Annotated in this window: 53 protein-coding genes, 1 pseudogene and 1 other annotated feature (1 of these 55 only partly in view); of the genes and pseudogenes, 32 read left to right on the top strand and 22 right to left on the bottom strand. The window is 64.6% G+C overall.

Annotated elements, in window-relative coordinates; all coding sequences use genetic code 11:
* Positions 1–65 carry the final stretch of a carboxymuconolactone decarboxylase family protein gene (locus K3F48_RS00265; RefSeq protein ID WP_222573397.1) on the top strand. Its footprint begins 364 nt before the window's first position, so 65 of the gene's 429 nt are visible here — the last part of the coding sequence; its start codon lies off the left edge, out of view; its stop codon occupies positions 63–65.
* A gap of 158 nt (positions 66–223) precedes the next feature.
* The gene (locus tag K3F48_RS00260) at positions 224–757 is read left to right on the top strand and encodes an AAA family ATPase (RefSeq protein ID WP_222573396.1); all 534 of its coding nucleotides are present in this window, start codon (positions 224–226) and stop codon (positions 755–757) included.
* Positions 758–858: 101 nt separating this feature from the next.
* Here the strand turns inward: K3F48_RS00260 and K3F48_RS00255 are convergent, their stop codons facing one another.
* Complete coding sequence (locus K3F48_RS00255) at positions 859–1,224, bottom strand: cupin domain-containing protein (protein WP_222573395.1); 366 nt, start codon at positions 1,222–1,224, stop codon at positions 859–861.
* Positions 1,225–1,245: 21 nt separating this feature from the next.
* On the bottom strand, positions 1,246–2,424 hold the full coding sequence (locus K3F48_RS00250; RefSeq protein WP_222573394.1) for an MFS transporter: 1,179 nt from the start codon (positions 2,422–2,424) through the stop codon (positions 1,246–1,248).
* Between the two features lie 237 nt (positions 2,425–2,661).
* Here K3F48_RS00250 and K3F48_RS00245 point away from each other — a divergent pair, with 237 nt between their 5' ends.
* Positions 2,662–3,480, top strand: a complete 819-nt coding sequence (locus K3F48_RS00245) for a TrmB family transcriptional regulator (RefSeq protein ID WP_222573393.1) — start codon at positions 2,662–2,664, stop codon at positions 3,478–3,480.
* Between the two features lie 100 nt (positions 3,481–3,580).
* Here the strand turns inward: K3F48_RS00245 and gstA are convergent, their stop codons facing one another.
* Complete coding sequence (gene gstA / locus K3F48_RS00240; protein WP_222573691.1) at positions 3,581–4,198, bottom strand: glutathione transferase GstA; 618 nt, start codon at positions 4,196–4,198, stop codon at positions 3,581–3,583.
* A gap of 100 nt (positions 4,199–4,298) precedes the next feature.
* Here gstA and K3F48_RS00235 point away from each other — a divergent pair, with 100 nt between their 5' ends.
* Complete coding sequence (locus K3F48_RS00235) at positions 4,299–5,177, top strand: LysR family transcriptional regulator (RefSeq protein ID WP_222573392.1); 879 nt, start codon at positions 4,299–4,301, stop codon at positions 5,175–5,177.
* 40 nt (positions 5,178–5,217) lie between these two features.
* Here K3F48_RS00235 and K3F48_RS00230 read toward each other — a convergent pair whose 3' ends face one another.
* Complete coding sequence (locus K3F48_RS00230; protein ID WP_222573690.1) at positions 5,218–6,738, bottom strand: MFS transporter; 1,521 nt, start codon at positions 6,736–6,738, stop codon at positions 5,218–5,220.
* A gap of 189 nt (positions 6,739–6,927) precedes the next feature.
* Here K3F48_RS00230 and K3F48_RS00225 point away from each other — a divergent pair, with 189 nt between their 5' ends.
* The 5 genes from K3F48_RS00225 to K3F48_RS00205 all read left to right on the top strand — a co-directional run bounded on the left by K3F48_RS00225 (position 6,928) and on the right by K3F48_RS00205 (position 10,099).
* The gene (locus K3F48_RS00225) at positions 6,928–7,788 is read left to right on the top strand and encodes a LysR family transcriptional regulator (protein WP_222573391.1); all 861 of its coding nucleotides are present in this window, start codon (positions 6,928–6,930) and stop codon (positions 7,786–7,788) included.
* A gap of 165 nt (positions 7,789–7,953) precedes the next feature.
* Positions 7,954–8,502 carry a TetR/AcrR family transcriptional regulator gene (locus K3F48_RS00220; protein WP_222573390.1) on the top strand — a complete coding sequence of 183 codons (549 nt, stop codon included), beginning with the start codon at positions 7,954–7,956 and terminating at the stop codon, positions 8,500–8,502.
* A complete protein-coding gene (locus tag K3F48_RS00215; RefSeq protein ID WP_222573389.1) occupies positions 8,492–8,857 on the top strand; it encodes a nuclear transport factor 2 family protein in 366 nt (121 codons plus the stop codon). The genes K3F48_RS00220 and K3F48_RS00215 overlap by 11 nt, the downstream gene beginning before the upstream one ends.
* A gap of 8 nt (positions 8,858–8,865) precedes the next feature.
* Positions 8,866–9,219, top strand: coding sequence for a TfoX/Sxy family protein (locus K3F48_RS00210; RefSeq protein WP_222573708.1), 354 nt, complete (start codon positions 8,866–8,868; stop codon positions 9,217–9,219).
* A gap of 190 nt (positions 9,220–9,409) precedes the next feature.
* On the top strand, positions 9,410–10,099 hold the full coding sequence (locus K3F48_RS00205) for a type 1 glutamine amidotransferase domain-containing protein (protein WP_222573388.1): 690 nt from the start codon (positions 9,410–9,412) through the stop codon (positions 10,097–10,099).
* A 164-nt stretch (positions 10,100–10,263) separates the two neighbouring features.
* Here K3F48_RS00205 and K3F48_RS00200 read toward each other — a convergent pair whose 3' ends face one another.
* The gene (locus K3F48_RS00200) at positions 10,264–11,307 is read right to left on the bottom strand and encodes an NAD(P)-dependent alcohol dehydrogenase (protein WP_222573387.1); all 1,044 of its coding nucleotides are present in this window, start codon (positions 11,305–11,307) and stop codon (positions 10,264–10,266) included.
* An 86-nt stretch (positions 11,308–11,393) separates the two neighbouring features.
* Between K3F48_RS00200 and K3F48_RS00195 the strand changes: the two genes are divergently transcribed.
* On the top strand, positions 11,394–12,011 hold the full coding sequence (locus tag K3F48_RS00195) for a TetR/AcrR family transcriptional regulator (protein WP_222573386.1): 618 nt from the start codon (positions 11,394–11,396) through the stop codon (positions 12,009–12,011).
* Between the two features lie 278 nt (positions 12,012–12,289).
* Here K3F48_RS00195 and K3F48_RS00190 read toward each other — a convergent pair whose 3' ends face one another.
* The 3 genes from K3F48_RS00190 to K3F48_RS00180 all read right to left on the bottom strand — a co-directional run bounded on the left by K3F48_RS00190 (position 12,290) and on the right by K3F48_RS00180 (position 14,768).
* A complete protein-coding gene (locus K3F48_RS00190; protein ID WP_222573385.1) occupies positions 12,290–13,081 on the bottom strand; it encodes a DNA alkylation repair protein in 792 nt (263 codons plus the stop codon).
* Positions 13,078–13,602 carry a MarR family winged helix-turn-helix transcriptional regulator gene (locus tag K3F48_RS00185; RefSeq protein WP_222573384.1) on the bottom strand — a complete coding sequence of 175 codons (525 nt, stop codon included), beginning with the start codon at positions 13,600–13,602 and terminating at the stop codon, positions 13,078–13,080. Before K3F48_RS00185 ends, K3F48_RS00190 begins: the two co-directional genes overlap by 4 nt.
* Before the next feature lie 635 nt (positions 13,603–14,237).
* Complete coding sequence (locus K3F48_RS00180) at positions 14,238–14,768, bottom strand: very short patch repair endonuclease (protein WP_370631325.1); 531 nt, start codon at positions 14,766–14,768, stop codon at positions 14,238–14,240.
* Positions 14,769–14,884: 116 nt separating this feature from the next.
* Between K3F48_RS00180 and K3F48_RS00175 the strand changes: the two are divergent.
* Positions 14,885–16,122, top strand: a pseudogene (locus K3F48_RS00175) (IS3 family transposase).
* Positions 15,175–15,291 (top strand) — a sequence feature (AL1L pseudoknot). Its footprint overlaps the pseudogene before it by 117 nt.
* Here the strand turns inward: K3F48_RS00175 and K3F48_RS00170 are convergent.
* The 7 genes from K3F48_RS00170 to K3F48_RS00140 all read right to left on the bottom strand — a co-directional run bounded on the left by K3F48_RS00170 (position 16,086) and on the right by K3F48_RS00140 (position 29,563).
* Entirely contained in the window at positions 16,086–17,222 is a 1,137-nt protein-coding gene (locus K3F48_RS00170; RefSeq protein ID WP_222573383.1) for a PD-(D/E)XK nuclease family protein, read from the bottom strand. The pseudogene K3F48_RS00175 and the gene K3F48_RS00170 sit on opposite strands and share 37 nt — an antisense overlap.
* Complete coding sequence (locus K3F48_RS00165) at positions 17,223–22,865, bottom strand: DEAD/DEAH box helicase (protein ID WP_222573382.1); 5,643 nt, start codon at positions 22,863–22,865, stop codon at positions 17,223–17,225.
* On the bottom strand, positions 22,862–23,728 hold the full coding sequence (locus tag K3F48_RS00160) for a hypothetical protein (protein ID WP_255607780.1): 867 nt from the start codon (positions 23,726–23,728) through the stop codon (positions 22,862–22,864). Before K3F48_RS00160 ends, K3F48_RS00165 begins: the two co-directional genes overlap by 4 nt.
* Positions 23,725–26,253: a hypothetical protein gene (locus tag K3F48_RS00155; RefSeq protein ID WP_222573380.1), complete on the bottom strand. Its 2,529-nt coding sequence runs from the start codon at positions 26,251–26,253 to the stop codon at positions 23,725–23,727. Before K3F48_RS00155 ends, K3F48_RS00160 begins: the two co-directional genes overlap by 4 nt.
* Before the next feature lie 9 nt (positions 26,254–26,262).
* Complete coding sequence (locus K3F48_RS00150) at positions 26,263–27,423, bottom strand: DNA cytosine methyltransferase (RefSeq protein ID WP_370631324.1); 1,161 nt, start codon at positions 27,421–27,423, stop codon at positions 26,263–26,265.
* Between the two features lie 299 nt (positions 27,424–27,722).
* Positions 27,723–28,751, bottom strand: coding sequence for a nucleotidyl transferase AbiEii/AbiGii toxin family protein (locus K3F48_RS00145; protein WP_222573379.1), 1,029 nt, complete (start codon positions 28,749–28,751; stop codon positions 27,723–27,725).
* Positions 28,751–29,563, bottom strand: a complete 813-nt coding sequence (locus tag K3F48_RS00140) for a type IV toxin-antitoxin system AbiEi family antitoxin (protein ID WP_222573378.1) — start codon at positions 29,561–29,563, stop codon at positions 28,751–28,753. Before K3F48_RS00140 ends, K3F48_RS00145 begins: the two co-directional genes overlap by 1 nt.
* Positions 29,564–29,950: 387 nt before the next feature.
* On the opposite strand from K3F48_RS00140, the gene K3F48_RS00135 reads away from it, so the two are divergent.
* From K3F48_RS00135 to K3F48_RS00125, 3 genes are all read left to right on the top strand, one after another.
* The gene (locus tag K3F48_RS00135) at positions 29,951–30,904 is read left to right on the top strand and encodes an ArdC family protein (protein ID WP_222573377.1); all 954 of its coding nucleotides are present in this window, start codon (positions 29,951–29,953) and stop codon (positions 30,902–30,904) included.
* A 297-nt stretch (positions 30,905–31,201) separates the two neighbouring features.
* The gene (locus K3F48_RS00130; protein WP_222573376.1) at positions 31,202–31,828 is read left to right on the top strand and encodes a LysE family translocator; all 627 of its coding nucleotides are present in this window, start codon (positions 31,202–31,204) and stop codon (positions 31,826–31,828) included.
* Between the two features lie 437 nt (positions 31,829–32,265).
* Entirely contained in the window at positions 32,266–32,766 is a 501-nt protein-coding gene (locus K3F48_RS00125; protein WP_222573375.1) for a GNAT family N-acetyltransferase, read from the top strand.
* 186 nt (positions 32,767–32,952) lie between these two features.
* On the opposite strand, the gene K3F48_RS00120 is transcribed toward K3F48_RS00125, so the two are convergent.
* Both K3F48_RS00120 and K3F48_RS00115 read right to left on the bottom strand, forming a co-directional pair.
* The gene (locus K3F48_RS00120) at positions 32,953–33,405 is read right to left on the bottom strand and encodes a hypothetical protein (RefSeq protein ID WP_222573374.1); all 453 of its coding nucleotides are present in this window, start codon (positions 33,403–33,405) and stop codon (positions 32,953–32,955) included.
* 54 nt (positions 33,406–33,459) lie between these two features.
* Positions 33,460–33,954, bottom strand: coding sequence for an Rrf2 family transcriptional regulator (locus tag K3F48_RS00115; RefSeq protein WP_222573373.1), 495 nt, complete (start codon positions 33,952–33,954; stop codon positions 33,460–33,462).
* Positions 33,955–34,068: 114 nt separating this feature from the next.
* On the opposite strand from K3F48_RS00115, the gene K3F48_RS00110 reads away from it, so the two are divergent.
* The 4 genes from K3F48_RS00110 (at position 34,069) to K3F48_RS00095 (ending at position 37,959) form a co-directional block, all read left to right on the top strand.
* Entirely contained in the window at positions 34,069–34,527 is a 459-nt protein-coding gene (locus tag K3F48_RS00110; protein WP_222573372.1) for a carboxymuconolactone decarboxylase family protein, read from the top strand.
* Between the two features lie 159 nt (positions 34,528–34,686).
* The gene (locus K3F48_RS00105; protein ID WP_222573371.1) at positions 34,687–36,807 is read left to right on the top strand and encodes a ParB/RepB/Spo0J family partition protein; all 2,121 of its coding nucleotides are present in this window, start codon (positions 34,687–34,689) and stop codon (positions 36,805–36,807) included.
* 98 nt (positions 36,808–36,905) lie between these two features.
* Positions 36,906–37,322: a hypothetical protein gene (locus tag K3F48_RS00100; protein ID WP_222573370.1), complete on the top strand. Its 417-nt coding sequence runs from the start codon at positions 36,906–36,908 to the stop codon at positions 37,320–37,322.
* Complete coding sequence (locus tag K3F48_RS00095; RefSeq protein WP_222573369.1) at positions 37,315–37,959, top strand: antitoxin of toxin-antitoxin stability system; 645 nt, start codon at positions 37,315–37,317, stop codon at positions 37,957–37,959. Before K3F48_RS00100 ends, K3F48_RS00095 begins: the two co-directional genes overlap by 8 nt.
* 46 nt (positions 37,960–38,005) lie before the next feature.
* Here K3F48_RS00095 and K3F48_RS24080 read toward each other — a convergent pair whose 3' ends face one another.
* Positions 38,006–38,704 (bottom strand): hypothetical protein, encoded by a 699-nt coding sequence (locus K3F48_RS24080; protein WP_255607776.1) that lies wholly within the window; start codon positions 38,702–38,704, stop codon positions 38,006–38,008.
* Positions 38,705–38,758: 54 nt separating this feature from the next.
* Here K3F48_RS24080 and K3F48_RS00090 point away from each other — a divergent pair, with 54 nt between their 5' ends.
* The 3 genes from K3F48_RS00090 (at position 38,759) to K3F48_RS00080 (ending at position 44,698) form a co-directional block, all read left to right on the top strand.
* Positions 38,759–42,430: a strawberry notch family protein gene (locus K3F48_RS00090; protein ID WP_255607774.1), complete on the top strand. Its 3,672-nt coding sequence runs from the start codon at positions 38,759–38,761 to the stop codon at positions 42,428–42,430.
* Positions 42,430–43,470: a toprim domain-containing protein gene (locus tag K3F48_RS00085; protein ID WP_222573367.1), complete on the top strand. Its 1,041-nt coding sequence runs from the start codon at positions 42,430–42,432 to the stop codon at positions 43,468–43,470. Before K3F48_RS00090 ends, K3F48_RS00085 begins: the two co-directional genes overlap by 1 nt.
* Positions 43,471–43,771: 301 nt before the next feature.
* On the top strand, positions 43,772–44,698 hold the full coding sequence (locus K3F48_RS00080; protein ID WP_222573366.1) for a DUF2493 domain-containing protein: 927 nt from the start codon (positions 43,772–43,774) through the stop codon (positions 44,696–44,698).
* Positions 44,699–44,769: 71 nt separating this feature from the next.
* On the opposite strand, the gene K3F48_RS00075 is transcribed toward K3F48_RS00080, so the two are convergent.
* Positions 44,770–46,161, bottom strand: a complete 1,392-nt coding sequence (locus K3F48_RS00075; RefSeq protein WP_222573365.1) for an IS1182 family transposase — start codon at positions 46,159–46,161, stop codon at positions 44,770–44,772.
* A 203-nt stretch (positions 46,162–46,364) separates the two neighbouring features.
* On the bottom strand, positions 46,365–47,246 hold the full coding sequence (locus tag K3F48_RS00070) for a GyrI-like domain-containing protein (RefSeq protein WP_222573364.1): 882 nt from the start codon (positions 47,244–47,246) through the stop codon (positions 46,365–46,367).
* A 349-nt stretch (positions 47,247–47,595) separates the two neighbouring features.
* Here K3F48_RS00070 and K3F48_RS00065 point away from each other — a divergent pair, with 349 nt between their 5' ends.
* On the top strand, positions 47,596–47,763 hold the full coding sequence (locus K3F48_RS00065) for a hypothetical protein (protein ID WP_222573363.1): 168 nt from the start codon (positions 47,596–47,598) through the stop codon (positions 47,761–47,763).
* A 142-nt stretch (positions 47,764–47,905) separates the two neighbouring features.
* Positions 47,906–48,346 carry a hypothetical protein gene (locus K3F48_RS00060; RefSeq protein WP_222573362.1) on the top strand — a complete coding sequence of 147 codons (441 nt, stop codon included), beginning with the start codon at positions 47,906–47,908 and terminating at the stop codon, positions 48,344–48,346.
* A gap of 55 nt (positions 48,347–48,401) precedes the next feature.
* Here K3F48_RS00060 and K3F48_RS00055 read toward each other — a convergent pair whose 3' ends face one another.
* Positions 48,402–48,974: a TetR/AcrR family transcriptional regulator gene (locus tag K3F48_RS00055; RefSeq protein WP_222573361.1), complete on the bottom strand. Its 573-nt coding sequence runs from the start codon at positions 48,972–48,974 to the stop codon at positions 48,402–48,404.
* A 97-nt stretch (positions 48,975–49,071) separates the two neighbouring features.
* Here K3F48_RS00055 and K3F48_RS00050 point away from each other — a divergent pair, with 97 nt between their 5' ends.
* Positions 49,072–49,677 (top strand): glutathione S-transferase family protein, encoded by a 606-nt coding sequence (locus K3F48_RS00050; protein WP_222573360.1) that lies wholly within the window; start codon positions 49,072–49,074, stop codon positions 49,675–49,677.
* Between the two features lie 310 nt (positions 49,678–49,987).
* Here the strand turns inward: K3F48_RS00050 and K3F48_RS00045 are convergent, their stop codons facing one another.
* On the bottom strand, positions 49,988–50,857 hold the full coding sequence (locus tag K3F48_RS00045; protein ID WP_222573359.1) for an aldo/keto reductase family oxidoreductase: 870 nt from the start codon (positions 50,855–50,857) through the stop codon (positions 49,988–49,990).
* Between the two features lie 71 nt (positions 50,858–50,928).
* On the opposite strand from K3F48_RS00045, the gene K3F48_RS00040 reads away from it, so the two are divergent.
* The 8 genes from K3F48_RS00040 to K3F48_RS00005 form a co-directional block, all read left to right on the top strand.
* Entirely contained in the window at positions 50,929–51,573 is a 645-nt protein-coding gene (locus K3F48_RS00040; protein WP_222573358.1) for a TetR/AcrR family transcriptional regulator, read from the top strand.
* 611 nt (positions 51,574–52,184) lie between these two features.
* Positions 52,185–52,511 (top strand): DUF736 domain-containing protein, encoded by a 327-nt coding sequence (locus tag K3F48_RS00035; protein WP_222573357.1) that lies wholly within the window; start codon positions 52,185–52,187, stop codon positions 52,509–52,511.
* 188 nt (positions 52,512–52,699) lie between these two features.
* Positions 52,700–52,954: a hypothetical protein gene (locus K3F48_RS00030; protein WP_222573356.1), complete on the top strand. Its 255-nt coding sequence runs from the start codon at positions 52,700–52,702 to the stop codon at positions 52,952–52,954.
* 123 nt (positions 52,955–53,077) lie between these two features.
* Positions 53,078–53,341 carry a DNA -binding domain-containing protein gene (locus K3F48_RS00025; RefSeq protein ID WP_222573355.1) on the top strand — a complete coding sequence of 88 codons (264 nt, stop codon included), beginning with the start codon at positions 53,078–53,080 and terminating at the stop codon, positions 53,339–53,341.
* Positions 53,342–53,463: 122 nt separating this feature from the next.
* Complete coding sequence (locus K3F48_RS00020) at positions 53,464–53,760, top strand: transcriptional regulator domain-containing protein (RefSeq protein ID WP_222573354.1); 297 nt, start codon at positions 53,464–53,466, stop codon at positions 53,758–53,760.
* Positions 53,761–53,866: 106 nt separating this feature from the next.
* Positions 53,867–54,232, top strand: a complete 366-nt coding sequence (locus K3F48_RS00015; RefSeq protein ID WP_255607768.1) for a DUF2285 domain-containing protein — start codon at positions 53,867–53,869, stop codon at positions 54,230–54,232.
* Between the two features lie 141 nt (positions 54,233–54,373).
* Positions 54,374–54,655 carry an AlpA family transcriptional regulator gene (locus tag K3F48_RS00010; RefSeq protein ID WP_222573353.1) on the top strand — a complete coding sequence of 94 codons (282 nt, stop codon included), beginning with the start codon at positions 54,374–54,376 and terminating at the stop codon, positions 54,653–54,655.
* A gap of 111 nt (positions 54,656–54,766) precedes the next feature.
* The coding region (locus K3F48_RS00005) for a replication initiator protein A (protein WP_255607765.1) at positions 54,767–55,713 on the top strand (947 nt) is incomplete at its 3' end.

Raw genomic sequence — 55,713 nt, 5'->3', positions numbered from 1 at the left:
CAGCCGAGGAGGTCTTCTCGGAGCGAGACAGACGAAGGAATAATAGCCTGGAGCCCTCGTCCTGAGCCCGCGAAGCGGGCGTCTCGAAGGACGGCAATGGGGAAACCCCTCGATTTCGCGCTGCGGCCGTCCTTCGAGACGCCGCCTACGGCGGCTCCTCAGGACGAGGAATCGGGAATTTTGTCCTTCATCCGATCGCCCTTTGAAGAAAGGATGAAACGTCTTGAACAATGGACTTGTCGTGATTTCCGGCTGTTCGGGCGGCGGAAAATCCACCTTGCTCGCAGAGCTGAAGGCTCGCGGCCATGCGGTCGTCGAGGAGCCCGGCCGCCGCATCATAGCCGAAGAGACGGCGCGGGGCGGGACGGCTCTGCCATGGGTGGATCTCGGGGCGTTTCTGCGTCGCGCGATCGAGATGGCGCTGTCCGATCATGCCGCGGCTGCGGCGCAAGACGGTTGGGCGTTCTTCGATCGCGGCCTTGTCGACGCCGCGTCGGCGCTGGAGGCTCTGACCGGCGAGCCCATCTCACGCCCGCTCTGCATGGCGCGCCGCTATCATCCCCGGATGTTCCTGGCGCCGCCCTGGCCGGAAATTTATGCGACAGATGCGGACCGCAAGCACGGCTTCGACACCGCAGTCGCGGAGCATGAGCGCCTCGCGAGGACATATCCCGCCTTGGGATATGAAGCGCTGTCGCTGCCAAAGACGACGGTCGCGGCGCGCGCGGATTTCGTGTTGTCGTCTCTGATGGCCTGACGCGCTGCAACCGCCAGCCGACCTCTTACAACGCTCGCCCGCGAACGCCGAAACCAGCCCCATCGCTCTCGCTTCTTCTCGCCACGCCGGCGCTCGCGACGTCAAATCGTTGCGCCCTGAGGAGCGGTGAAAGTCTCGTCGACGACATTGCCAGTGTTGCGGGTTTCCGCAGGCTCGAAGATAATGATCTCCGCTTCCTCATCTGCCGCTGTTCGATGCTCCACGCCACGCGGAACAACTATGTATTCTCCCGGTCCCATATCAACAATCCGGTCCCGAAACTCGACGCGAAAGCGGCCCTTCCACACAACGAACATTTCCTCACAGTCATCATGTATGTGCCAAGGAAATACCCCCAGAACTTTCACGATCTTGACCTCCTGGCCGTTGAGGCTGGCGATGATCTTCGGCCGCCAATGTTCGGACAAAGCAGAGAATTTCGTAGCGAGTTCACCCTGTTGACGCATATTTCGGCTCCTCGGCGTCTCTTATTCGAAATGAAAGCAAGAAGCCACGATCGCGCCAACGATGGCTGCGACGGCGGCGCTGGCGAGAAGGGTCCATCCGCCCGCCGCTACAAGCGGTCCGGCCACGGCCGTGCCGATCGCTCCGGCAACGTAATAGAGCACTAAATAGGCCGAGTTCAGCACGCCGGAGCGGGCGGGATCGAGCCGGACGACGGCGGCCTGGTTCGCGACCTGCGCGGCAAAACAACCGGCGTCGAAGACCGCAAGGGCCGGTGCGCAGACCAGGGGCTGACCGAGCGTCGATAGAAGCACGAGGGACGAGGCGGCCGCAGCCGTAAGGCCGACAAGCTTGACCCGTCGCGCGCCGTACCGGTCCGCACAGCGTCCGGCCATGGGCGTGACGAAGAGACCGAGCAACCCGGCAAGACTGTAGAAACCGATCGCATCGGCGCTCAGCGACCATGGCGGTAGCGCCAGCGAGATCGCGAGCCCGACCCAGATGGCGCTGAAGGCGAAGAACCAGAGCATGCCTGCCGCCGCCGACAGACGCAGTTGTGGGAAAAGGACCAGCAGCCGCGGCGCCGAACGCAGTGTGAAGAAATACCCCTCTGTGGCCTGCGGCCGGCGATCTGGCAGCCTCAGAGCCGTCGCCAATGCGGCGATGCAGCAGGCGCCGGCGAAGCAAAGCAGCATTGCGCGCCATCCGATCCACGTCGATAGCAGACCGCCGACGAAGCGCGACAGGAGAATTCCCGCCGAGACGCCCGCGGAGATGAGGCCCATCTGCTTGCCCCGGTGCGCAGGCGCTGCGAGGTTGCCGACAATCGCGCTTGTCTGCGCCGCGACCGTGGTCATCGCTCCGACGAGAACGAGAGAGATCAGGAGAATGCCTGCGCTCGGCGCTGCCGAGGCGGCAATCAGCGCCGCCGCCAGCGCAAGGAGTTGAATGGGGATCAAACGGCGCGGGTTCACATGATCGGCCAACGGCACGAGCAGCGCCAGCCCCGCGAGATATCCGAGCATGACGCCAGAAACCGTCCGGCTGATCGCGCTCGGCGTGGCGCCGATATCCTGCGCGATCGCACTGAGGCTCGGTTGGATCGCGTAATTGTTGGCGATCGCTCCACCGGCCGTGATTGCCAAGAGGACGACCACGCCGGCGGATGGCGGCGTCTCTCGTGGTTCGGGCGCGGCGGTCACGCGGTCCCCCGCACGGCGATGGCTTCCACTTCGACGAGGATTGTGTCCTCGATGAAACGCAACGCATGCGCCAGCGAAAACGCCGGGGAGCATGTGCCGATGAGAATACGCATGGAAGCTGCTTATTTAACTACTGAGGGAGTAGTTGATATTCATGGCACTTACCACCATGGTAGTCAACAAATTCATTCTGGCGCTTTTCGAGAGGCGGGCCGATGCGGGAACGCAGTCGGCCCGATGCCGATGACGGTCGACCCAGAACTGATCAACACGCTGACCCGTCTCGGGTTTTCGCAATATGAGGCGCAGGCCTACATCGCGCTGGTCGGTCGAGGCGCCCTGACGGGCGCCGAGGTCGGCCGAGGCGCGGGCGTGCCGCCGTCCAAAATTTATGAAACGCTCGGGCGGCTGGAGAGCAAAGGGGCGGTTCTGGTCAACCGTTCGGAACCGGTGCGATACTCGGCCGTTCCGCACGCCGACCTGCTGGCCGTCGCCCGGTCTCGCTTCGACGCCGATGTCTTTGCCGCCAAAGAAAAGCTCGATCACTTGCCCGTCCAGGAGGAACTCGGCCTTGTCTGGTCGTTGCGCAGCCGTCAGACGATCGTCCCGGCGTTCGCGCGCGTCACGGCCGGCGCCGAGCGCCGCATCTTTGCGGGCATCTGGGACGAGGAGATGGACGAGATCGGTCCGCTGCTCGAGCAAGCGGCGGCGCGTGGCGTCGACACCCACGTGGCGATCTATGGCAAGCGGACACTCGTCGGACCGCGCACATACGATCTCTCCGAATGCGGGGCGAGCGCGCGCCTGCGCCTTTCCGGACGCCGGCTGGCCGTGGTCGTGGCAGATGACAGCGAGACTGTCGTCGCCGAATTCGGCGACCGCACCCCCGATCAAGCCGTTCTGACGACCAACGCGGTGACGTGCCTTCTTGCGGTCGAATACATCAAGGCCGATGTCAGCGGCCGACTGCTCATCAACGCGCTGTCGGCGAGCGAGTATCAGCGGCTTCTGGCGACGCCGGACATGCGGGCGATTCTGAGCCCAGGCGCAGGCTGAAGGCGCTTCTGATGCTGGAGGGCAGCATCGACGTCGCTGGTCTCCTCGGGCCGGCTCTGGCTGTGTCGAAATGACCTGAGCGGGCAAGTTGCGTGCTCCTTCATTTGACTGGAGCCGTCTCCGCCTCCCGTGCCAAAGCAGTTTGGACGGACGCCCGCGCGCCGATCCGTTGCGTGTAGCGCGCCATCGCCGGCCAACGGTCGAGATCGATCGAAAAACCCTTCATCCAGCCGAGCACGGTGAAGAGATAGGCGTCGGCGACCGTGAAGCCGTCGCCCACCAGATAATCCCGTGATGCGAGGCTCACCTCGATGAAACCGAGACGCCGGAACAGCCGATCCCGGAAGATCGCCAGCGCCTCCTCCGGCAAAGCTCTGTTGAACAACGGGCTCGAGCCGGCATGAACCTCGCTCGTGATGAAGTTGAGCCATTCCTGCAGCCGAACCCGCGCCAGCGTGCCGGCGGCCGGAGCCAATCCCGCCTCCGGCTTCAGGTCGGCCAGATACTGAACGATGGCCGGTCCTTCGGTCAGCACCTCGCCGGTATCGAGTTCGAGCGCCGCGACATAGCCCTTCGGATTGATGGCGAGGAAGTCCTCTCCCGCGGATGTGCGTTTCGTCCGATTGTTCACGCGCACGAGTTCGTAGGGCAGTCCGAGCTCCTGCAGCACGATGTGCGGCGAGAGCGAACAGGTGTCGGGGGCGAAATAGAGCTTCATCGTGTGGGCCTCGCCGAAGGGTGGATCGCCGCCCACATTGGCAGGCTTCATGATATGATAAAAATTACTCGAACACATTTCTGATATAAGCTTACCTACTATGAAAATGACGCAGCTCCAGAGCCTGATCGCCGTCGCCGAAGCCGGCAGCTTCACCGCGGCCGCCGACAAGCTCGGCGTCACCCAATCGGGGATGAGCCAAGCCCTGGCCGCTCTCGAAGAGAGCCTCGGGGTGAAGCTGCTCGTCCGCCAGCCGCGCGGAGTCGAATTGACCGCCTTCGGAGAACGCGCGCTCGACCATGCCCGCGCGGCGCTCTCGCATCTGGAGGCGATCGAAAGGGAGGCAATGGCGCTGATCGGCGAGGAGACCGGCGCCATCCGTCTGGCCGGGTTCCCGAGCGTCTTCGCCACTGTCCTTCCGCCCTTGCTTCGGCGTTTTCGCACGCTCCATCCGGGCATCGACCTCGTGCCGCTCGAAACCGACGACATGGAAGTGGAGGCTTGGCTCGCGGCGGGATCGATCGACCTCGGCGTCGTTCTCAACCCGTCTCCGGCCAGAAATGCCGTTCCGCTCGGACGGGACGCCTGGGTTCCGATCCTGCCGGCGGCGCATCCCCTGTCACGACGTAATTCGGTCTCGTTGGCCGAACTGGCGGCCGCGCCCTTCGTTCTCGCCACCGGCGGATGCCATGCGAACGCCCGCTCGCTCGCCGACGCGGCTGGATTGACACTCCAGAATGTGCAGATCGAGGTGCGCGACTGGTCGAGCGCGATTGCCCTGGTTCGGGAGGGCGCGGGTGTCGGCCTCGTGCCGGAATCCACCCTGCCGGAACAGCGACGCGGCTTGCGGGTTTCGAAGCTCGCTTCGCCGTTGCATCGCGAGTTCGGGCTCGTCGCTTCGCCGGCGCGGCCGCTCTCGCGGGCCGGCAGCCTGTTCGTCGAGGTGGCGCGTCGCTCGACCGCGCCGACCCCGGCATAGCGCAAGACGCGCGGACCGGCCGGCTTGCCGGTCTCCGATCTCATGACGCGCCGTCGACAGCTCTCCTCCTCCCGAAGGTGAAGAAGCTGAGCGCGGCGAGCACCCAGACTCCGATGGCGCCGTAGAGCATCACGTCTCCGAAGCCGCCGGCCAAATGTGCGGCAGGACCGATCACTTTCGACGCTCCCAGGGCGGCCTGATCGAGAGCGGAGATATTTCCGGCGGCGATCTGTTCGGCGACGCGCCGAAACTGCGCCGCGTCGAATGATCCTGACGCTGCGCTCAGGCGATTCTGAACGCCCTCGAGCAAGACGAAGCCCATCAGCGCGATGTTGATGGCGAGCGAGATCATCCGGGCGCTCATGTCGATGCCGGACGCCATGCCGGCCCTGTCGCTCGACACCGATCCAGTCGTGGTGTTGGTGACGGGCGTGTTGGTCGCTCCGAGGCCGATCCCGGCCAGCAACGCGCCGATCAACGTCGTCGGCAAGGCCGCCGGACCGCCGCCTGCTCCGATCTTCATGATGAAAAAGCCGAGACCGATCACGAACAGTCCCGCCGGGATGACGGCGCCGGCGCCAAGGCGCAGCGAGAGGCGTTCGGCGAAGGGCGGAACGACCAGCGTCGGCAGGGTGTAGGCGAGCAGCGCCGAGCCGGCCATCAGTCCATCGAGCCCGAGCCCCGCCTGAAACCAGATCGGCAGATAGATCATGAACGGCCAGAAGCTGAAATTCATGCCGATCGAGCCGAACAGCGCTCCGGAAAAGGGCCGGATTCGGAACACCGAGAAATCGAACATCGGGTGCGGCGTGATCTGCTCGACAATGACGAAGGCGATGAGGCTGAGGGCGGCTGTGGCGATGATCGCCAGCGCGATCGGGCTGGTGAAGCCGAGCTCGCTGCCCTGAGTGATGACATAGGCGACGCAAAAGACGGTCAGTGACAGGGTCGCGACGCCGCCGAGATCCAGGCGCCGAGCGGCTGGATCCTTCGATTCCCGAACGCCGCGCCAAGCCAGGGCGACGGTCAGAACGGCGATGAAGGCGTGGATCAGAAACACCCAGGTCCAGCCCATCAGGGCGGCGATCCCGCTGCCGATCACCGGGCCGAAGCCGAGACCGAACCCGGAAACGATGCCCCACCAGCCAAAAGCCCGGGCGCGATCGGCCGCCGTGGTGAACTGATGCGAGAGCACGGCGATCTGGCAAATCAGCATGGCGCCGCCGCTCGCGCCCTGGAGCGCGCGCCCGACGATGAGGATCGTCATGTCGGGAGCAAGGCCGCACAGCAGGGACGTTGCGCCGAACGCAACAATGGCGACGATGAGGAGACGCTTGCGACCGAAGCGATCCGCCAGCGTGCCGGCCGCCATGAGGACCGTCGCCACGGCGATGGTGTAGGCGTTCATAGTCCACTGGAGCTGCTGGAAATCGGCGTGAAGGACTTTCTCCAGCGTCGGCAGGATCGCCGGAACGCTCGATATTTCGAAGCCGAACATCAAAGCCGACAAGCAGATGGCGGCCAAGGCAAGGTTGCCTTGCCGCGAGGAAGCAAAGGACATGATCAGACCTTTCAGCACGGAGATTGCTCGGCGCCCCGCGAGCGGCCGTTCCCCCGAGGCGACCAAGGCCTGGGTGGCGCGGCAGTCATGCGAGCGACCGTTGTCGATGGGTCTGATCCTAGGCAAAACTTGACGATGTAAAAATGCTATGACTGAATATTTCAGAGACGACAAATTCGGATGATTGAAATGGCGTCCCTCGATGTCGAGTCGGTCCAGGCGTTCGTGGCCATCGCCGACCTTCAGAGTTTCACGCGGGCGGCCGAGGCCCTCGGAACCACCCAGGGAGCGATCAGCGTCAAGTTGCGGCGCCTGGAAGAACGGATCGGCCAGCGGCTGATCGAGCGCACGCCGCGCCACGTCCGGCTTTCCGCTCATGGCGCCGTCTTTCTCGACCGGGCTCGCGATTTTCTTGCCGCGCACGAAGCCGCGCTGTCGGCGCTCGCCTCCACGACCCCGCGCCGCTTCGGGCTCGGCATTGCCGCGCATGTGGCCGGACCGGAGCTTCCGACCCTTTTGGCGCAGCTCAACGCGCATGATCCGGGCCTGCGCATCGAGGTCCGCCTCGAGAATTCGCGCAATCTGCTCGACGCCTTCGATCGTGGAGAGCTGGACGCCTGTATCATTCGTCGCGAAGACGACCGACGCGATGGCGAGGTTCTCGGGCCGGAACATTTCGGATGGTTCGCCGCGCCGAATTTCGAGCATCGGCAGGGCGAGCCTCTGCGATTGGCGGCGCTGTCGCCTTCCTGCGGCGTGCGCGATATCGCGACCCGCGCCCTCGACGAGGCCGGCATCGCCTGGACGGAAGTATTCCTCGGTGGCGGCTCGTCCGCGGTGGCGGCGGCCGTCTCCGCCGGACTGGCCATGGCCATCTTTTCCTGTCGCCTTGCTCCGCCCGGCGCCATCGAAATCGGCGAGCGCTTCAGGCTGCCGCGCCTGCCGTCGTCGGAGATCGTGCTGCACTCGTCGCTCACCGATCCCAAATCGCGCGCCGCGCTGCGCACGCTCGCGGCTGCGTTCCGTGAGCACCGCGCGATGGCCGGATAGCGGCGCAGGACAAACGCCTCGGCTTCGTCGCGACAGCCGCCGATGACGCGGGCAAAAGGTTTTCGCGCGGCATTGGCGGGAACCGACCTGTCCCTGCACCAAGGGGCTTGACTTCGTTTCATAACACATATTATATAATTGATGTTATGAAATGGAGGCCCGGAAATGGCCCGGCCACGCAGCTTCGACGAAGACCGTCTCTTGACCGGGGCGATGCATGTGTTCCGCCGTCAGGGCTTCGCCGCGAGTTCGGTGCGCGATCTGGAGGAGGCGACCGGAATGACGTCCGGAAGCCTCTACAACAGCTACCGCGACAAGCGCGGCCTCTTCGCGGCCGCATCCGCCCACTACAGCCGGACGGTACTCGCCCGCCGCATCGAGGATCATGCGCCCGAGGGCGCGGGCGTCGCGGGCCTTCGGCGGCTGTTCCTGTCTCTCCTGCGTGAGCCGGACGGAGGCTCGTCCGGCTGCCTGATCACCAACAGCGCGGTCGAATTCGGCCGCGAGGATCAGCCTCGTTTCGTAACCGAGGGATTCGCCGTCCTCCGCGAGTGTTTCGCCGATCGTCTCGAAGGCGCCGACACTGAGGCGGTCGCCTTGCTCGCGCTCTATCAGGGCATCCTCGTTCTGATCCGGGCCGGCTACGACAAGGCCGCGCTCGAAGCGATGATTACGTACCATTTCGAGACATTGGAGAAGCGCCATGGATGCTGAAGAGCTCTGGCCCCGCTACGCCGCGATCTGGTCGTCCGACCCGGCGCGGCGGGAGAGCGAGTTGAAGGAATGCCTCGCCGACGACGCCGGCTACTGCGATCCAAACGGCCCGCTGACGGGGCGGGCCGCGCTGTCCGACTACATGGCCGGCTTCCAGCAGAGCGTGCCGGGCGGCCGTTTCCGGATCATCCAGGTGGTCGCGCACAACGGCCGGTCTCTCGCCCGATGGGCGCTCCAGAATGCGGACGGCGCCGTCCTGCAGCTCGGCGCGAGCTTTGCCCATCACGATGCCGAGGGGCGCCTGAAGGAGATCAGCGGATTCTTCCCGCTGACGTCGTCAGACGCCGCGGCGTGAGCCTCCACGTGCCAACGCAGCGGGCGCTGGCGGAGGAATACGCCGCCAGGATCGAAGGTCTCGGCCCGATTTCCGTGCGCCGGTATTTCGGCGGCGCGAGCCTGCGGGCCGGTGGCGTTCAGTTCGGCTTCGTCATGAAGGGCGCCCTCTATCTCAAGGCCGATGCGCTCAGTCGCGGCGCCTTCGAACGACATGGCTGCGCCCCATTCAGCTACGCCGGCGCCTCCGGGCAGGTGACGGTCGCGGCTTATTATGAGGCGCCGAGCGAGATCCTCGACGACCCCGAAGGCTTGTCCGGCTGGGCGGCGGATGCGCTCAGGGCGGCCCGCTCGGTTTCGCAACGAAAGCGCGGCGCATCATGAGACAGATCAAGTTCTCACCGGCGGCGCGCAAATCCGGTTGGCTGTCGACGCCGTCGGCGGGGCGTCCATGGGCAGGCTCGCCGGCTGCCTGAACGCAGGCGGGACCCGGCAAGACGCTGGTCAGGACGCTGGTCTCGCTCGACCGGCCCCGAGTGCTGCACATCCCTCAAAACGTCAAAGGACCGACGGCATGACCTCCGAGACTGTGCTTCTCATCGTGACCTCGCACGACGAACTGGGCGGCGCCGGCAAAAAGACCGGCCTCTGGTACGAGGAACTGGCCACGCCCTACTACGTGTTCGAGGACGCCGGGCTCACCCCGATCCTCGTGTCCCCCAAGGGCGGGCGTCCACCGATCGATCCCGGCAGCGAGAGCCCGGATTTCCGGGGTCCGAGTGTGGAGCGTTTCGCGGCTGACCGCGAGGCGCGCTCGGCGCTCGACCAGACCATCAGGGCCGAAGACGCGCCCGCCGATTGCGCCGCGGCGTTCCTCGTCGGCGGCCATGGAACGATGTGGGACTTTCCAGATTGGCCGGGGCTTTCGCAGCTTCTCGGCCGCGCCCATGCGGAGGACAGGCCGATCGGAGCGGTGTGCCATGGCGTGGCGGGATTGCTCAGCCTGCGCGCCGACGGCGGCCATCCTCTGGTCCGCGGCAAGCGATTGACCGGTTTCACCAATGACGAGGAGGCCGCGGTCGGACTGACCGAGGTCGTCCCGTTCCTGCTGCAGGACCGGCTCAGCGCGGCGGGCGGGCATTTTGTCGCCGGCAAGGCCTTCGGCGAGCATGTCGTGACCGATGGCCGGCTGGTGACCGGCCAGAATCCGGTCTCTTCCAAGAGCGTTGCCGAAAAGGTTCTGGCCCTTCTCGGGCGGAAGTGATCGTCCGGCTCGACAGGGCCGGCTGGGCGCAGAATTTTGACGCCTTGGCTAGTGGCGTGCTTCAGCCGATTTGAGCGAGCCTGAAGGCTCGCTCTCGAGAGACCTCAAATTCGTCGACGCAATGCCACCAGGCAAGTGGCTATGAACGGCATGGTGTTTCCCGCTCAAAGACGGATGACGAGCTTGCCGAAGTGGCGACCGCTCGCGAGTTCGTCGTAGGCGGCTTCCGCCTCATCGAACGCGAAGCTCCTGTCGATGACCGGCTTCACTCGATGTTCGACGAGAAAGGCGTTCATCGCCTCGAACTGCTCGGCCGAACCGACGTTGACGCCATCGATGGTTCCGTTGATCAGCTGAAGACGAATGAGGTTCGAGCGCGGCCCGAAGCCGGTGAAGACGCCGATCTGGGCGATGCGCCCCCAAGCCGCGAGCGCGCGCAGCGAACGATCGAACGTGTCCGGCCCGCCGAGCTCGAGGATGTGCGAGACGCCGAGTCCATCGGTGAGCTTGCGCACCGCGACGTCCCAATCCGGCGTCGCGCGGTAGTTCACCGTCGCGAAGGCGCCGAGCGCTTCGGCGCGCTCGCGCTTTTCGTCGGAAGACGACAGCACGATCGTCCTCGCCCCGACGGCGCTCGCAATCTGCAGCCCGAAGAGCGCGACGCCGCCGGTTCCCTGCACCAGAAGCGTGTCGCCGGCCGCGATCCCACCGCGGACCACGAGCGCCTGCCAGGCGGTCAAGGCGGCGCACGGCAGGGTGGCGGCCTCCTCGACGCTCAGCTCGTCGGGAATGCGCACCAGCGAGGCTTCGGGAGCAGTAATCAGATCCGCGAGCACGCCGTCGGTGTCGCCACCGCCGAGAGCCGCTGGCCCATATGCCTCGCGATAGGGACCGGCGATCCAGTCCCGATAGAAGATCGGCGCCACTCGATCCCCCTCGCGCCAGCGCGTCACGTTCCTGCCCGTCGCCACAACCCGCCCCGCGCCGTCGGAGAGCGGAACCAGCCCTTCGCGCACGGCTCCGAGCTGACCGCGCAGGACGAGCAGGTCGCGGTAGTTGAGGCTCGCGGCTTCTATCCTCACCAGCACATCGCCCGGCCCAGGCGCCGGAGCCACATCCTCGACCTGGTCGAGACGGCGACCGCTATCGGTCGGAACGAGCCGGTAAGCGCGGCGTGTGTCTGATTGCGAAACATCGGCTTTGGTCACGGTCTTCTCCTCGCGATGATTAAAATAGTGATCGCTAGTTAATTCGATGATTGCGCGCCGGTCAAGACATTTTTATATTGATCGCTATGAAAAAGATCGGAAAGCGACCCCGCGGGCGGCCGCGCGCCCTCGACCGCGAGGAGGCGCTGGAGACGGCGCTGCAGCTCTTCTGGCGGCATGGCTACGAGGGCGCCTCCGTCGCGGACCTGACCGCAGCCATGGGCGTGACCCCGCCGAGCCTCTACACCGCGTTCGGCAGCAAGGAGCGGCTCTATCAGGAAGCTCTGGACCGCTACGGCGCGTCCTATGGCTCATTCACCGCCCGGGCGCTGGCTGAAGAGCCGACGGCGCGGCAGGCGGTCGAGCGCATCCTGCAGGAGTCGGTGGCGGTCTATTCCGAAGGGCCGGCGCCGCGTGGCTGCATGCTGGCCAGCGGCGCGGTGACCTGCGCGCCCGAGCACACCAAGGTGGCAGCGGATCTGTCCAGGCGAAGATTGGCTGCGATCTCCGCGATCAAGGCGCGGTTCGATCGCGCCGTGATCGAAGGCGAGCTTGCGCCATCGACCGACACGGAGGCGCTGGCGGCCTTCTATGCGGCGGTCGTTCAGGGCCTGTCGATCCAGGCGCGCGACGGCGTCGACCGCGACGTGCTGGAAACCATCGCCGCGACAGCGCTGATCGCCTGGCCCCGCCCTCCCGCATGACTGCTGCGAGCCAACTCAGCCCCCATGGCTGCAGGGCGCCGTGCTCGACAGCGGTTGCGCCAGATGCAGGATCTGATCGCGAAACCGGCCAGCCGGTCGGCGATCCCGTCCGCCCGATCATGCCCTCGCCGGAGCGCTTCGCCACGATCGACCGTGAATTCGTAAAGGCGCGACGCAATGTCAGCTCGCCACGGCGGCCAGTTGTGCGATGTGGCTGACTTCCGGGGCCAGCGCCAGCCATGCGGGCTTGGGCGTATAGAGTTCTGCGAGGTAATGCGTCATGCTCGCTTTCCCTGCCTGGTCTTTGGGTCGATGACGCGCAGCGCGCGACGACAGATGAGTGTGGTTTGTGGAACGGGACTTTCTGCCTGCCAGCGCGCGCAGATGGCGCGCACCCAGTCGGGCTGGTCCTTACTGGCGTCATTCAGCCAGTTGCCGACCGAATTCTGGACATAGACGGAGGGGTCGGAGCGCAGCAGCTCTAACACCGGAAGCGCGATCTCGGGATGTTTCTTGAGCGTGGCGATATGCGCGCACCAGACGCCACGCGGCCGAAGCGCCTCGCTGGTGAATCGGCGGATGCGCTCGGAAGGATCGATGCTCCAGCCGGCCAGTCTGGAGACCGCCATGTCGAGATCGGCGGCAAGATGCGGGCGCACCGCCATCCACGCCCATTCCCGCACGCCAAAATGCGGATCGTCGGCAAGGGGACGGATCGCGGCCAGCCTCTGATCGAGCGTCATGCCGTCCTCGGCTCCGACGATGAAGCAGGTCCAGCCCCGAACGCTATCTGACGAGTGCTTGCGAAGCCGGTCGCCCGCCTGGGGCCCAAGCGCTTCGCGAACCAGTCGCGCCGCAAGTCGCATCCGCTGCGCGATCCCGGCGGCGGCCGCCTCGCGCATCGTCGCGATGGCCTGCGTGCCGATGTCGGGGAGAGTCGCCTCCATTAACGCCGCGAAATCGACCGCGAGACATTCCGTCAGTGTCGCGGCAGCCGCCTGTCCGCTGTTCAGCAGAGCCAGACGGGCCGAGTCGATGTCCTGAACGCGGCGGCCGGGGGATGCGCTCATGGCGAAATAGCTTCCGCTTCATGAGCGCTAGCCGGAAGCTCGATGTTGGCGCGGACACGACCGAGCAACCTCGAGAGGTGTTGCCGATCCCCTTCCGAGAATCCTGAAAAGAGCGAGGCGATCCATCGCGCATGCTCCTCGAAAAGTTCCTTTGCGAGTGTGCGGCCATGTTCCGTCAGGAGCACGGACACCTTGCGTCGATCTACGGAATGAGAATGTCTTGCGAGAAATCCGTCTCGCTCCAATCCATCGAGCAGGCCGGTGATCGTCGCCCTTGTGACACCAGCACGATCGGCCAATTCGTATGGTGAAAGCCCGTCGATCCGGTCGTGCAGGAGAAAGAGCACGACAAACTTGCCCTCCGACAGCCTATGTGGCGCGAGACGGCGCGCACAGTCTCGGTCTATCAGTAGGGCCAGCGACAGCAGCTCGAAGCAGCCACGGAGGCTGCCGACCTCGGCGCCGCCGCGTCGCTCAGCTTCCTGCAGCAGTGCTTCGTGTTTGATTTCCAGAGAAGTCATATGGCGACATATAATATGGCGCCTAACGATCATTCAAGCGATTTTCGTTTGCGCGCCAATTTCACGAGTTCGCAGGGATCTCGTGCTCGAGCCATAGGGAGGTCGTAGATGAGAAAACTGAAGTTGGGGCGCTATCGCTGACGACAAACCCGCGAAGGTGACCGTCGGGCCAGCGTGTCGCCTGCAATCGTTCGAACATCGCGAGGCGACCATGACAGGCATCATCGAGATCGTTCACTTCAGGCTCACTCCCGGCTCTTCCGAAGAGGAATTTGTCATGGAGGCGGAAAAAGCTAGTGGTCTGCTTCATCGAATTTGATGGGCTTCGAGAGCGAGCCTTCAGGCTCCGCCCTTTCTCCCTGTCAAATCGGCTGAATCACACCACTAGCGAGTTTCTGAAATCACTCCCACTCGATTATTTTGAGTGATCGTAACGCCTTGATTTTTCACTGCAAATCGTTTCTTCCGACAGTCAAAGCCCGACCATCGGTCCGTCAAATTTCTTCGCTTTTGATTTCAAAGGAAAAATTGCGCGATTCAAAATCTGCGCGGGTTCGACAACTATCGCTATCGATTGGTCGATTTTCTGGAAAACTCAGCGAGCAACGTGCGGCCCGCCATCCAGAAAAAGACCGTCACTGCTTATAGGCCTGCCCATCTAGTTTGTCACTGTCCTGTCGTCGACCTTCACGTCGGCAGTTCTCGCTCGGAAGCGACGGCCCGCTGAGGAACGCAGTCAGGACCTCGCGAAGCTTGGCTTCGTCGCGTGTTTCGCACTCCCAGACAACCAGTACCTGATAGCCAAGGTCGCGCAGGGCTTGCGCGTGAATCGCGTCCCGCTCTTGGTTTCGCGCCAGCTTGTCAGACCAGTAGCCGGTGTTCGACCGCGGCTTGGACGCCAGACGGCAATTCTCATGCGAGTGCCAGAAGCAGCCGTGAACGAAGATTGCCCAGCGCCGCGCCTTGTTGGCGAGATCGGGCTTGCCTGGCAGGTCCGCAACATGGATGCGGAAGCGATGCCCGAGCGCGTGTGCCGCAGACCTGGTTCTTACCTCCGGCTTCGTATCCTTCGACCGGACACGCCCCATCATCTCCGACCGCGTGAGCGGCGCCCGCAAGCGTCGCGGCGCAATCCTTCCGAGCTTTTTTCTAGATCCAGTCGACACTACCCGCTCCCGCATCGGAGCTCCGGGATGTCCGCCTCGCCGAAGACGCATGTCGAGACATCCGCTTGAACCGCGCCGGGATTGCCGGAGGCTCCAACCCTTGAGAGGATGGGGCCATGGATACGAAGAAGAAGACATCGAACAGATTTTCACCTGAGGTTCGGGACCGGGCGGTTCGGATGGTGCTGGAGCACCGTGGCGACCATGCCTCGCAATGGGCGGCGATCGCGTCGATCGCGGCGAAGATCGGCTGCACGGGCGAGACGTTGCGGAACTGGGTCCGTTAGGCGGAGCGCGACTCCGGCGCCCGCCCTGGCGCGACGACGGATGAGCGCGAGCGGATCAAGGCGCTGGAACGGGAGAACCGCGAGCTACGGCAGGCCAATGAGATCCTGCGCAAGGCGTCGGCTTATTTTGCGGCGGCGGAGCTCGACCGCCGCTCGAAACAATGATCGCCTTCATCGACGCTCATCGGGAGGCGCACGGGGTCGAGCCGATCTGCAAGCTGTTGCCGATCGCCCCTTCCACCTATTGGGCGCATGCGGCGCGCCGACGCGACCCTGCGAAAGCCTCGGCCCGGGCGCGCCGGGACGCGGTCCTTCGCAAGGAGATACGGCGCGTCTTCGACGAGAACTTCCAGGTCTATGGCGCACGCAAGGTGTGGAAGCAGTTGGACCGGGAGGGCGAAAAGGTCGCGCGCTGCACGGTCGAACGGCTGATGCGGAATATGGGGTTGCAAGGGATCGTGCGCGGCAGGCCGGTCAAAACGACGGTGAGCGACCGCAAGTCTCCATGCCCGCTCGACAAGGTGAACCGGCAATTTCGGGCGGAGCGGCCGAATGCGCTGTGGCTGTCCGACTTCACTTATGTCTCGACTTGGCAAGGCTTCGTCTATGTGGCTTTCGTGATCGACGCCTTCGCTCGGCGGATCGTCGGCTGGCGCGCCTCGCGCACGGCGCATGCGGGCTTCGTGCTCGACGCGCTCGAGCAGGCGCTGCATGATCGTCGGCCGGTTCATGGCGGCGGCCTCGTCCATCATAGCGACCGCGGCGTTCAATACGTCTCTATAAAATACACAGAGCGCCTCGCCGAGGCCGGCGTCGAGCCATCGGTCGGCAGCGTCGGCGACAGCTACGACAACGCGCTCGCCGAGACGATCAACGGACTCTACAAGGCCGAGCTGATCTGGCGAAAGGGGCCGTGGCGAAGCTTCGAGGCGGTCGAGTTCGCCACGCTCGAATGGGTCGACTGGTTCAACAATCGCAGACTGCTGGAGCCGATCGGAAACATTCCGCCGGCCGAAGCCGAAGCGCGCTACTATGCGCAACTCGAGGAGGCCGCCATCGCGGCGTGACTCGGACGAAATGGCCTCCGGCGATCCCGGCGCGGTTCAGCTCGCAGCCGCCCATCAGGCCGGAGGTTCGCATACACGATCCTGAGCGCGCTCCCACTGGGGAGGCCCGTAAGGTCGCCATGCACCGACTTCCTCAGCGCCAGCGACTGGTCGCCACCTGTGCCGTAGCGGCCTGTCAGGCGCACGTTCACCGCGTACAGATCGCCATCCATCCCGGGATCAACCGATAGAAGCGTTCCGCGCGCCGCTGGCTCGAGAAGCTCGGGCCATGGGTTCGCTTCGCACCATGACCAGAACGCCGGGCAGATCGCCAGGTAGGCGCACTGCCCGCACGCCACCTTGCCCGGACTGGCCAGAGCCGCGCTATCGCATCCCGTCGAGAGCGCCCGGTTCATCGCATCGAGCCCGGAAATAGCCGCGTCGGCCTCAGCCTCGCATGCCAGCCTGTTGACGGGCTCCTCAAGCACCTGGCCCGATGCTGCCACGATCCGCGCGGTCGCGGGCCAGCTGCCCATCTCGCCAATCAGAACGGAATAGAGCCGAAGCTGTCGCCAGTACCCATCGACAATGCTGGCGGCCTCGGCCCGAACCGGGTCCGGCAGCGACGACTTGTATTCGGTGACGGCGGTGCTGTCGAACTGATCGGGCCGGCCGGCGAGCCGTCCCGAGCGCGCCGTGAGAAGGCGTTCGCTTCCGCCAGCTCGCGGCGGACCGCCCTGCGAACCCCGCGGCCGCGCGCCAGAACGGCGGCCGCCTTTCTCGACCGCCGACGCAATCGCACGCTGGCGGACAAGATAGTAGCCGGGCCACCGCTCGGGATTGGCGAAGCGCGCATCCAGACGGTGACGCGATGCTTCAGCAAGAATCTCCGCGATGGCGCCATCCCAAAGACTCGCCGCTTCGCTGGAATCTGCGGGCGCCCCTGCCATGAGTCGGTGAAAGGCTGTGCCCAGCCATGCGCGCGGACTGTGAAGAACCCAGCTATCCGCATCCGGGTTGCTGCTGAGAGCCGCCCTGAGAGAACAGAGGCGCATGTGCGACCAGAGCGTCGGGCTGGTTCGCGCCGCCGGCGTCAGCACAATGGGACGCCGGGCGTCCATCTACGCGGGCCGTCGCAAAGCTTCGAAGACCGAGATGAAGCTCCATGCGGGATCGACCCGCAGGCCGCGGGCGCGTTCGGCGTCATCCCAGGCCGCCGCAATCTCGGGGCCGGCCCCGGCACGATCCGTCAGCCAAAGCGGATGGGTTACGATGATCGCTTCCCGTCCGTTGGTCAGCCCGGGAAGGCCGCCGAAGGTCGTGCGGCTAAACCCCGGCCGGGCCGCCTCGAGTGTTGCCGCCGCGAGATCGGCAACGCGGGCCCACAGGGGCGATGAGAGTGATATCGCGCTGTTTGCGTCGAGCGCGAGATTGGCCATGTCGATCGCAAGCCGCCAGTCGAGAAGGTTGTGATAGGCGAGATTGCTGTAGCTTCGCAGGCAGTCCGGACAGGACGTGTCGCAGGCGCCCGCATGCGCCTGGTCGACAAGCCGGTCGTGGAACTGCCAGTGCGAGTTCTGGACGATCATCTGAAGGAGCTGCTCGCTAATCGCCGGCTCGCCGAGATGGGTCGCATAGCCGGCGCCGTTCTCGAGCGTGTCGCACAGGAATATCTGGCCGACGACCGATCCCAAGGCGGGATCTTCCTGGCTCCTGATGCCCGCCTTCAGTTCATAGTCCTGAATGTCGAGGTAGACAGCAGCGGCGCGCCTCATCATGAAGGCCAGCGAATACAGCGCCGACCGTCCCGCCGGAGCGCGAGGATCTGCGGCCCGCCCGGGCCCGTAATCACGCACGCCGAGCAGCATCATGTCTGTCTCGCTGATCGCCGCAAGCGCGCAGGTCACCACGGGACTCGCCGCGACCATGGGTGTACCGGGCCGCCGGCCGACCGATGCCGCATGCTTTTCTTCGGCTGCGTTGGCTGCGCCTACGTCGACCATCGCCCCGCGGGCCCACGACTCCTGCGACAGGTGGAAGAGGCGGCCGGCATTGTCGTTGATGACGTGAAGCCGGCCCTGGCCGGCGCCGATGTCGAAGTTGCGGTGAACGCCGATGCCGAAGGGTGGGCGGCCGACCTTTGGCCGCGCGGCGCGCGGCACGAAGTCGAAAACGCCGTCATAGTCCCTGGCCTTCGTATAATAGCTCACGAAGCCCTTTGGCTGCCGAAGATCCATGACCTGATAGTCCCGATCGCCAGTACCTGCTGGCACTCCACAGACCGGACAGGCAGGACTGTTCGGATTTGCAGTCTCGACGTGCTGGCAGTTGCCGCACAGCCCGACGACGACCGGCGGACCCAAGGGATTCGGATCTTGGACAGCAAGCGGGCCCTGGCGAATATAGTGGCCGACACCGATTGCCGTGTGGATCGTCCGCTCCTTCACAGTCTCCGCACCGGGCGCAAACATGCTGACCGCCAGCTCGAGATCCCGGTCCACGGTCTGGCGGGGCGGCCAGTTCTGCGGCTGCTTGTGGTAAAGCAGCCGCGCCCGCGTCGGGAAGCCGAACATCGGCAGGATGCCCTTGTTGGCGAGCCGCTCGCTTAGGCCTTCCTGCACCAGGGCCTGGTCCCGCGCGGCGCCCGTGACTTCCCCGACCAGATTGTTCGTAATCCAGGCGACAGCATCAGTCCGGCTGGTCGCCGTCGCGGCCAGCCGCGTCTGCACGAGCAGAGCATCGCAGATGTCTTCGACGAGAGGCTGATTGCGGCCGATCCATTGCGAAACCACGCTGGCGACATCTCCGGCCGCATAGCCGGCAGGCAGATTGTCCGGCGGCAGGTTCCAGGCGGTGGCAGTGCCGAATTCGCCATGCACGCTGTCGCCGGCGGTGCCAGCGAATAGGCCGAGCTCCGAAAACGCGCGACGGAGCACCTCCTTGGCAAGGACGCGGCGGAGAATCTGCAGCCGGTTGGTGTCGACGTATGGCGGTGGCGGGGGATCGGCAGTGATGCGCTCGGGCCGCTGGAAATAATAGTCGTCGTGGCTGCGGCCGCGGCAGAGCGTGAGCGCGAGAGACAGCGCCGCGCCGCGGCGGCCAGCGCGGCCGACCCGCTGCTGATAGTTGAAGCGCATCGGAGGCATGTTGGCCATCATGACAGCGAGCAGGGACCCGATGTCGACGCCCGCTTCCATCGTCGTGGTGACGCTCAGCAGATCGATGTTGTCGGTGAGAGCGACCTCGTCGCCGACCGGAATGTTCTGGAACAGGCGCTGGCGGTCGCGCGCGAGCACCTTGTCCGTCTGACCCGTCATCTCGGCGCAGTTCAGGCGGAAGATCGGTCCAGCATCGACGGCGAGCCAGCGGTAGTAATCGATCTCCTGCCCCGCATCGTCGACCCCGGCAACGCGCGATGGACCGAGCGGCGTGAGGCAGCCGCTGCAGATGCCGCCACTGCGGTGGAGGTGAACTCGCGAGCACCGAGTGCACTGAAAATAGGTTGCCGTGGGATCGGCGACAAACAGCCCGCCGAACAGAAGAATGCCCAGGTTGAACACTCCGGCGCGCGTCAGACGCGCGGTGACATCCTGTACGAAGTCAGCCGGTGTGATTCCGTTGGCGTTCGCCACCGCTTCAAGATAGTCCCGAGCATACCTCGGGAGCTGATTATCGTCCCCCGTCGCACGATGGGTATCGATCCGCCGCCGCTTGCCAAGCATCCTGATGCAGCTATCGGCAGCTTCCTGATAGACGGGGGCCGCCGCCGCATAGCTCAGGCGGTCGGTGGTGACGCAGCCCAGCTTCAGCGATTCAAGGTCTCGCCGGCCGCCGGAGAACAGGGATTCGGCGACCGCCTCGCGCGCGGCAGTCTGAATGCGCGTGCGATGGTCGTTCTCCTCGCCGCTGAGGCCCGCACGGTACACCGGCGGCACTACCGCCCAGTCGAAGAGCCGCTGCCACTCGCCGCGCTGATCATCGAGATTCGTCCACATGACGCTGCGGTCCACACCGCCCGGATTCATGCCGGTCATCAGCAGGCGCCGGGCCGCATCTTCCTCGAGATCCGTTGCCTTCGAGAGCCCGGCCCGCGCATGCGCAAGAGTCCGGTCGGCGAGCTGCTGCATTGTCAGCCCCCCAATCGCCGACGGCATCGCGGCCATGGCGGGAATGCGCGAGGCGAGGATGGCGTTTGCTTCCCGCTGCCGGCCGATTGCAAACACGCTGGCAAGCGCGGCATCCTCCGGACTCAAGATGCTTCCCTGCACCTGGAGCTCGAACGCAATCGCCGCCCTGGTGCTATCCTCCATGCCGCCGACGAGCGCCTGGCGAATAGCGTCAAGCCAATGCGACTTGGCAACGCCGACCGCGAGTTTCGCCGCGTCCTGCCGGCTGTCCGAAAAGAGAACCAGCTTGCGGCGCGGGTCCTCGACCGGACGTCCCGCCTGCACCTCCGGAGGCGCAATCTCCCGCAGGAGCGAATCCGAAAGCACCTGCGCGACCTTTTGAAAGCCTGTGCGCTGGGTGCGGATCGGCGCGGAGCTGGTCATCCGGCTCCAGTCGGCCTCGCAATGCGGACAGACCGACGGCCGTTCGTTGCGCGCGCTCGGAACAAGCGCGCGAGGAGGCACCGGGTTCTGATGCAAGGCAGCGACGTGATAGATCCATCCCGTGGCGTCGGCGCTGCGGCGAGCGATCTCAAGTTCGCCTGTACGATGGTCGTACCGCGCCATTCTCCATTTTCGCTGCACCCCTTCCTGGGTCCATGTGTCCCGCTGCGGCTGGCGAAGCGTGCCGTCGGCGAGCTGTGCGGGCCAGTAGACGGCATAGTTGTCGTAGGTTCTGTCGTTCGCTGAGTGGTCAGGCGCCTTTTCGATGTTGGGATCGTCGGGCACCAGGGACCAGCTGTTCTGCCCCAGAGAGCGCCGGTATCCGCCAAGGAATATGTCGCCGCACGGCTCGCAATAGAGCATCTCCAGCACGCGCGAGCCGCATCCGCACGTCGTCGTCGGACGGTCGAACAGGCGGCCCACCGGAATGTTGGCCTCATTCCAATGCGCGCCGCTGCACGCAGGGTTGGTGCAGGCCCACACGCCCTGAACATTCCGGAAGAACAGATGGACACGCGCCGGCAAAAGGGGCGTGCCTGCAGCCGACTCGGCCGCAGACAGGGACATGATGAGCGCGGCTGCAGCGCTCGCAGCGCGGTCTCCTGGCTCTCCGGGAAACAGCGATCCGGCCAGAGCCTCGATCGTTTGCGGAACGACCGTCGGGCTCGCATCGGTCCCGTCATTGCAGGCCGCCCGAATAGCCTCCGGAGCGCCTGCCTCGATCAGCGCCGCGCCGAGCTGCTGGCCCGCGGAAAGAGCCGCATCCGGCGGGCTCAGCGACGCGGTGGCCGCAAAGGCCGCAACCGCATTCGCCACGTCCGCCTCGGACGCCGATACTATGCTGGTTCCAAGCTGCTCGATAGGCCCGGCCAGCGCCGAGAGGCGGTGCGCGGAACCCGGGGCTAGGGCTTCAGCGCCACCGCGAATGAGCGTGAAGGGCCGCGAGCGCCCGAAGAATTGGCGCAGATAGTCCTGGGCGCGGGCGTCGTCATCGCCGAGCGAGGCGCTCGACGCGAGGATCCGGAGCTGCGGGTGGTCGGGGTTCAGCCCAAGCCGCTCGTACAGAACCCGGAGGATGTATCCCACCTCAGTTCCGGGTGTGCCCCGGTAGGTGTGGAGCTCGTCGACGACGAGGTGAAACACGTTGGCGGGATCTTCAAGCCAGCGCCGCGTCGCAGCGAATATTTGGTCCTCGATATCGCGCATCAGCATGATGTTCAGCATGCTGTAGTTGGTGATCAGGATGTCGGGCGGAGCATCCTGCATGTCCCACCGGCTCCACATCTCGCCGCCGTCAAAGCGGGGAAAGAAGCGCTGTGCGTCGGTGCCGGCAACGCGCTGGGCGAGCGAACTCTGCCGGCGCAGCTCCGTTCTCAGTTCCGCTTCTGCGTTGTCCCGCTGCGGACTTCCGGAGATTGGCGTCCAGCCGGTATAGCGTCCAAACCAAAACCGGTGCCCCGGGCGGTTGGCGCCGAGCCACGCGCGCACCCGGTCGCTATCAAGCGCCTGGCGGAGCCGTGACATCTGATCTTCGGCGAGCGCGTTCAGCGGATAGAGAACAAGCGCACGGATCGCCGGCGGCCGGCTCCCCATCTCATGCGCCCGCTGCGAGATCCGCGGATGATAAACACGATTTGCAGGAGAGCCGGCCGGTGGCGGCATCGACCACCAGTCGTTGCGCGGAGCGGGAGCAATGGCAGGCCAGCCAGCAGACTCGCGGACAATCGCGGCGAGGACAGGAAGGTAGATCGACTCCGTCTTGCCCGAGCCGGTGCCGGTCAGGATCACGGTATCCGACTGATCGGCGACGCTCGAACGGAGCATCGCCTCCTGGTGCAGGTAAAGCTCGATCGGCGCGCTGCCCCGCGGAAGAAAGAGCCCCTCCTCGGCAACGCCCGCGAGATCGTCGATATGCTGCTGTGTCCAGCCCGCGACTCCTCCAAGGACGCTGGCGGTCGCAGCACGAACATCATGTCCGCTCAGTACGTAGCCGGGCTGAGGTTCGATCAGCGGCTCGCGATACAGGACGCCGTCGCGGTCGAGGAGACGGCGGCGCGCCTGAACCAAGTCCTCGAAGCGCAGATCGAACGGGCTGTCGAAATACCGGAGATAAGCGCTCTTCAGGCTGTCGAACGTATGGATAGGATTGGTCATATCAGTCTCAGCCCCGTGAGCGCGAGAAACAGTCTCAGGTGTTCTGGCCGGACGCCAGCAAATGCAATCTGCCTAGTTTCCCGATCGAAGCGCGGAAGCCCGCCACTGCACAGAGCCATGCCGCGCGCCATGATGCCCGGCGGATAGAGCTGCGCCGGGAGCGACAGCGTCCCGCTATCGGCTGTCCATCGCACCACCTTGCACTTCGCCGCAGCGGCCATGCGTCCGGCACGGTCGTCGATCAGAGCGGCATCCTGTGGGCTGCTCTTGATCAGGCTTACCCAGTCCCAGTCGCGCTGGATGCGGAAGAAGCCCGCGCTTGCGGCAGCTGCTTCCGCCAATGTGGACGACACCCAGTGCATCTTAGACCTGGAGAAGCGGCGGACGGTTTCGACACGCCCCTGCACCATGGGGCACGGCGTGCGCGGCCACTGGCGGACTGACGGCGTGCAGGCCAGAATCCGGATGGCGGCCTCGGTTTGGAGCTGGATCCCCGCTCGGACGGCAGTGTCTGCCAGTAGCTCCGGAGACTCGGCCACCACCGTCACCGTTGCCGGCCGGACGCCGTGCTCTTCTGCGCTAAGGTGCGTTCCGGCAGCGCTGCAGGCCGCCGCGAGGCAGGCAAGAAGCTTCGGCGTCCGCGCGCCGCAAAGGACCGCCGCAATCCCGCCATCCCTTGGCAGGCCGGCAAGCACCGGCGGCGCGATCTGCCAGGCATAGGGCGCGGTCCACTCGGCATGCCCAAGCATCACCGCGTCGTCGATGAAACGGCGTTCGCTCGCCGTGCCGATCAGCTCGCCAGGCAGATCGCCGATTTTTCCCGACCGGCGGTACGACATCCATTCTAAGGCCCGGTCGGTCATGAGCGCGGCCTCTTGAGGCGGCGCGCCCGCTCTCGCGCCTTTCGCCATGCGTCCTCAGCCGGCGCACCGCCGCCATCGAGCGGAAGCCTTCTCGCGGAGGCGCTTCGCACCTCGGCGACCCATAGCGGATCGATCGCGCGCGTGCCTGACGCAGCCGGTAGTGGACTGAGCCATGCAATCCGGCCCTGCCTCCGCCGCTGTCCCGATGCGGAGATGAGGAATGCTGGGGGCTCTCCGAGCAGACCCACCGCGACTGGCGCATCTGGCCGTCCCCGGAGCGCGACGGCGCCGCGTCGAAGCCCAAGGCAGACAACGGACAGCATCGCTTCGGCCGCCACGACATATTCTCCGCCGGGGCCTGACACCCCGGCGCCGCAGACCTGGGCGACGGCCCATGGCGCACGCGCCGAAGCGCCGAAGCGCTCCGGGTGCGCGTCCCAGGCCTCCCAGCCGTCCCTCGTCCAAGGGTCCTCGATGATCCGGTAGGCCGCCGAGGGTCCGGGCACGACATCGATAAGATGATCGCCCGGCCTCTCCCACCCATCGGCGGTCCAGGCGCCATCCTCGCCCTGCTCGGCCGGGTGTCCATCGATCGTAACGGTCGCCCCCGCTGGGAACGGCGCGATCTCGATTCTCGGCGGGTCTCCCTCCGCAAACGACGCTGAGCGAATACGCAGGCCTCCCGACAGCCGAATCTCCGATCCGACACCAGGATCCAGGACCGTCAGACCTGTTGCGAGCCCGGACGCCGCTGCGTGGGCCGGCCGGTAGCCCGAGAGCACCATCCAGCCATCCGGAATCCCGCTCCAGTGGTCATACGACACGAGCGCCGGCGACCCGCATGCCTCCGCCGCTGCGTGGACCGCGGCGGCATCTTCGGACCGGCAGATGATGGTGCTTGGCGACAGCAGGCCCGCAGACCCGACCGAGATAATCCCCGGTTCGTCGGCCACCTCGCCGAAGATGTGAATCCGCCGGCCGCTGCGAAGCCATTGATAGCCCTCTTCGCAATCGAGCCGGATCTCTCCCGAGAGCAGGTCCGCCGTCCACTCGATGTCGACGTCGTCGTACCGGTCCTCGCTGTAGGCGCCAACCTCTGCGCCTTCACCGAGCAGAAGCGTAATGCGGCCAGGGTAGCTGGCAGGACGGGCGAGAACCGCGGAAAGTGTCGCCGTGCGGCGTATCGGATGAAGCATCAGCCGCAGCTTCGCCTCCGCCGGGGTGCGAAGGGCAGCTTCGGCCGCCGCTGCCCGCTCCGAGCCCGGCGCCGCTTGCGGCGCAAGTGCTCTTCGCTGTCCGCGGCGATCCCGATGCTGAGCGGAGTTCGAACGGCGCTGCCGCGTCCGCACAGGCGCGTCCGCCCTCGCGGCGTCGCCAGCTTCCTCTTCGGAAGTCGAATCCGTGAGAAGATCGGCAACCGTCGGCTCCGGTTCCGGCTCCGCCTGCGGCCCCAGCCCCAGATCGTCCTTCGGCGGATCTGCCAAAACCACGGACGCGTCAGCATTCAGTTCGCTCTCCGCAGCCGCGCACCCCGCGCCCTCGGTCCTTTCATCCTCTTCGATCGTGTCGCAGCCTTCGCGCGCGAACCCGCTGCATGCCTCCGGTTCCGGAGGTTCGTCGTCAGGAGCGGGTTCCTGCGGCCGGGCTTCCTCTGTCGAGCACGGAGCCAGAGCCTCATGCTCCGCTTCACCCAGCGCACCGTCCTGCGGGCCGGCCACCGGCGGCGCGGAAATGTCTGCCAAGTCGGGGCCGGGATCGGCGGACAGCTCCATGGCCGTCACGTCCGCGGGCTGGACCGCAAACGCCGCCGCCTCGCGCTGTGGCGCCGCGTGACCTCTATCTTCCGCAACGGGCGCCGGCTCGGCGTTCGCCCCTGCAGGCGGATTTTCCGGGTCGTGTTCACCACACGAATCTCTGTCCGTCTCCACGACGATACCGGCGAGCTCAGCCGGTGGCGCACTCTCTTGCGGGCCGGGCGGCGGTGCCACAGCGTCACGCAATGTGGGGCTTGGATCGGCGAACAGCTCCTTGGCCGTCACGTCCGCCGACGGGAAAGCGAGCGCTGCCGCCGCGAGAGGCGCCGCGATAGCTCCATCGTCCGCAACGGGCGCCGGCCCCGAACTCACCGGTGCCGCGAGAATCTCCGGGTCGTGCTCACCGCCCGATTCGCTATCCATCTCCACGACGACGTCGGCGAGCATATCCGGCACGACGGCGTCCAGTGCGCGGACCGCGCCGGGAGCTGATCTCGCGACATCCGAATGCCCATCGGGGATAGATTTTTCGTCGTGATCCGCCGACGGGCCGTCGGGAGGCAGATTCGCGTCTGCCGGGGCGAGCGCGGCAGCATCGCCAGGACTCTCGGCCGGCGCGCCGAAGCGCGCCTCTGCGGGATCGCCCGAGCCATGATGATCTCGCGCCGGCGCCGCCGGGCGGCCGCGCCGCACCCACAGCCAGATCGCGAGTGCTGGACCGCCTACAGCCGCTGCCGCCCCAACGATCAGAAGAATGAGCCCCTCCGCCATGGCTGATGGTTATCCGCTCGCCGGCGCGCGGCTCGTCGCCAGAAGGCCTTCCGCTACTCTCGCGACAGCCAGGCCCAGCAACGGAGGGACAGCGTTCCCCACCTGCTTGAGCTGCTGCCACTCGCTTCCATGAAATATGAAGCCGTCATGAAAAGACTGGAGCCGGGCGGCTTCGCGGACGGTGATCCAGCGGTCGTAGCTCGGGTGAATCCACTCGGACAGGTCGCGGTGCATTTGCGCGAGGATGGTGTAGGACGGCTTGTCAGGATCGAGCCGGCGCCATTTATGGCCTCTCGTGCCGTTCCAGAGTTCCTTAGGCAGGGAATCGCCTCTCGCGCCGGGCTTGAGCGCAGCAAGAATGGCCTTGCGCCGCTCCTGGATTCCCTTCGTGTGATGGTTGAACAGCTCGTCCGTCTCCAGCCGGCGGCGCTTCTGCTGCGCAGAGAGCAGCGGCTGGTCGCAATCCAGCCTCATCAGCTTCTGATAGGCGGAATAGCCATTCCGCGGCTTGCGCGGATATGGGAGCGGGCCGTCATCGGCGGAGACTTTTTGCGGGAGGTCCGAGAGCGCTTCGCGCACTGTTACAACCGCACCCGCCTTCTGGCCGTTTAGCAGCGCCGCTGCCGCTTCGGCGATGTCCCCCTCGAATTCCTGGTCATCTCTCAGTCCGAATATGAAGACGCGGCGGCGGTCCTGCGGCACGCCGAAGTCGGATGCGAGGACGGGAACAATTGCTGTCCGGCGATAGCCTGCGGAGGCAAACGCCGAGAGAATCTTCGATTTGAAATGGCCGTTCTTCATCGCGACCATGTTCGGCACGTTCTCCATCACGAAGGCGCGCGCCTTTACCGTCCGACATATGCGGACAAATTCCTTATAGAGTGCATTGCGCGGGTCCGAGAGGTCGCGGGGGCCGATCTGGCTAAAGCCCTGGCAGGGCGGCCCGCCATAAACGATGTCGATCGGCTGCTCAGGGAGCGCGCGGCCTCGCCCCTTCAGGAAACCGCCAATATCTCCCTCGTGCAGCTGGACTTCCGGGAAGTTTGCCGCGTGCGTCCTGCAGGCCTGCGGATCGGACTCCACGGCCGACACCACCTGCCAGCCGGCCAGCCGCGCTCCCTCGCAGAATCCGCCTGCGCCGCAAAAAAGCGAGATCGCTCTGATCGTCACAAGACAGAACTCTTTTGTGTGGGGCCAGGAATTCGCGCCACTACACGGACCCACGCATTCATATCCTTCCCTCCCTCGATTCGCGTTTTGAGTGCATTGTAGCGGCAAGGCTACAAACAAGCTCGCCCAGCTTAGCTGCCGTCCGCAGAAAGCTAGGCCGCGCTTTGGTCAGGAACAGCGCGAGCGCAGTGGCCGCGCCTTGTTCCCCGTTTGCACGAACTTGATTAACACCAGCAACGAGGCAAGGTGATTCCCATCCAATGCGGTCAGCTTTCTGGAGCGGATTCATTGAACACCGATCATGATTTCTGCCTCTCGCGCCGCGGTGCCCGTTTCGTGCGTGGCACCAGCGACTTGTCGCCGGCTTTCCAGGCTCTGACATTCTGTGCTTTCCATCGCAGGGCCGGACTGGCTTCTATCGAGGTGCGCACGTTTTCCGGCACCTCCAGAGCGGACGCATCGATCTCACCCCGATCAAGCACGCCGTCCAGAAACGCCCTCTCTCCGGCCGTCAACTGAAACAGCGGCGCGAGCTTCTCCCGGCATTCGGCCGTGACGCTCTCGATCCAGGCCGCGGGGCCGCCAAAGGCATCGAAATACCGATCGTGCAGGCACATGGTCAGCTTGCCGGTGATGTCGCCGACCTCGCATCCGATCTCGTCTGGTGAGGCCGTGCGCCAGTCGAAGCTCCTGGCGCTCGCGCCGATCATCAAGGTGGCCGCCTTAATCTTCGCCCAGTCAAGCCCCGGCATGGCGACGATCCGGTGCGCATCGAACAGATCACGCGCCGTACGTCGCGTGACGAGCGCGACCATCTTGCCGGCGACGATCTCATGGATGTCGAGAACCGGCACGTTCGTGGCTCGGTAGGATCCGATTGTCGCTGAGGACATGCGATCCACACCGTAGAGAGGACCGCGGTAGAGATAGTTGATATCGATCTCGATGGTTCCCGCTCCACCGAGCGCGGAGGCATAACGGTAGATCCATTTGCCGCCGGCGTGTTCGGACGGCTCGCGCCGCGCGGCATAGCCCTTTGATTCCATCAGCCGCTCGATCCGGTCCTCCAGTCCCGGCCGATCGACATCCATCTGCTCTTTCTCGATCGCGCCGACATAGTTGACGTCGATATCGACCGAGAGGCGGTCCAGATCGGAATGGAAGACGTTGAGCGCCGTGCCGCCCTTCAAGGCGATCCGTGGCCCGATCAGCGTGTCTGCGCCAAACGCATCGAGAATGTCGATCAGCCGGATCACCCGCTCCAGTGTCGCAGGCTGAAGCTGCCGCTCGGCCGCGATGCCCTGAAGTGTTTCTCGCGATGCGGCCATCAGACGCCTTCAAAGGCGGCGTCGACCGCCTGCGCCGGAAGAAGCACGCGCCACGGCTCGACGAACACGGCATGACCAGGTTCAGCGCCCAGCGCATAGTGTTTCGATCGCGGAAGCCGTGCTCGCAGGCGCGCCAGGACGTCGTCGGCGACGCCGAGCGCGCCGCGCCGCCTCTCGAGCCACCAGCCGGAAACGGAGGCGAGCGAGCGGTTGTCCAGCAGTTCGACATAGTCGGCAACCTTCGCCGGATCGAGATAGCGCACCAAGTCCAGCGACCTCAGGACTTCCTCGGCGCCGCCGGCGAGTTCCGGCCGGTGCAAGACGTCCACGACCGTGCGTTCGACCGCGGTCACGCGGACCGTCACCCCCTGTCGATCCATGGTCATGGTCAGGTAGTCGGGCTTGCCGGCCGCGGCCAACGCCTTCGGCGGCGTGACGAAGCGGCAAGCGCCAAACGGCAGATCCACGCGTTCGGTTCGCCCGGCGCTAACGAGCTGGACTTCGTTGAACTCGGAATAGGCTATGCCATGCAGCTCAAGGGCGGAGTGAAACCCCAAGACGCCATCGAGACGCAGCTTGCTCGCCGCGGCGAAGCGGTCGATCACCATCCGCTCCGCCGGCAGATGGGCGGGCACTGCGGCAAACACCTCGCGACTGACGCGCTTGATGTTGCCGGCCCGCAGATGATGCCGCAAAAGGCTCGTAACATTGGCCCCGCCCGTAGGATGGCCAAAAGCCGCGGCAAACTCCGCCCGGGTGAAGACCGGATGAGCCGACAGGAAGCTGGCCGTTTTGTGCTGGCGAGGCTGCATAGTGAGTCTGCGATTCTGCGTCAAAGTGGGCATTAAATAGCCATTATGACGCATATTTGTCAACAAATCCTTCTCTGAGGACGAAAGCCGGTGACCGCCCTGTCGGTCGAAAAAAATGCGCCGCAGAGGGCATAAAGTGCCCCTTCCAACGCATTTTCCAAAACAAAGCTACCCCTGCGCGTCATTAAACCCGTGGCCTCGACATAGGCCCCGAATACGGAAGTCTGAGGGGAAGGCCTTCCCCTGCGGCCGAGCCAAGGTCTCGGCCGACCCCTTCTGCGGGGAGACCCCGCAACGCCCCCTATAGAGTGAGAGTGCGGACCGGGTTTGCCGTGACGGGTTGAGGTCTGGAGGAGAGGCCTCCGGCGCCCGTCGCGGAGAATCGCGATGTCCAGACATGACACCAACGGTCGCGCCGGCGCCGACCGGACCAGCCTTTACGACGACATCACCGACAAGATCATCGCCGAGCTGGAGGCGGGGCGCGTGCCCTGGGTCCAGCCGTGGGGAACGGCCGCCGCCAAGGCGCCGCTCGCCATGCCGGCCAATGCGGCGACCGGCCGGCAGTATTCCGGGATCAACGTGCTGATCCTCTGGGGCGCTGTAATCGAACATGGCTTTCCCGCGCAGAGTTGGTTGACCTTTCGCCAAGCGCTGTCGATCGGCGGCCATGTTCGCAAGGGCGAGCGCGGCACCACTGTGGTCTACGCGGATCGCTTCATCCCCGACGAGGAGAAACGACGCGCGCAGGAGACCGGCGAGGAAGCGCAGGCAATCCCGTTCCTCAAACGCTTCACCGTGTTCAACGTCGCGCAGTGCGAGGATCTGCCCGACGGTCTTGCCGTCGCACCGCCTGCGCCCGAGCCCGGCCTGATTGAGCCGCGCGTCGAGGCTCTGATTAAGGCCACGGGAATCGACTTCCGCATCGGCGGCAATCGCGCCTTCTACATGCCGTCCGCCGACTATGTGCAGGTGCCGCCGCCCCAGGCGTATTTCGAAGCCATCAACTGGCACCGGACTGCCCTGCATGAGCTCAGCCACGCCACTGGACATGCATCCCGTCTCGGCCGCGATCTCTCGGGCTCGTTCGGCTCGAAGAAATACGCCTTCGAGGAGCTGGTCGCGGAGATCAGCGCGGCCTTCTGCTGCGCCTCGCTCGGCATTCTGCCAACCGTCCGCCACGCCGATTACATCGGCTCCTGGCTGGAGGTGCTGCGCGAGGACAACCGCGCCATCGTGCGCGCCGCCTCCCAGGCCAGCAAGGCGGCCGATTGGCTGCTCAGCTTCCTGCCGGACGCCGACCGCTTCGGCATCGCCGATGATGAGCGGGAGGCGGCGTGATGGACGTGCGCAGCGTGAACTCGTTGAAGGCCGGAGCCGTCCCAGTGCAGCCGCTTGAAGTCAGGCTTGACCAGTATACTGATTTATCAGAAGCTTCACGGTGCGATGATCAACCTGCTTAATCAGCTCAATCCACAACAGGCCCGCCAAACGGCGGCGGCCTGTGTGCGGCTTGATGGCTGGACGAGCGCGATAGCAGATAGATCTCAACTGCCTCGCTAGATCTCGACAAACCTCGAAGCGCCATGGGCCCCGCCGACACTCGTCAGCGGGGTTTTTCTTATCTGGAGTCTGGAAATGATCGACACATCTCTTCTCGCGAAATCAATTGGCATCGGCGTCGCCGTTGCCGCACCCGTCGGCCCCATGAGCCTTCTGTGCATGCGTACGACGCTTACGCGTGGATGGCGTCACGGGTTCGCGATAGGCGGCGGAATCGCCATCGGTGATGCGATTTATGGCACCGTAGCGGCGCTGGGTCTTGCAGGCCTCTCTTCCTTCATGCTGGCGCACCAGAAGCCCCTTCACATGGCGGCTGGCCTCTTCCTGATCTATCTCGGGCTCAAGACCTTCGCATCTGGGATGACGCCCAGCGAAGAGGAAAGACTCTCCGCGGCTCGCGGATGGTGGCGAAGCTTTACAATGTCTATCCTGCTGACGCTCACCAACCCGCCGACCATCGTCATGTTCGCCGCTGTCTTCACGGCGTTGGCGCCGACGGGGGGCCTCGATCCCGCCGGAGCACTGGTCACGGTCGTGGGAGTCTTTCTGGGCTCCCTGCTGTGGTGGTGCGCTGTCGTTGTACTGATCAGCGCGCTCAGGCACGTGGTCGGTCAGACGGCCCGCGCCTGGATCGATCGTGTCTCAGGAGTTGTGCTCGCTGGTCTCGGGCTTGTCGAACTGCGGCGTGCCACCGCAAGCTGAGTTTGTTCCGCCTGCCATTGACCGGCAACGACTCTCTCGACCATATTTGGGGCGGCAGGAGCGAATCGCCCTGTCGCACCTTGGATGGATGCATGTTGCAGATTGTGGGAACCCGCTGACCGTCTCGATCTCATGAGACGTGTCGCTGAGCCAGCCCCCTGTACCGCGCAAGCCGCGTGCGCAGATGTTGGGTTTCAACGTGGTTCCTGGCAATTGGACTTCAACATTCCCATCCTGCCAGGCGCGCTTGATGCGCGACCTCATGATTGTTTCCGCCCACATCCGCTGAACCGGCCGCGTCATCCGGGACCATGCCGGCGCGGACGCGCATGCGCTTTCGACATGATCACCGACAAGGCTCAAGGCAAACGATGCCCCGGCCGGCTGGCGCTCGCCCCTGTCCACCCCACAGACTCATTCCATCGAGGACATCAACAATGATCATTCGTGATGAACAACCGAAGGATTTCGCTGCGATCCGCACCGTTATCTCGGCCGCCTTCAAGGATATTCCCCACAGCAGCCAAACCGAGGCGGCCATCGTCGAGGCACTGCGGGCGGCGAATGTGCTGACGATCTCGCTCGTTGCCATGAACAGAGATGACCTCGTCGGCCACATAGCCTTCTCTCCGGTCACGATCGACGGCCAGAATCTCGACTGGTACGGACTTGGCCCCGTCGCCGTGCGCCCACACCGGCAAGGCCAGGCTATTGGCGCCACCCTCATCCGGGCTGGCCTCGAAAGGCTGAAAGCTTTGGGCGCGAAAGGATGCGTCCTGCTCGGCGAACCGAACTACTACAGCCGCTTCGGCTTCAGGGTCTATCCTGGGCTGCGGCTGCTCGAAGTCCCGCCTGAGTATTTCATGGCGGTGGCTTTCACGGCTGAAACGCCTCGAGGCTGGGTCCGGTATCATGAGGGCTTCGACGCCCACGATTGAGAACGCACTGGCGTTCGCCACGAAACATGAGGTCGGCGCGATGCAGGCGGCGGAGACCAACGCAAAATGTCCCGCGACGGACATATCGGCCGCGAACCGCTCGAGCGCATGCACACCGACAAAGCAACGGCCCACGAAACGGAAGACTTGTCGCCAGAGCTCAATCGGGCATCTTGCCTATTTGCTTCAAAGAAAGAGCAGGAACGCGCAGGCGGCGCAGGTTAGAACGCTGTAATTCAACATGAGCTTGACGCTCAGAAATGCCGCCATGCTAAGCGCAAAAATGAGAAGGAGAAGTCCGCTGAGAAGGGCCGTCCATTTCAAGCGATATCCGATGATCAGTGACAGGCCGAGCCCTGCTTCCAGAACTGTGATCAACCAACTGAGAGACGGGATCACCCAGGCGGGCGCCCAAGGGCTGAGCACGGCAACATCCTGGTAGAAGCGCGCCATGCTTCCCCAGGAAACAACGATGCCATCCGTATAGGGTCCCCATAGGCCAAGGCGATCCGCCACCGCAGAAAGAAACGCAACCGCCAAAGCAAGGCGGGCGAAATATCTGACGATGCGTTCCCGGGCCAGGTGCTTGGCGGGCTCGAAAAAGGAAGACACATCAGCAGATGTTGTTTGGTCGAGCATGAGAGAGCCTCCAATCAGGGATGTGTGATGTGCGATTGCGCCGCCTGAGCCGATCTAGCGTTGGGCTTTCGCGACGAAGGTGGCGACGGCCCGTTTATTTTCCGCATCGATCAACCTGCGACCGTCCTCGACGAGATCCGTGACCGTCTGGGCGCGAAGTGCGTCTCGCCACAACTTCTCCGCCGCCAGCATCCGCGACTTGATGAAGCAATCGGCTTTGTAGACGCATGGGTCCTTCGACTTTCCCGGTCCGCGCCGCCGGATTTCGCGGCAGGTGAATGCGGGCTCCCTGCCGTCGATGGCCTCGACGATCTGAAGGAGTGTGATTTCGGCAGGCGAACGCGCCAGCCGATAGCCGCCACGCGGTCCTGGAATCGCCTCGACCACGCCGGCCTCGGTCAACGCGCGCAGATGCTTGAGGAGATAGCTTTCCGAAAGACCGTGCAGTTCGGCGAGGCTCTTGCCGGACAGCACCTTGCCCTCATCCAGTCCGGCCAGCACCAGCGCGCAATGCAGCGCGGCCTCAACGCCGTCTCCCAGCCGCCTCATCCGCAGCTCCCGCTCATCGCTTAACAATCCACTTTCGCCACCAGCCTATCATGGATATAACTTATCCATGATTCTCTGTCACGCCTCACCGCGCAGAATTCGAAAGGAATGCCCATGAAACGTAGAATGAATGTCGCCGAAGCAGCCCCGGCCCTCTACAGCGCTGTCCGCGCCCTCGATGCCGCGGTCACGCGGTCGGGGCTCGACGCCCGTTTTCTTCATCTCGTCAAGCTCAGGGCCTCTCAGATCAACGGCTGCGCCTATTGCGTCGATCTCCATGTCAAGGAGGCGCTCAAAGATGGCATTCCCGCGCAGGTGCTGCATCTTCTCCCCGTCTGGCGGGAGTCGCCGCTGTTCGACGAGCGGGATCGCGCGGCGCTCGAATGGACCGAAAGCCTGACGCTGATCGCCGATACTGGCGTTCCCGACACCGCATTCGACGCTGTCCGAGCGGTCTTCTCGACCGAGGAGATCGGACAACTCACGATCGCCATCGGCACGATCAATGTCTGGAACCGGATCGCCGTGAGTTCGCGGATGCTCCACCCGGTCGACCGGCCAGTGATGACGTGAGAGCGTTCGGCCGATTTCAGCGGCTGATCACGGGCTCGGCGAGCTGCGTCACTCGATCTGGCCTCTGCGCCGTCTTAGAGTGAGAGGGCGGCGCTTCGCTTCGTGACGGGTTGGAGGTCGAGAGAGAGGCTCTCGGCGCCCGTCGCGGAGTACATCCCGATGGCTACTGCCGTTCAGAAGATCAACCTGTCGTCCTCGCGCGACATCCCCTTCAACAAGCTCATGCTGTCACAGTCGAACGTCCGGCGCGTGAAAGCCGGCGTCTCGATCGACGACTTGGCGGCCTCGATCGCTCGGCGCGGCCTGATCCAGAGTCTGCATGTCCGGCCGGTGCTCGACGCCGACGGCCAGGAGACCGGCATGTTCGAGGTGCCGGCCGGCGGGCGCCGCTATCGCGCGCTCGAGCTGCTGGTGAAGCAGAAGCGCCTCGCCAAGACGTCGCCGGTGCCGTGCGTCATGTCGCAGGCGAACAGCGGCATCCTCGTCGACGAGCTGTCGCTGGCTGAGAACATCGAGCGCGCGCCGCTTCATCCCCTCGATCAGTATCGCGCTTTCCAGGCCATGCGCGACAAGGGCATGACCGAGGAAGCGATCGCGGCCGCCTTCTTCGTGCAGGTCCAGGTGGTCAAGCAGCGCCTGCGGCTCGCCTCGGTCTCGCCGACGCTGCTCGATGTCTATGCCGAGGACGGCATGACGCTGGAGCAACTCATGGCGTTCACCGTATCAGACGATCACGCCCGCCAGGAACAGGTCTGGGAGACCGTTCGCAATTCATGGTCGAAGGAGCCCTATCAGATCCGTCGTATGCTGACGGAGACCACGGTGCGCGCCTCCGACAAGCGCGCCGTGTTCGTCGGCCTCGACGCCTATGAGACGGCAGGCGGCAGCGTTTTGCGCGACCTGTTCCAGGATGACGACGGCGGCTGGCTGCAAGACCCCGCGCTGCTGGATCGCCTCGTCGCCGAGAAGCTGAAGACGTCGGCCGAGGAAATCGCCAGCGAAGGCTGGAAGTGGGTCGATGTGGCGATGAGCTTCCCCTATGGCCACGATCACGGCCTGCGCAAACTGGCCGGCGTCACGGTCGACATGACCGACGAGGAACGCACTACCCGCGAGGCGCTTCGTGACGAATACGATCGTCTCGAAGCCGAATATGCGGAAGCCCAAGAGCTGCCTGACGAGATCGACCAGCGCCTCGGCGAGATCGAACAGGCGCTCGACGCCTTCGAGCAGCGTCCCGTGATCTACGATCCGGCCGAGATCCCCATCGCCGGCGTCTTCGTCAGCATCAACGCCGATGGCTCGCTGTCGGTGGATCGCGGCTATGTTCGTCCCGAGGACGAAATTCCGGTCGAGCGCGAAGATGGCGAAGCCCAAGAGGTGGACAGCATCACCGACGATCCGGCCGCTCCCGCCGTCCAGCGCGCCGCCATCACCATCGGCGGCCAGTCCACGGAGCCGGAGGAGGACGAAGACGACGGCATCAAGCCGCTGCCCGAACGCCTCGTGATCGAGCTGACCGCGCATCGCACGCTCGCGCTGCGTGACGCCGTCGCGCATCATCCGCAAGTCGCCATGACGATGCTGCTCCACAAGCTCGTCTCCGACACCTTCCAGCAGCGTTCCGCGGCGAGCTGCCTGGAGGCTAACGTCCGGCACGTCTTCTTCCCTACGCAGGCGGATGACCTGAAGGACAGCGTTTCGGCGAAGACCGTCACCGAGCGCCATGAGGCATGGAAGGCGGACGTCCCGGCGGACGACGAGGCGCTGTGGGATTGGCTCGCGGGCCTCGACGAGACAAGCCGCATGGCGCTGCTCGCGCATTGCGTCAGCTATGGGGTCAACGCGCTCTATGAGCGGCCGAACCCCTACAGCGGCGCCGGCGTCAGCGAGCACGGGCTGAAGGTTCGTCTCGCGCAGGCCGACCGGCTGGCGCGAGCGACCGGGCTCGATATGATCGAGGCAGGCTGGCGGCCGACGGTCAGCAACTATCTCGGCCGTGTCACCAAACCGCGCATCCTTCAAGCCGTTCGCGAAGGCGCCGGCGAAAGGGCCGCCCAACTCATCGACCACCTCAAGAAGGCCGACATGGCCAAGGAGGCCGAGCGCCTGCTCGCCGACACCTGCTGGCTGCCGGAACCGCTGCGCCTCGGCGACATCGACGGCGAACAGGCCGTGGAGACGCCGGCGGAGACCGACTCCGGCGACGACCCCGCGCTGCCGGATTTCCTCTCCGAAGACAGCGACGACGAGGACGCGCCGGCGATCGCCGCCGAATGACATGCCTTGCAGGGCGGTCTCGGCCGCCCTGCTATCCTTCCGCGAATCTTTCCAAAGCCCGGCCGCCGCGCCGGGCTTTCTCGTTTCAGGAGCCCGACATGGCCGACTACTTCACCCATTTCTCGTGCCTTCTCGACGTCGGCACGCCCGATAACGCCGCCCGTGCGCTCGACCTCTACAACGAGCTCTCCGAGGAGGGCGCGTCAGAGGAACCGCCCTCCGAGGGCTTTCTTCTCTCGATCCAGCCCGAGCACGGCGGCGCCCAGCTCTGGATGCGCGATGACGTCACCGGCGATCCCGAGCGCCTGATCCAGTTCGTGAAAATCTGCGCCGCAGAATTCGGCCTCACGGGTCGATGGGGCTTCCAATACGCCAACACCTGCTCCCGGCCGCGCCTCGACGGTTTCGGCGGCGGCGCGCACGTCCTCGATCTCGCCACCGGCGAGACGGTCGCATGGACCTACACGGACCGCTGGCTCGCCCAGGTGCTCGGCGGAGGCGACCCCGATGCCTGAAATCGTCAAAACCACCGTCTATCGGCTCGACGAACTCTCCGACGCCGCCAAGGAGAAGGCGCGCGCCTGGTATCGCGAAGGCGCCTTCGACCACGACTGGTTCGAGTTCATCTATGAGGATTTCGAGCGCGTCAGCGAGATCCTCGGCCTGCGTCTCAAGACCCGTTCCGTCCGCCTCCATGGCGGCGGCACCCGGCAAAAGCCTTGCATCTGGTTCCGGGGCTTCTGGAGCCAGGGGGACGGGGCCTGCTTCGAGACCTTCTATTCCTACCGGAAGACCACCCGGCGCAGGATCAGGGAGTATGCGCCGCAGGACGCCGAGCTTCATCGCATCGCTGATGCGCTTCAAGCGATCCAGCGCCGCAACTTCTACCAGCTCAGCGCCGAAGCCCGCCATCGCGGCCACTATTGTCACGAATATTGTATGGCGATCTCGGTCGAGCGCGACAGTCCGACCTATCAGGACATGACGGCCGATGCCGAGGAGGTCGTGATCGAGGCGCTGCGCGATCTCGCCCGCTGGCTCTACAGGCATCTCGAACGCGAATACGAGCATCAGACATCGGACGAGGCCGTCGACGAGGCGATCATCGCCAACGAATACACCTTCACCGAAACCGGCCGTCGCTTCGGCTGATCCGAAAAGCGCCCTGCCTCACGGCCGGGCGCTTTCTTCGTGCCGGCTATCGCCGCGACTTGAGAGTGAGAGGCCCGCCGGGACGGGATGAGTCCGGGTGGTCGAGAGAGAGCGCTGTCCGGGCTTTCCCGTTCCGGCTCTCCTGAAGGCTCCCCTCATGAACATCATGTCGTCCGCGACCGCTCCGGTCGTGCCCGTTGCCCATGCGTCCGCTGTCGTTGCGGCCGCCCATCACCTTCTCGGTCATCTCGAACGCGGCGAGCGCGTCGACGCCGCGATCCTGCGCGCCGCGATGGAAGCGGCGTTCGGCGCATCCGACGCCTCCGGCGCCTGGGACTGGAAAACGGCCTACGACGCCTGCGAGGTCGCGACCGTCCTGTTCCTCCGCAAATACGGACGCGCGCTTTTCCGCAAAGCCGCGTCTCCGGCAGCACGGCTTTCCGCACTCACGAAAATCACCGGCCTCCTTCCGACACACACCCGTCGCTCGGAAGAGAGCCAGGCGCTTCAGCAGTTCTCGACTCCCGTTCCGCTGGGCCTCGCGGCGGTAGCGGCGGCTGCGATCACGCCGAACGACATCGTGCTGGAGCCATCGGCCGGCACGGGCCTGCTCGCCATTCTTGCCGAGATCACCGGCGGCGCGCTTCTCCTCAACGAGCTGGCCGAGACCCGCGCCGATCTGCTCGCCGTTCTCTTTCCGGCTTGCAAACTCACTCGCTTCGACGCGGCCCAGATCGACGATCATCTGACGCCGGGCGCCTTGCCCTCCGTCATCCTGATGAACCCGCCATTCTCGGCGATGGCGAACGTCTCCGGCCGCGTCGCCGACGCCACCTATCGCCATGTCGCCTCGGCGCTGGCTCGCCTCGTCAATGGCGGGCGCCTGGTCACGATCACCGGCGCCAATTTCGGACCGGACTTCCCGGCCTGGCGTGATGCTTTCGCCCACCTTCAGGAACGCGGCACCGTCGTCTTCACCGCAGCGATCGGCGGCGCGGTCTATGCCAAGCACGGCACGACCATCGATACGCGGATCACCGTCATCGACAAGCGACCCGCCGCCGATCCGGCCGCGTTTCCGACATCACCCGGCATCGCGCCGGACGTCGCCACGCTGCTCGGCTGGGTCGAGGCGCAGGTGCCGCCGCGCATGGCCGTCACGCGACCGATGACCGCCGCCTCCATCGAGCGTCAGGCACTCCACACCGTGCGCGGATACCTCGCACGCAGCGCAACAGTGGGTCCGGCGGGACTTGCCTCCATCGATCCCGAGGGTGTCGAACTCGCCTATGAGGCCGTGGATTGGACGCCGCCGGAAGGCGCGCGGCTGACCGACGCGATCTATGAAGAATATACGCTTCAGTCGATCCGCATCCCCGGCGCCCAGGCCCATCCGACCAAGCTTGTGCAGTCTGCCGCGATGGCGTCGGTCGCGCCGCCCAAACCGAGCTATCGGCCGATGCTGCCGGCGAACATCGTCCGCAACGGCGTGCTCTCCGACGCCCAGCTCGAGACCATCATCTATGCCGGCGAAGCGCATGGCGAGTTCCTCGCTGGCTCGTGGACGGTAGACGAGACTTTCGACCTCGTTTCCGCCGCCGCCGAAAGCGCGGCTGGCGCCGTCCGCTTCCGTCGTGGCTTCATGCTCGGCGACGGGACGGGCGCGGGCAAAGGCCGTCAGTCGGCCGGCATCATCCTCGACAACTGGATGAGGGGACGCCGCAAGGCCGTCTGGATATCCAAGTCCGACAAGCTGCTCGAGGACGCGCAGCGCGATTGGTCGGCACTCGGAATGGAGCGCCTGCTGATCACGCCCCTGTCGCGCTTCCCGCAGGGCAAGCCCATCACCCTTCAGGAGGGCATCCTATTTACAACCTATGCCACGCTACGGTCCGACGACCGCGGGGAGAAGGTTTCGCGCGTCCGGCAGATCGTCGAATGGTTGGGCTCCGACTCCGATGGAGTGATCATTTTCGACGAGAGCCATGCGATGCAGAACGCCGGCGGCGGCAAAGGGGAACGGGGCGATCTCGCTCCCTCCCAACAGGGGCGTGCGGGGCTCCGCCTCCAGCACGCGCTTGCTAACGCCCGTATTGTCTATGTTTCCGCCACCGGCGCCACCACGGTTCACAACCTTGCCTATGCGCAGCGGCTCGGCCTTTGGGGCGGGGAGGACTTTCCCTTCGCCAACCGCGCCGAGTTCGTCGAGGCGATCGAGGATGGCGGTGTGGCGGCGATGGAGGTGCTGGCCCGTGACCTGCGGTCGCTCGGACTCTACGCGGCCCGCTCACTCTCCTATGATGGCGTCGAATACGAGCTGGTCGAGCACCCGCTCACGGAGGAGCAGCGGCACATCTATGACGCCTATGCCGGGGCGTTCTCGATCATCCACAACCATCTCGGCGCGGCGATGCAAGCGGCCAACATCACCGGCGACGGCGGCACGCTGAACCGGCAGGCGAAGTCGGCTGCACGCTCGGCCTTTGAGAGCGCGAAGCAACGCTTCTTCGGACATCTGCTCACCAGCATGAAAACGCCGACCCTGATCCGCTCGATCGAGCAGGACCTGGCCGACGGCCATTCCGCCGTCATCCAGATCGTCTCGACGGGCGAAGCCCTGATGGAGCGCCGTCTTGCCGAGATCCCGACCGAGGAATGGAACGACGTTCGCGTCGACATCACGCCGCGGGAATATGTGCTGGACTATCTCGCCCATTCCTTCCCGGTGCAGCTCTATGAGCCGTTCACCGACGGCGAGGGCAATCTGTCGTCGCGGCCCGTCTATCGCGACGGCCAGCCTGTCGAGAGCCGCGAAGCGGTCGCACGACGCGACGAGCTGATCGAGCATCTCGCCTCTCTGCCGCCCGTGCCCGGCGCACTGGATCAGATCGTCCAGCGGTTTGGCACGGATATGGTGGCAGAGGTGACGGGGCGCTCCCGCCGCATCGTGCGCAAGGGCGACCGTCTTGTTGTCGAAAACCGCGCGCCATCCGCAAACCTCGCGGAGACGGCCGCTTTCATGAACGATCTGAAGCGCGTGCTGGTGTTCAGCGACGCCGGCGGAACCGGGCGCAGCTACCATGCCGAACTCTCGGCACGGAATCAGCGCCTGCGCGTCCACTATCTGCTCGAACCGGGCTGGAAGGCGGACACCGCCATTCAGGGGCTCGGGCGCACCAACCGGACGAACCAGGCGCAGCCGCCCTTGTTCAGGCCGATCGCGACCAATGTGAAAGCGGAAAAGCGCTTCCTCAGCACAATCGCGCGCCGTCTCGACACTTTGGGCGCAATCACCCGCGGGCAGCGCCAGACCGGCGGCCAGGGCCTGTTCCGGCCCGAGGACAATCTGGAATCGCACTACGCGCGTCACGCCTTGCGACAGCTCTATCTTCTGCTCGTGCGCGGCAAGATCGAAGGGTGCTCGCTTCAGCGTTTCGAGTCCGCCACCGGCCTCTCGCTGATGGATTCCAACGGCATCAAAGATGAGCTGCCGCCGATCACTACCTTTCTCAATCGGCTGCTAGCGCTGACCATCGAGTTGCAGGGCATCCTATTCACCGCCTTCGAGCAGCTCCTTGATGCGAAAATCGCGGGCGCCATCGCCAGCGGCGTCTATGACGTGGGGCTGGAGACGCTGACAGCGGAGAGCTTCGTCGTCACCGGCCGGCGGACGATCTACACCCATCCGACGACGGGCGCGGAGACTCGTTTGCTGACCATCACCGAGCGACGGCGCAATCACCCCGTCACGCTCGCCGGCGCGCTCGACTATCTCTCCGATCCGGGCGCAGTCCTGCTGGTGAACGAACGCTCCGGTCGCGCCGCCGTGCAGATCCCTGCGCCGAGCGTCATGCTCGATCATGGCGAGATCGAGCGCCGCATCCGGCTGATCCGCCCAATGGAGCACCATCACGCTTCGCTTAAGATGATGGCGGAAAGCCATTGGCAGAAGGCTGACCGCGACTCGTTCGCCGCAGCCTGGAGCCGCGAGGCCTCCGAGGTGCCGGCATTTACCGACAGCACTCTCCATGTCGTCGCCGGTCTCTTGCTGCCGGTGTGGAAGCGGCTGCCGGACGAATCGACGCGAGTTTATCGCCTTCAGACGGATGACGGCGAGCGCATCATCGGCCGACGTGTCTCACCGGCCTGGGTGGCAAACGCCACGGCGACAGGCGCATCCAGCCTGACCGCGGATGACGCCTATGCAGCCCTGTCAGACGGCCAGACGATTCTCGACCTCGCCGAAGGGCTCCAGCTTCGCCGCGTGCGCGTCATGGGCGTGCATCGCATCGAGCTGTCCGGCTTTACCGAAGCAATGCGGGACCGGCTGCGCGCCTATGGCCTCTTCAGCGAGATCATCTCGTGGAAGCTCCGCTTCTTCATCCCCGTGGACACGACTGGTCCTGTCGTTCTCGGCAAGCTGCTCGACACTTATCCGATCGAGCGCATCTCCGAGCGGGAGCCTGCGTAATGTCTCGCCGCGACGCTTCCGACCTGGCGCATCGACTCGGCCGACAGGCCGAGGCGGTATGCCGCCATTATCTTTCCAACGGCCGCCGCCAGGGCAACTACTGGCAGGTGGGCGACGTTCGCAATTCAGCCGGCCGCTCGATGTTCGTCCGGCTGAAGGATTCCCCGAAAGGTCCGGCAGGCAAATGGACCGACGCCGCCACCGGCGAACATGGCGACCTGCTCGACGTGATCCGCGAGACGCTCGGCCTGATCGACTTCGCCAATATCGTCGAGGAAGCGCGGACCTTTCTCAGCCTGCCGCATCCCGAACCGGAGCAGATCGCACGGAGGCGAAATGCGACTCCGGCGCCGGCGGGCTCGACCGAAGCGGCTCGCCGATTATTCGCCATGTCGCAACCGATCGCGGGCTCGCTCGTAGAGACGTATCTCCGCACTCGCGGCATTACGGCTTTGCACGGAACCGCAAGCCTGCGCTTCCATCCACGCTGCTACTATCGACCGGACGAGCACAGCCCGACCGAGATCTGGCCTGCCATGATCGCCGCCGTCACCGACCTCGGCGGGCGGATCACTGGCGCGCATCGCACCTGGCTGGCGCCTGACGGCTCCCGCAAGGCGCCGATCGACACGCAGCGAAAGGCGATGGGCGACCTGCTCGGTCACGCGGTCCGCTTTGGAACGCCGGGCGACGTGATGGCGGCCGGCGAAGGCATCGAGACGATGCTGTCGCTTCGGCAGGTTCTGCCCGAAATGCCGATGGCGCCCGCGCTTTCGGCTGCACACCTCGCCGCCATCCTGTTCCCGGTCACGTTGCGGCGGCTCTACATCGTCCGTGACAACGATCCGGCCGGTGACGGAGCGAGGGATAGCCTGATCGAACGGGCGAACGCGGACGGGATCGAGGCTATTCCGCTCTCGCCAGCACTCGGAGACTTCAACGAAGATCTTCGAACGCTCGGCATCGGCGCACTTCGGGCTGGTATTCGGGTGCAGCTCGCGCCCCAGGACGTCGCAGGCTTCATGGTCCTCGCGACATAGCCGGCAAAGGTGAGCGGGCGGCGGCGGGCGGCTGTCATGCCCGCCCGGATGCTTCGACCCTCGGAGAGGACCGCGCCTCGGCCTTCGAGAGGGCGATCGGCCCACAAACGGGCCGGCCCGACAATGGCGGCGGCCGACTATTTTCCGGCGCGCTCCCAAGGGAGCGCTTTCCATCGCGAATCAAAATAGTCGGCCTTAGCCATCAAGGCCCTCGCCTTGCTCGGGCTGTCGGCCCGTCCCGCCCGTGGGCTTCGTCGCCATGAAGGCCGCGACGGTCGCGGTCCAACCGACGGAGCATCCCATGAGCGAGCACGACGACCACGAACCGCACCACAGCTCATCCTCCCCAACCGACCATGTTCTTCAGGAGCTTCAGCTCTACGGCCATCGTCCCTTCGCCGACGAACCCGATCCCCGGCCTCTGCCCGAAGGCAACCGCGTCGCCGGCGCCATCGCCGACATCTTCGACGCCCTGGTCTCGACGCTTGAGGACACACGCCTCGAACCCGACCTCGACGATCTCCTCTGGTCGACCGTCAATCTGTTCCACCGCGCCACCGGCCGAATCGAACACGAGCTGGACGACAACGAGCAGGCGCAGCGCAGGAGCCAACGCGAACAGGATGGCAGCGAGGTCAAGTCAGTCGAACTCGAACGCCTCACCGCCGAAGGGCAGACCCTCCTCGAGCGACGCGATGCTTTCGAGCTGATGCGCGATCAGGCCGCAGAACACTACGAGCGCCAGGTGGGCAAGCCTTGGCTCCCGCGCAGCGGCTCCATGGTCAACCATCGCAATCTCACCTCGGCGATGATCGACAGTCGCGACTTCCTAATGGCGAAGAAGCGAGCCGAGCAAGAAATCCTTCTGCCTCCCGGTCCGAAGATCGTTGTCACCGGCGGGCTCGACTTCAACGATCACCGGCTGATCTGGGCCAAGCTCGACCAGGTGCGTGAGAAGCATCCGGATATGGTGCTGATCCACGGCAAGTCGCCGAAGGGTGCCGAGAAGATCGCTTCGCTCTGGGCGAAGAACCGCAACGTGTCGCAGATCGGCTTCGCCCCCGACTGGACGAAGCACGGCCGGGCAGCGCCGTTCAAGCGCAACGACGATATCCTGGAGATCGTGCCGAAGGGCGTGATGCACTTCCCGGGCACAGGCATCAACGACAACCTCGCAGACAAGGCCAGGAAGCTCGGCATCCCGGTCTGGAAGTTCGGCGGCGCGTAACAGGCTGTGTGAAAACTCGGGGGAGCCTCGGCATCGACGAGGCTCCTTCGGCCGTGAACCAACTCTATTCCTCAGCTCGCCTGTGCCCGAAGATTGATGCTCCGGATCATGTTGTAGGCCAGAACGGAGAGCGCCATTTCCGTTCTCGTCGCCGGAAGGCCTCGGGTCAGGAATCGGCCCGACATCATTCGCTTCATCGTTCCGAACGGATGCTCCACTGAACATCGTCGCCGCCGCATTAGCCCCGGATCGGCAACGACGCGCGCCGACATTCTCTCCAGAGCATCTTCGTGTTGGTGCCGACTGACCCAGCGAACCTCCGCCTGAGTGCAGCGCGGTTTCAGTGCGCAGTTCGAGCAATCCTTCGACACATAGTAGTAGCCGTTTCGATTGACGCCGCCTTTGCGCCGCAACAGGCGTCCCTCAGGGCAAGTGTATTGATCGTGAGCCGCGTCGTATGTGAAGTCGGCACGATCGAACTGAGTGCCGTCGCCACGATTGTTGACCGAACGCTTGGCCGCGACGCAGGCGGTGATGCCATCAGCTTCGCAGGCCGCTGCTGCGTTGCCATTAGAGTAGCCCGTATCGGCCACGACGATCAGCTCTTCTCGTTCGAGCAGATCGCGCGCGGCTTTTGCGATCGGGTGAAGCATGCGCGTGTCGTTCACTTCGTCTGTGACTTCGTGATGGACGATGAAGCCGGTGTCGGCGTCGACCGCGGTCTGGACATTGTATGACGGCGGCTTCCCGCCTCGGCCGAACCCCATCGGCCGCGCGTCGAGCTCGCCATCGACAACCAAGCTGCGCGCGTCCTGATCGAGACGCGCCGACAGTAGATCCAGGTCGACTCGACGCTCTTTCAGCGCCACGATCGCCTTTGCGGTCGCGCCGGGATCGTCGGCAGGTTCGTTCGCGTCTGTCTTGTCGAGGTCGGTAAGGTAACTCGCGATACGAGCGTCGACCTTTTCTGCCTCCTCTGCGATCCGGCGTCGGTCCATGACGCGAATCGGGCTGGCCGCCGCACGGAACTTCGCGCCATCGATGGCTAGGAGCCTGGCGGCGAAAAGCCCCTGATCGCGGCAGAAAAGCACAAAAGCGCGGCAGGCGCCGACGATCGCGGCTCCATTGTCTCGCCTGAAGTCCGCGATTGTCTTGTGATCTGGCGCCAGCCGGCGAACGAGCCACATCAGTTCGAGATTTCGCCGGCACTCGCGCTCCAGTCGTCGCGAGGAGCGGACCTCGTTGAGATAGCCGTAGACGTAAAGCTTCAACATGTCTCTGGGATCGTAGCCTGGTCGACCAATTGACGCAGGAATGGCCCGTCCGAAACCCAGAGCCGAGAAATCGAGTTGATTGACGAAAGCATCGATGACTCGAACGGGCGCAGTTTTCTCAACATAATCTTCGATGGCAGGCGGCAGGAAAGCTGACTGATGCCGATCAGCTCCGGTAACGTAGCTCATATCTGCTCCACATTGAATTATCTACTTAAATTTATACACTGATTTGGTGAAATGCGCGAGGAAAAGGGCCCCGTTGGGAACGAAACTCAGGAGGTTTTCACACAGCCTGGTAAGCGCCGCCCAGTATGCCGGCGTCAACAAATGGTGGACAGCGGCCTGCCCGCTTCTTGCGTTCAGAAGGGACAGGTCGCCATCAGAGGGCGCTACTTCAGCGGCAAAAACAGTTCCGCGACCGCCTCATGCTCTGGCACCTCCGGGAAGAAGCTCAGCCGCTGGCAATAGATCGGGAAGTCGCGGGTTTCCTCGCCGCTGGCCGGCAGCCAGTCGCGATAGAGATAGAGCGCGGCGGGCTCCAGATTGTCGGTGTAGCCGACGACGCGCAGCACCGCACAACGTCCGCCGGGGATCACGCCGGCTTTGATCTCTTCGCCGTTCGCTTCGATCGGTTGGTCGGTCCCGACACAAAGGTCCTCGCTGTATTCGGCAGGAGAGGCAGGACGCCGCTCGGAACGCCAGACGTTGAAGGTCGGACTGGTCTTGGGGTGCAGGCCAGCGGCCTTGCGCCATGCGATGAACCGCTGGATGGTGGCGCCGAGCGTCGCCGGGTCGCCCCGATGCTCCATGATTGCCACCGGCGTCGAGGGCACATCGCGAATCGTTACGTCGTCCGTGGTAAAGGTCTTCTGCATGAGCTTGCTCCTCGCGTTGTCGAGAGGCCCGAAGGCCGCAAGCCACGGCCCCCAACCGGGAGATTTCCGGAACGACGAAGGCGATTGCCCGAACCGTTGCCGAAAGGCGCGGGCGAAGGCATCCGGCGCGTCGTAACCGGCATCCATCGCTATCTCCGTGACGTCTTGGACGTCCCTATAGGCCAGCCGGTAGGAAGCACGCTTCATGCGGGCGAGCTGGACATAGCGATGCACGGATAACCCGAAGGTCGCCGCAAACTGCCGGTGGAAATGAAACTTCGAAAAGGCCGCAACTCGACTTAGCGTTTCCAGGTCCAGATCACCGTCAAGATGCCGGTCAATATAGTCCAGCACCCGCCGCATCCGGGCACGATAGTTTTGAAGCGCCGCCTTCATCGTCCCTTCCTCCGTGGCGGCACTAGCTAGTCGCTAATGGCCATAACCTGCTCGACCGATCTTGCGGTTTCGCCGAACGACGGCAACTGGAGCGCAAGCTGCAATGTGTCATCCGCCTAAAGCAATGCACTCCGAGTCCGTCGCCTCCCATTGGTTGCGTACCACCCCCGCTTTTCTGCGCTGATCCTTGGTCCGACTGATCGCTTGTCGCCATCAACCCGTAAAGGGTCGGCTATGCGAGCATGCCGCCGCTGCGGCTTCGCCTGCGCGGTGATTGCAGCGCTCAGTCCGACACGTCGGGCGCCTGTCAGCGGGGGATGGTCCTCCGCTCGGAACAGGAGCCGGATAGATGTCTCTCAACGACGCCCAAGCCTTCGCTTTCAGCCTCGCCACCACCCTGATGGTCGCCATCGTGATCTTCCGCGCCGGCGACGGCAGCCTCTCGGTCATGCCCGCCGCCGAATACGACGGTGATGTCGCCGAGATCGTCCGCGAAGTCGACCCCTTCGCCCCATGACGGGGCGAAGATCGTCGCGGTCGAGATGAAACCTTGCCTGTTTCCGCTCCCTGCTGACGATCGTCTTCTGCTATGTTCTGCCCCGCGCCGTGGTGGTGGTGGAAGGCGCAACCGTCAGAGCCTTTCTCACGGAGCCACCACCATGATCCTTCTCGGCATTCTCCTCAGCATCGCGGCGATCAGCTTCTTCTGTTGGCTGCTCTTTACGCTCGCCGTCTTCGCGCTGCCCTTTTTCGCCGGCGTCACCGCTGGCGCATGGGCCTATCACACCGGCACAGGTTGGCTCGGTGCGATCCTCATCGGCATCGCGTGCGCAGGATTGACCCTCGGCATCGGGCAGATCCTGCTCATGATCGTCCGCCCGCTCTGGGCGCGGCTGGTGATTGCGCTCGTCTTCGTCGCGCCCGCCGCCATAGCGGGATATCACGCCACGCACGGTATCGTGAAACAAACCATGCCATCGGAGACCTGGCAGATCGTGTTCTCGGTCATCGGCGCCGTCGCGGTCGGGATCACGGCTTTCGTGCGCGTCACGGCGATGGCGAGCGCAAGCCCGACCGGCCCAACTACCGCTCCAGCTTGACGGTGGCACCGCGTCGACACGCCCGCTTCGCCGCCAAGGGGCTGTTGTTCATCGGCTACGACACCGCGTGAGAGGCAAGCACATTTTCGCTCGCCCACACGCAAGCGGCGAGGAGCTGTTCAGACAACTCCACATCCTTGAGTGCGCGCGCTACAGCGACAGCGCCGATGAGCATGGCGCTGAGAGCTAAAGTCGTGTCAGTGCCCCCTGCCGATCGAAGAGCAGCAATCCGCGTAACGGTGTCCCTAAATACCTGCGTATAGACGTCACGGATTTCGTCTTCCTGTTTGGCGACATCGGTGACCAGAAAGGCCATGGGGCAGATCGGGCCGTCCTGACGAACATGGCCCATATCGAGATAGGACCGGACCAAGGACTTCAGAGCCGGTTCCTTGGAGGTGTCGCCCAACGCCGCCATGGGTCCATGTGCGGCGGCGTGCAAAATGGCCTCCACATAGACCCGCTGCTTCGAATCAAAGTGCGCGTAAAAGGCCCCGCGCGTCAGCCCCGCGCCTTGGGTAATTTCGTCCAATGTGACGCCGTCATAACCACGTTTGCAAAACAACTGCACGGCGCTGTCCAAAATGCGCAGGCGAGCCCTTTGCGTATGGGCTTTGGAATAGGGCATCTGATCGTCCTTGGAGCCTTAAATATGTTCTTGATCATAAATTGACGGCGAATAGAACACAAGGCGGATCCACGAACCCGAAAAAGGAGTGTTCGCCTTGATCAAAAACCAGGATGAAAATCGCATCACCCTGTATTTCTCGCCCGGCGCCTGCTCCTTGGCGGTGCATATACTGCTTGAGGAGCTGGGGCTTCCTTATCGGCTGGAGCTGGTGTCGGTACAGGAGGGAAAGACAACCGAGCCGGCGTTCCTCAAGACCAACCCCAAGGGCCGCGTGCCGGTCCTGGACCTTGGCGGAATTCTGCTCACTGAAGCTCCCGCTATTGTCGTTTACTTAGCGAAGACGCACCCAGAGGCGCGATTGCTGCCGGCCGACCCGATGGATCAATTTCGTTGCCTGGAATGGTTCAATTGGCTGTCAAGCACGTTGCACGCAATTGGCTACGGGCAATTGTGGCGTCCGGCGCGCTTCATTCACGACAGCACTCATTTCAACGCGATATCCGCAAAGGGACGCGACAATATTGCGGATGCCTATCGCCATATCGAGACCCTGATGGCGGGACGGTCATGGGCGGTTGGTGATGCCTACTCCTGCGTTGATCCCTTTCTTTTGGTCTTTTTCCTGTGGGGCATGGCCTCGGGCTTTGCTATGCAGGCCGACTATCCGGCCTGGTCTGATGTCATGGCACGCGTGCTCTGACGTGAGGCGGTCCAACATGCGCTGAAGCAGGAAAACATTGTCCTCCCAAGCTGATAGCTTCCGTCAGTTGCCCTATTGCGTTCGCCCCCACGGCATCGTGAAACACACCATGCCGTCCGGAACCTGGCAGATCGTCTTCTCGATCGTCGGCGCAGCGGCGGTCGGAGCAACGGTTTTCATGCGCGTCCTAGGGCGTCCGCCGTCCCATCCGGTCGGGGCATCGCGCAACGTTTGCCGGCTGCACCGGTGCAAGCTGGCAAAGAAAATGTGGCCCCCTACGCCGCTGCACCTACCAGAAGGCAAGGATCGCTCAGTCAGACGAACCGATATTTGCCGCAACGCCGTTGAGCAAAGCAGTCGCCTCGTCCGGCAGATCGAGTTTGATCGCGGAGAGATTCTCCCGCAGATGCGCGACCGACGTCGTACCGGGGATCGGCAGGATATTGGGTGCGCGACGAAGCAGCCAGGCAATTGCGACCTGCATGGGCGTGGCGTCGAGACTCCGAGCGACATCGGACAGGGTCGAGGATTGCAGCGGCGTGAACCCGCCGAGCGGAAAGAAGGGCACATAGGCGATGCCGCTGCCGGTGAGTTCGTCGATGAGAGCGTCGTCAGCCCGGTGCGCGAGATTGTAGCGGTTCTGTACGCAGACGATCTCGCAGATATCGCGTCCCTCCACGATCTGAGTGGGGGTGACGTTGCTGAGGCCAATATGGCGTATCAGGCCTTGCCGCTGAAGCTCCGCGAGCGCAGTGAGCGGCGCTTCGATCGAACCTTCCGCGGGGCCGTGAGCGCTGAACATCACGCGCAGATTGACCACATCGAGCGCTTCCAGACCGAGATTGCGCAGATTGTCATGCACAGCCTGCGCGAGTTCTTCGCGCGAGAAGGCTGGCCGCCATGAGCCGTCCGCGCCACGCCGCGCGCCGATCTTGGTGGCGATGACGAGGTCATCTGGATAGGGATGCAGCGCCTCGCGGATCAGCCGGTTGGTGACATGCGGTCCGTAGAAGTCGCTCGTGTCGATATGATTCACCCCGGCTCTCACCGCTTCGCGCAACACGGCCAGCGCCGCATCACGATCTTTCGGCGGACCAAAGGCGCCAGGTCCCGCGAGCTGCATCGCGCCGTAGCCGATCCGTTTCACGGTGCGGTCGCCCAAGGTGAATGTGGTCGTCATTGCATAGGTCCTTGTTTCAAGTCGCCCATGCGAATATATGAAGAATCCTTCACTTTCTGAATTCGCATTCCATGAGCGCCTTCGCAGCGACCCTAAAGCCCAGAAAATCCCCGGTTCAGGCGCGCTCCGCGGTCACCGTTGAAGCGCTGCACGCTGCGGCCATTCAGGTTTTGATCCAGGAGAGCCTGAGCCGCTGCACAACGACCCGTATCGCCGAGCGTGCGGGGGCGTCGGTCGGAAGCCTCTATCAATACTATCCGAACCGCGACGCGCTGCTCGCCGCCGTCCTCGAAAAGCATCTGGAGGGCATCGCCGCCGCCGTCGAGCGCGCCTGCCACGAACATCGGGGCAAACAATTATCCGAAATGGCCGCGGCCTTCGTCGTTGCTTTCCTCGCTGCGAAGTTGCGCGACCCTGAAGAAGCGAAGGCGCTCTATGCCGTCGCGGAAGAACGGGGCGGCGCGGTGCTTGCCGCTCGCATGCGCGTGCGCATCGCGGCGGCTATCGCAGCCATGCTGGCCAGCGCGTCCGACGCGCGTTTCGACGATCCCGCCATGGTCGCCAAGATCGCGCTCGGCGCCCTGCTCGGTCCGGTGCAAGCCTTGCTTAAAGAACATGCGCCGGCGCAGGTCAGACCGCGTCTGGAAAGAGAACTCGTCCTGCTTGTGACGGCGTATCTCCAAGCGCACCAGTTCACGCCAAAGCGCCCCGACTAGCTGGCGGCAGTCGCCGGACTCGATCAGAATCCCCAAGACGTCGTACCCACTGGCCGGCGGAATAGAGCCCGACGTTAGTGCCGCCCACATCCTCATGCGGTCGGAATGGTGTGGCGTTGGAGTTCGGACCACGCAGAGGCTTGGTGCGTAATGTGCACGCTGGACTGCTTGAACCGCGGCGCTTTTTTTGCGCGATGGCCGATCCACGCGGAGCGGAAGGCGATCTCGCCAGCGGCATCGGCGTGAACGACAACGCAAGCGGACCTGATCGAGACGGTGAGACAGCGCCGGCGAGGATTCGGCCGCTTCTGCCTGTCGGTTGCAGGTAGTCGCCATCATCTCCGTTTTTATCCCGTCCCCAGACCGCTCCAAACGGCCTCTTCGATGGGCTGATCTGGCCAAAGGTCGGCTGCGCCTCGACCGCCTATGACGCAACAGCGGCGTCATAACTTTCTTCCCCTGCCGGCCAAGGCCGTCATTCCTCGCGGGACAAGAAAGTTCCTCCTTAGCTGTCAGGCCCCTTCGGGGTGCGCCGTCGGTCGCCTCCGGCCAACCGATCGCCATCGAGGCCGCAATGGTGCGGGCTCGAAAACGGAAACGGAGAATTGAAAATGGCGACCATCGGCACCTTCAAGAAGACCGGCTCGAACGAGTTCACCGGCGAAATCGTCACTCTCAGCGTTCAGGCCAAGGGCGTGCGCATCGTCCCCGACACCCGCGCCACCGGCGAGAACGCCCCCAGCCACCGGGTGCTGGTCGGCCGCGCCGAGATCGGCGCCGCCTGGTCCAAGCGCTCCAACGAGGGCCGCGACTACCTGGGCCTCAAGCTCGACGATCCGAGCTTCAACGCGCCCATCTACGCCAACCTCTTCGACGACGAGGACGGAGAGGGCTACAGCCTCATCTGGTCCCGCCCGAACCGCCGCAACGGCGACTAAGGCTCAGGGCAGCGTCCCGCCCGGATCATCCGGGCGGGACGAAGTGCCTGAAAGCGACCGAATCAGTTCGCGGAAGTCGTATGAAGACGCCGAACAAACGGCGTTTTCGGCTGGCTAAACCGCCAAAGAGCGACTATTTTAGTCGTAGTTCTGGTGCGCGCATTCGGGTCTGTAGGAGGTGATCATGCATGATCACCGCCCGACAGACGCGGGCCGCACGCGCGTTGCTTGGTTGGACGCAGGAGACGCTCGCTGACAAGGCCTTGGTATCGCTGACCGCGCTGAAGCGCCTCGAGTCCGAGAACGGACTCAAGGTGTACGAAGCCACCCGCGATCAGGTGCGCCGCACATTGGAGGCCAACGGCATCGTGTTTCTTTCTTCCGACCAGGGCGAAGGGGTGATGCTTGTCCGTGCGAAGATCGACACGACCTTCTCGTCATAGCGTTACATGCGCGCGATATGATCCTGCGCCTGCGCCCTCGCGCGCTTTTGGCGTTTGCCGCTTCGGGGGCTTACGGTTAACAACTCGTTGAAGCATGGCTATGATCGGCCTCCGGGGATCGATTTGACACATAAGACATTCCTGGACGAACCGCCGGAGAGTGCCGTGCTCACGAGCTACGACCGCGAGCACATGAAGCTTTATCTCCGCCTGCTCGATGCGGCGACGGACGGCGCCGACTGGCGCGAAGCCGTCGAGATCCTCTTCGGTCTCGACCCTGACCGCGATCCCGACCGCGCGCGCCATGTCCACGACAGCCATCTCGCGCGCGCCCGTTGGATGACCGAGCACGGCTATCGCCAGCTCGTTCGCGAGGGCCGCCACTGACAGTAGAGGTGATGCCTTTCCGGCATCGTGTGTTGCCGGAGAGAGGACTTCCGGCATCTTGCTCAACCAGCAATCGTATCCAGCCCGATTATGCACCAGTAATCTGAGACTGGAGGACAGCGATGAGGCCTGACATATCCAGGTGGCGATCGGCGTCGGCCTATGACTATCTCGACCGCCTTGTCGCACCCGACCTCGCCTGGGAATGGCTTCGGCGCAATGGCGACTATCAGCGCGATTATTCCGAAATTGGACGTCACGAAACTGAAGCCTCGCTGCTGACTGATAGAACCCGCCAACGCTGGGGGCTGCAATTTCGCTGTTCGTCCGTCCTTCAGCGCTACCGAAACGACGATCTATTGGGCGCCCGAAGCCGATCCTGGCCTCGTCATTCTGACCGCAGCGCCTCCGCTGGCTGACCTCGACGCCGCAGCCCCGCGGGATCTCGATCAGACCACTGCTCGCGTCGGCATCGACGGACTGAGCATCGTCCACGGACATGGCGCCGCCGCCGTCCGCCTTCTCTTGCTAGGGGACATTCCGTCTGATCACCCCCTCGCCGCGCTGGTCCCGCTCGGCGCCGACGGGCTCGACCGCATCGAGGCGGTCACACGTCTCTGGCGCGCCATCAACAATCGCGCCGTGCCTCCCGACGCGCGGCTGACCGCGCAGCAGCGTCGCCGGCAGCGCCATATGCTCCAGGCCGTCGATGGCCGCATGAACGGCGCAAGCTACCGAGAAATCGCTGACGCCATCTTCGGTGCGGCCCGTGTCGCTGACGATCCTTGGAAAACCTCACCCCTCCGCGACGCCACCATCGACCTTGTCAAGGATGGCCTCAGCCTGATTGCCGGCGGCTATCTCGGACTGCTGCGGCGGCGGCGCCGCTGACCTACCGCCGCCCACCGCCAGGGTGTGCGATTTTCGCCCCCTTATCTTCGCCATCCCCCAAGACAGCAGCTCTTCGCCATCGTGGCCATCGTCCGCCGCTCATTTGCAGCGGCCGCCCGCAACGCCACGGAGGCCCGCTCCATGCGACCCGATCTCGCCGTTCTGCCGCCGCGCTTCCTTCGCACCAAGGAAGCGGCTGAGTTTCTCAGCCTTTCCGCGCGCACGCTCGAAAAGCACCGGACCTATGGGACCGGACCGGCCTACCGAAAGCTCGGTGGGCGCGTCGTCTATTCCGTTCTTGATCTGGAAGCCTGGGCGGCGCGCGGCGCGGTCACGTCCACCTCCGATCCTCGCGGGCAAGTCCTTCCGGCCAAGCGCCAGGCGCAGCCGTCGTCTCCGCGACCCGACCGCCACCCGCGCTGATCGCAGGCGGCTTCCCGAGTGGCGCGGCAACGGTCTCTGTCGGAACGCGGGCAGCTCGATCTCTTCCGAGCGCTCCCCGGCGACTTCGCGCCACGAGATGCGCAGGATCTCATGGCCTATCCGTTCTTCTCTCTCTCCAAGACACATCGCGTAGCGCCGATCGACTTCGCCGCCGGCAATGTCGCGATCCGAGTCGAGGCCGTGCCCGACCACGGCATGGCGACCATCTGGGACGCCGACATCCTGATCTGGGCGGCGAGCCAGATCGTCGAGGCGCGCGACGCGGGCTTGCGTACCTCGCGGCTGATGGCCGCCACCCCTTACGAAATTCTCACCTTCATCGGCCGCGGCACGGGCTTGCGCGACTACCAACGCCTCAAGGCGGCGCTCGACCGGCTGCAATCGACCACTGTTTCCACGTCGATCCGCCAGCCGGCCGAGGGCCGACGCCATCGCTTCTCGTGGATCAACGAATGGCAGGAACGCACCTGCCACCGCAACAAGCCCGCGGGGATCGAGCTGATCGTGCCCGACTGGTTCTACCAGGCCGTTCTCAACGACGCGCTGGTGCTCACCATCGACCGTGCCTATTTCGATTTGACGGGCGGACTCGATCGTTGGCTTTACCGACTGGTGCGTAAGCATGGCGGCCGGCAGCGTAACGGCTGGCGTTTCGACTTCCGCCACCTGCACCAGAAATCGGGCAGCCTTTCGCCCTTCAAGCGCTTCGCGTTCGAGCTGCGCGACATCATTCGCCGCCAGCCGCTGCCCGGCTACACGCTTTTCATCGAGATCGAGATCGGCGGCCGGACGCTGCTCGCTTTCGAGCCGTCGGCGCCCTGTGGACAGGCTGTGAATGGCCTCGTGCTATCGGGAACCGGCAATGTCGTGCCATCGGGAACCCGACTATCGTGCTATCGGGAACCCAAACCCACTCCAACCGACGACAGCGAAAGCGAAAATCGCGCGCTTAACTTAGAGTCTAACATACTGACTCTAACTTGTTGTTGCGAGTCAGCAGTCTGTGGAGACAACGCCTCTCCATTTCAGTCTGCCAC

It is taken from the genome of Methylosinus sp. Sm6, assembly GCF_019802345.1.
In the GTDB taxonomy this organism is placed as follows: Bacteria; Pseudomonadota; Alphaproteobacteria; order Rhizobiales; family Beijerinckiaceae; genus Methylosinus.
Note: the sequence above shows the minus strand (reverse complement) of the source record. Positions and strands in the feature narration are given on the sequence as shown.

What these genes read in the sequence shown, in the direction of transcription:
- K3F48_RS00060 (WP_222573362.1), top strand. Translation starts at nt 47,906, where the DNA reads ATGATCCTTCTCGGCATTCTCCTCAGCATCGCGGCGATCAGCTTCTTC.
- K3F48_RS00020 (WP_222573354.1), top strand. Translation starts at nt 53,464, where the DNA reads ATGAGGCCTGACATATCCAGGTGGCGATCGGCGTCGGCCTATGACTAT.
- K3F48_RS00040 (WP_222573358.1), top strand. Translation starts at nt 50,929, where the DNA reads ATGAGCGCCTTCGCAGCGACCCTAAAGCCCAGAAAATCCCCGGTTCAG.
- K3F48_RS00010 (WP_222573353.1), top strand. Translation starts at nt 54,374, where the DNA reads ATGCGACCCGATCTCGCCGTTCTGCCGCCGCGCTTCCTTCGCACCAAG.
- K3F48_RS00110 (WP_222573372.1), top strand. Translation starts at nt 34,069, where the DNA reads ATGAAACGTAGAATGAATGTCGCCGAAGCAGCCCCGGCCCTCTACAGC.
- K3F48_RS00255 (WP_222573395.1), bottom strand. Translation starts at nt 1,224, where the DNA reads ATGCGTCAACAGGGTGAACTCGCTACGAAATTCTCTGCTTTGTCCGAA.
- K3F48_RS00075 (WP_222573365.1), bottom strand. Translation starts at nt 46,161, where the DNA reads ATGAGCTACGTTACCGGAGCTGATCGGCATCAGTCAGCTTTCCTGCCG.
- K3F48_RS00035 (WP_222573357.1), top strand. Translation starts at nt 52,185, where the DNA reads ATGGCGACCATCGGCACCTTCAAGAAGACCGGCTCGAACGAGTTCACC.
- K3F48_RS00120 (WP_222573374.1), bottom strand. Translation starts at nt 33,405, where the DNA reads ATGCTCGACCAAACAACATCTGCTGATGTGTCTTCCTTTTTCGAGCCC.
- K3F48_RS00090 (WP_255607774.1), top strand. Translation starts at nt 38,759, where the DNA reads ATGGCGAACGTCTCCGGCCGCGTCGCCGACGCCACCTATCGCCATGTC.
- K3F48_RS00155 (WP_222573380.1), bottom strand. Translation starts at nt 26,253, where the DNA reads ATGGCGGAGGGGCTCATTCTTCTGATCGTTGGGGCGGCAGCGGCTGTA.
- K3F48_RS00220 (WP_222573390.1), top strand. Translation starts at nt 7,954, where the DNA reads ATGGCCCGGCCACGCAGCTTCGACGAAGACCGTCTCTTGACCGGGGCG.
- K3F48_RS00055 (WP_222573361.1), bottom strand. Translation starts at nt 48,974, where the DNA reads ATGCCCTATTCCAAAGCCCATACGCAAAGGGCTCGCCTGCGCATTTTG.
- K3F48_RS00160 (WP_255607780.1), bottom strand. Translation starts at nt 23,728, where the DNA reads ATGACCGACCGGGCCTTAGAATGGATGTCGTACCGCCGGTCGGGAAAA.
- K3F48_RS00195 (WP_222573386.1), top strand. Translation starts at nt 11,394, where the DNA reads ATGAAAAAGATCGGAAAGCGACCCCGCGGGCGGCCGCGCGCCCTCGAC.
- K3F48_RS00080 (WP_222573366.1), top strand. Translation starts at nt 43,772, where the DNA reads ATGAGCGAGCACGACGACCACGAACCGCACCACAGCTCATCCTCCCCA.
- K3F48_RS00230 (WP_222573690.1), bottom strand. Translation starts at nt 6,738, where the DNA reads ATGTCCTTTGCTTCCTCGCGGCAAGGCAACCTTGCCTTGGCCGCCATC.
- K3F48_RS00115 (WP_222573373.1), bottom strand. Translation starts at nt 33,954, where the DNA reads ATGAGGCGGCTGGGAGACGGCGTTGAGGCCGCGCTGCATTGCGCGCTG.
- K3F48_RS00170 (WP_222573383.1), bottom strand. Translation starts at nt 17,222, where the DNA reads ATGGACGCCCGGCGTCCCATTGTGCTGACGCCGGCGGCGCGAACCAGC.
- K3F48_RS00130 (WP_222573376.1), top strand. Translation starts at nt 31,202, where the DNA reads ATGATCGACACATCTCTTCTCGCGAAATCAATTGGCATCGGCGTCGCC.
- K3F48_RS00085 (WP_222573367.1), top strand. Translation starts at nt 42,430, where the DNA reads ATGTCTCGCCGCGACGCTTCCGACCTGGCGCATCGACTCGGCCGACAG.
- K3F48_RS00235 (WP_222573392.1), top strand. Translation starts at nt 4,299, where the DNA reads ATGAAAATGACGCAGCTCCAGAGCCTGATCGCCGTCGCCGAAGCCGGC.
- K3F48_RS00145 (WP_222573379.1), bottom strand. Translation starts at nt 28,751, where the DNA reads ATGGCCGCATCGCGAGAAACACTTCAGGGCATCGCGGCCGAGCGGCAG.
- K3F48_RS00205 (WP_222573388.1), top strand. Translation starts at nt 9,410, where the DNA reads ATGACCTCCGAGACTGTGCTTCTCATCGTGACCTCGCACGACGAACTG.
- K3F48_RS24080 (WP_255607776.1), bottom strand. Translation starts at nt 38,704, where the DNA reads ATGATCGTCGATCTGGGCCGCGTCGAAGCGAGTGAGTTTGCAAGCCGG.
- K3F48_RS00140 (WP_222573378.1), bottom strand. Translation starts at nt 29,563, where the DNA reads ATGCAGCCTCGCCAGCACAAAACGGCCAGCTTCCTGTCGGCTCATCCG.
- K3F48_RS00105 (WP_222573371.1), top strand. Translation starts at nt 34,687, where the DNA reads ATGGCTACTGCCGTTCAGAAGATCAACCTGTCGTCCTCGCGCGACATC.
- K3F48_RS00030 (WP_222573356.1), top strand. Translation starts at nt 52,700, where the DNA reads ATGATCACCGCCCGACAGACGCGGGCCGCACGCGCGTTGCTTGGTTGG.
- K3F48_RS00185 (WP_222573384.1), bottom strand. Translation starts at nt 13,602, where the DNA reads ATGACTTCTCTGGAAATCAAACACGAAGCACTGCTGCAGGAAGCTGAG.
- K3F48_RS00095 (WP_222573369.1), top strand. Translation starts at nt 37,315, where the DNA reads ATGCCTGAAATCGTCAAAACCACCGTCTATCGGCTCGACGAACTCTCC.
- K3F48_RS00125 (WP_222573375.1), top strand. Translation starts at nt 32,266, where the DNA reads ATGATCATTCGTGATGAACAACCGAAGGATTTCGCTGCGATCCGCACC.
- K3F48_RS00070 (WP_222573364.1), bottom strand. Translation starts at nt 47,246, where the DNA reads ATGAAGGCGGCGCTTCAAAACTATCGTGCCCGGATGCGGCGGGTGCTG.
- K3F48_RS00165 (WP_222573382.1), bottom strand. Translation starts at nt 22,865, where the DNA reads ATGACCAATCCTATCCATACGTTCGACAGCCTGAAGAGCGCTTATCTC.
- K3F48_RS00065 (WP_222573363.1), top strand. Translation starts at nt 47,596, where the DNA reads ATGTCTCTCAACGACGCCCAAGCCTTCGCTTTCAGCCTCGCCACCACC.
- K3F48_RS00245 (WP_222573393.1), top strand. Translation starts at nt 2,662, where the DNA reads ATGCCGATGACGGTCGACCCAGAACTGATCAACACGCTGACCCGTCTC.
- K3F48_RS00045 (WP_222573359.1), bottom strand. Translation starts at nt 50,857, where the DNA reads ATGACGACCACATTCACCTTGGGCGACCGCACCGTGAAACGGATCGGC.
- K3F48_RS00190 (WP_222573385.1), bottom strand. Translation starts at nt 13,081, where the DNA reads ATGAGCGCATCCCCCGGCCGCCGCGTTCAGGACATCGACTCGGCCCGT.
- K3F48_RS00225 (WP_222573391.1), top strand. Translation starts at nt 6,928, where the DNA reads ATGGCGTCCCTCGATGTCGAGTCGGTCCAGGCGTTCGTGGCCATCGCC.
- K3F48_RS00135 (WP_222573377.1), top strand. Translation starts at nt 29,951, where the DNA reads ATGTCCAGACATGACACCAACGGTCGCGCCGGCGCCGACCGGACCAGC.
- K3F48_RS00215 (WP_222573389.1), top strand. Translation starts at nt 8,492, where the DNA reads ATGGATGCTGAAGAGCTCTGGCCCCGCTACGCCGCGATCTGGTCGTCC.
- gstA (WP_222573691.1), bottom strand. Translation starts at nt 4,198, where the DNA reads ATGAAGCTCTATTTCGCCCCCGACACCTGTTCGCTCTCGCCGCACATC.
- K3F48_RS00100 (WP_222573370.1), top strand. Translation starts at nt 36,906, where the DNA reads ATGGCCGACTACTTCACCCATTTCTCGTGCCTTCTCGACGTCGGCACG.